This is a genomic window from Paraburkholderia sp. GAS199 (genome assembly GCF_050436585.1).
Taxonomy (GTDB): Bacteria; Pseudomonadota; Gammaproteobacteria; order Burkholderiales; family Burkholderiaceae; genus Paraburkholderia.
On the sequence record NZ_JBNDMM010000002.1, the window covers coordinates 1207320 to 1254442 of the forward strand.

The 47123-nt window shown below is 62.3% G+C and carries 46 protein-coding genes (1 of these 46 only partly in view); 21 read left to right on the plus strand and 25 right to left on the minus strand.

The genetic code is table 11. The annotated features are described in order from the left end of the window. Positions 1 to 1126, plus strand: the 3' portion of a protein-coding gene (locus P3T18_RS11470) for a multifunctional CCA addition/repair protein (RefSeq protein ID WP_429300007.1). 116 nt of this gene lie to the left of the window's left edge; only the last 1126 of its 1242 coding nucleotides appear in the window; its start codon lies off the left edge, out of view; the stop codon is at positions 1124 to 1126. A 30-nt stretch (positions 1127 to 1156) separates the two neighbouring features. On the opposite strand, the gene P3T18_RS11475 is transcribed toward P3T18_RS11470, so the two are convergent. Next, the gene (locus P3T18_RS11475) at positions 1157 to 1351 is read right to left on the minus strand and encodes a DUF2905 domain-containing protein (protein ID WP_429300008.1); all 195 of its coding nucleotides are present in this window, start codon (positions 1349 to 1351) and stop codon (positions 1157 to 1159) included. A 22-nt stretch (positions 1352 to 1373) separates the two neighbouring features. Further along, complete coding sequence (locus P3T18_RS11480; RefSeq protein WP_429300009.1) at positions 1374 to 2564, minus strand: class I SAM-dependent methyltransferase; 1191 nt, start codon at positions 2562 to 2564, stop codon at positions 1374 to 1376. A gap of 13 nt (positions 2565 to 2577) precedes the next feature. Here P3T18_RS11480 and P3T18_RS11485 point away from each other — a divergent pair, with 13 nt between their 5' ends. From P3T18_RS11485 to glmS, 5 genes are all read left to right on the plus strand, one after another. Beyond that, entirely contained in the window at positions 2578 to 3396 is an 819-nt protein-coding gene (locus tag P3T18_RS11485) for an SDR family oxidoreductase (RefSeq protein WP_429300010.1), read from the plus strand. Positions 3397 to 3442: 46 nt separating this feature from the next. Continuing rightward, a complete protein-coding gene (locus P3T18_RS11490; RefSeq protein ID WP_429300011.1) occupies positions 3443 to 3838 on the plus strand; it encodes a dihydroneopterin aldolase in 396 nt (131 codons plus the stop codon). Between the two features lie 3 nt (positions 3839 to 3841). Next, positions 3842 to 4822, plus strand: a complete 981-nt coding sequence (ttcA, locus tag P3T18_RS11495; RefSeq protein ID WP_429300012.1) for a tRNA 2-thiocytidine(32) synthetase TtcA — start codon at positions 3842 to 3844, stop codon at positions 4820 to 4822. 133 nt (positions 4823 to 4955) lie between these two features. Continuing rightward, entirely contained in the window at positions 4956 to 6317 is a 1362-nt protein-coding gene (gene glmU, locus P3T18_RS11500) for a bifunctional UDP-N-acetylglucosamine diphosphorylase/glucosamine-1-phosphate N-acetyltransferase GlmU (RefSeq protein ID WP_429300013.1), read from the plus strand. Positions 6318 to 6383: 66 nt separating this feature from the next. Further along, positions 6384 to 8201, plus strand: coding sequence for a glutamine--fructose-6-phosphate transaminase (isomerizing) (gene glmS, locus P3T18_RS11505; RefSeq protein WP_429300014.1), 1818 nt, complete (start codon positions 6384 to 6386; stop codon positions 8199 to 8201). 90 nt (positions 8202 to 8291) lie between these two features. On the opposite strand, the gene P3T18_RS11510 is transcribed toward glmS, so the two are convergent. Then, a complete protein-coding gene (locus P3T18_RS11510) occupies positions 8292 to 8834 on the minus strand; it encodes a hypothetical protein (protein WP_429300015.1) in 543 nt (180 codons plus the stop codon). A gap of 102 nt (positions 8835 to 8936) precedes the next feature. Further along, the gene (locus P3T18_RS11515) at positions 8937 to 9197 is read right to left on the minus strand and encodes a DUF6723 family protein (protein ID WP_429300016.1); all 261 of its coding nucleotides are present in this window, start codon (positions 9195 to 9197) and stop codon (positions 8937 to 8939) included. Positions 9198 to 9588: 391 nt separating this feature from the next. Between P3T18_RS11515 and P3T18_RS11520 the strand changes: the two genes are divergently transcribed. From P3T18_RS11520 to P3T18_RS11535, 4 genes are all read left to right on the plus strand, one after another. Next, a complete protein-coding gene (locus P3T18_RS11520) occupies positions 9589 to 10224 on the plus strand; it encodes a lytic transglycosylase domain-containing protein (RefSeq protein WP_429300017.1) in 636 nt (211 codons plus the stop codon). Positions 10225 to 10398: 174 nt separating this feature from the next. Continuing rightward, positions 10399 to 11097, plus strand: coding sequence for a DUF2242 domain-containing protein (locus tag P3T18_RS11525; RefSeq protein ID WP_429300018.1), 699 nt, complete (start codon positions 10399 to 10401; stop codon positions 11095 to 11097). 571 nt (positions 11098 to 11668) lie between these two features. Continuing rightward, on the plus strand, positions 11669 to 11896 hold the full coding sequence (locus P3T18_RS11530) for a hypothetical protein (RefSeq protein WP_429300019.1): 228 nt from the start codon (positions 11669 to 11671) through the stop codon (positions 11894 to 11896). Further along, positions 11893 to 12144 carry a hypothetical protein gene (locus P3T18_RS11535; protein ID WP_429300020.1) on the plus strand — a complete coding sequence of 84 codons (252 nt, stop codon included), beginning with the start codon at positions 11893 to 11895 and terminating at the stop codon, positions 12142 to 12144. Before P3T18_RS11530 ends, P3T18_RS11535 begins: the two co-directional genes overlap by 4 nt. 69 nt (positions 12145 to 12213) lie before the next feature. On the opposite strand, the gene P3T18_RS11540 is transcribed toward P3T18_RS11535, so the two are convergent. Then, a complete protein-coding gene (locus P3T18_RS11540; protein WP_429300021.1) occupies positions 12214 to 13149 on the minus strand; it encodes a DMT family transporter in 936 nt (311 codons plus the stop codon). A gap of 193 nt (positions 13150 to 13342) precedes the next feature. On the opposite strand from P3T18_RS11540, the gene P3T18_RS11545 reads away from it, so the two are divergent. Next, entirely contained in the window at positions 13343 to 14095 is a 753-nt protein-coding gene (locus tag P3T18_RS11545; RefSeq protein ID WP_429300022.1) for an IclR family transcriptional regulator domain-containing protein, read from the plus strand. 224 nt (positions 14096 to 14319) lie between these two features. Then, positions 14320 to 14529, plus strand: a complete 210-nt coding sequence (locus tag P3T18_RS11550) for a hypothetical protein (protein WP_429300023.1) — start codon at positions 14320 to 14322, stop codon at positions 14527 to 14529. A 119-nt stretch (positions 14530 to 14648) separates the two neighbouring features. Here P3T18_RS11550 and P3T18_RS11555 read toward each other — a convergent pair whose 3' ends face one another. Continuing rightward, a complete protein-coding gene (locus P3T18_RS11555; RefSeq protein WP_429300024.1) occupies positions 14649 to 14927 on the minus strand; it encodes a hypothetical protein in 279 nt (92 codons plus the stop codon). A 79-nt stretch (positions 14928 to 15006) separates the two neighbouring features. Then, positions 15007 to 15831, minus strand: coding sequence for a Mut7-C RNAse domain-containing protein (locus tag P3T18_RS11560; RefSeq protein ID WP_429300025.1), 825 nt, complete (start codon positions 15829 to 15831; stop codon positions 15007 to 15009). Positions 15832 to 15925: 94 nt separating this feature from the next. On the opposite strand from P3T18_RS11560, the gene P3T18_RS11565 reads away from it, so the two are divergent. Both P3T18_RS11565 and P3T18_RS11570 read left to right on the plus strand, forming a co-directional pair. Continuing rightward, entirely contained in the window at positions 15926 to 16795 is an 870-nt protein-coding gene (locus tag P3T18_RS11565; protein WP_429300026.1) for an NAD(P)-dependent oxidoreductase, read from the plus strand. 121 nt (positions 16796 to 16916) lie between these two features. After that, a complete protein-coding gene (locus P3T18_RS11570) occupies positions 16917 to 17552 on the plus strand; it encodes a LysE family translocator (RefSeq protein WP_429300027.1) in 636 nt (211 codons plus the stop codon). A gap of 299 nt (positions 17553 to 17851) precedes the next feature. Here the strand turns inward: P3T18_RS11570 and P3T18_RS11575 are convergent, their stop codons facing one another. From P3T18_RS11575 to P3T18_RS11600, 6 genes are all read right to left on the minus strand, one after another. Continuing rightward, positions 17852 to 18676 (minus strand): OmpW/AlkL family protein, encoded by an 825-nt coding sequence (locus tag P3T18_RS11575; protein WP_429300028.1) that lies wholly within the window; start codon positions 18674 to 18676, stop codon positions 17852 to 17854. A gap of 169 nt (positions 18677 to 18845) precedes the next feature. Beyond that, positions 18846 to 20090, minus strand: a complete 1245-nt coding sequence (locus P3T18_RS11580) for a DUF2957 domain-containing protein (protein WP_429300029.1) — start codon at positions 20088 to 20090, stop codon at positions 18846 to 18848. Between the two features lie 97 nt (positions 20091 to 20187). Next, positions 20188 to 21546, minus strand: a complete 1359-nt coding sequence (locus P3T18_RS11585) for a DUF2957 domain-containing protein (protein ID WP_429300030.1) — start codon at positions 21544 to 21546, stop codon at positions 20188 to 20190. A gap of 489 nt (positions 21547 to 22035) precedes the next feature. Continuing rightward, entirely contained in the window at positions 22036 to 22983 is a 948-nt protein-coding gene (gene argC, locus P3T18_RS11590; protein ID WP_429300031.1) for an N-acetyl-gamma-glutamyl-phosphate reductase, read from the minus strand. A gap of 224 nt (positions 22984 to 23207) precedes the next feature. Beyond that, positions 23208 to 23777 carry a flavodoxin family protein gene (locus tag P3T18_RS11595; protein ID WP_429300032.1) on the minus strand — a complete coding sequence of 190 codons (570 nt, stop codon included), beginning with the start codon at positions 23775 to 23777 and terminating at the stop codon, positions 23208 to 23210. Positions 23778 to 23905: 128 nt separating this feature from the next. After that, on the minus strand, positions 23906 to 24508 hold the full coding sequence (locus P3T18_RS11600) for a YbhB/YbcL family Raf kinase inhibitor-like protein (protein WP_429300033.1): 603 nt from the start codon (positions 24506 to 24508) through the stop codon (positions 23906 to 23908). 265 nt (positions 24509 to 24773) lie between these two features. On the opposite strand from P3T18_RS11600, the gene P3T18_RS11605 reads away from it, so the two are divergent. Beyond that, on the plus strand, positions 24774 to 25454 hold the full coding sequence (locus P3T18_RS11605) for a response regulator (RefSeq protein ID WP_429300034.1): 681 nt from the start codon (positions 24774 to 24776) through the stop codon (positions 25452 to 25454). A 113-nt stretch (positions 25455 to 25567) separates the two neighbouring features. Here the strand turns inward: P3T18_RS11605 and P3T18_RS11610 are convergent, their stop codons facing one another. Further along, positions 25568 to 26254, minus strand: a complete 687-nt coding sequence (locus tag P3T18_RS11610) for an orotate phosphoribosyltransferase (protein ID WP_233832456.1) — start codon at positions 26252 to 26254, stop codon at positions 25568 to 25570. Positions 26255 to 26638: 384 nt separating this feature from the next. Between P3T18_RS11610 and P3T18_RS11615 the strand changes: the two genes are divergently transcribed. Together P3T18_RS11615 and P3T18_RS11620 are read left to right on the plus strand one after the other, a co-directional pair. Then, positions 26639 to 27871 carry an MFS transporter gene (locus P3T18_RS11615; RefSeq protein ID WP_429300035.1) on the plus strand — a complete coding sequence of 411 codons (1233 nt, stop codon included), beginning with the start codon at positions 26639 to 26641 and terminating at the stop codon, positions 27869 to 27871. A 323-nt stretch (positions 27872 to 28194) separates the two neighbouring features. After that, positions 28195 to 30477, plus strand: coding sequence for an NADP-dependent malic enzyme (locus P3T18_RS11620; protein ID WP_429300036.1), 2283 nt, complete (start codon positions 28195 to 28197; stop codon positions 30475 to 30477). 586 nt (positions 30478 to 31063) lie between these two features. Here P3T18_RS11620 and P3T18_RS11625 read toward each other — a convergent pair. After that, complete coding sequence (locus tag P3T18_RS11625) at positions 31064 to 34663, minus strand: indolepyruvate ferredoxin oxidoreductase family protein (protein WP_429300037.1); 3600 nt, start codon at positions 34661 to 34663, stop codon at positions 31064 to 31066. Between the two features lie 358 nt (positions 34664 to 35021). On the opposite strand from P3T18_RS11625, the gene P3T18_RS11630 reads away from it, so the two are divergent. Next, a complete protein-coding gene (locus tag P3T18_RS11630) occupies positions 35022 to 35222 on the plus strand; it encodes a hypothetical protein (protein ID WP_429300038.1) in 201 nt (66 codons plus the stop codon). A gap of 124 nt (positions 35223 to 35346) precedes the next feature. Here P3T18_RS11630 and hppD read toward each other — a convergent pair whose 3' ends face one another. Further along, positions 35347 to 36444, minus strand: coding sequence for a 4-hydroxyphenylpyruvate dioxygenase (gene hppD, locus P3T18_RS11635; RefSeq protein WP_429300039.1), 1098 nt, complete (start codon positions 36442 to 36444; stop codon positions 35347 to 35349). 160 nt (positions 36445 to 36604) lie between these two features. On the opposite strand from hppD, the gene P3T18_RS11640 reads away from it, so the two are divergent. Continuing rightward, positions 36605 to 37102 carry an Lrp/AsnC family transcriptional regulator gene (locus tag P3T18_RS11640; RefSeq protein ID WP_429300040.1) on the plus strand — a complete coding sequence of 166 codons (498 nt, stop codon included), beginning with the start codon at positions 36605 to 36607 and terminating at the stop codon, positions 37100 to 37102. An 89-nt stretch (positions 37103 to 37191) separates the two neighbouring features. On the opposite strand, the gene P3T18_RS11645 is transcribed toward P3T18_RS11640, so the two are convergent. From P3T18_RS11645 to paaA, 8 genes are all read right to left on the minus strand, one after another. Further along, positions 37192 to 37860, minus strand: a complete 669-nt coding sequence (locus P3T18_RS11645; protein ID WP_429300041.1) for a GNAT family N-acetyltransferase — start codon at positions 37858 to 37860, stop codon at positions 37192 to 37194. Positions 37861 to 38092: 232 nt separating this feature from the next. After that, positions 38093 to 38701, minus strand: a complete 609-nt coding sequence (locus tag P3T18_RS11650) for a TetR/AcrR family transcriptional regulator (RefSeq protein WP_429300042.1) — start codon at positions 38699 to 38701, stop codon at positions 38093 to 38095. Positions 38702 to 38715: 14 nt separating this feature from the next. Then, positions 38716 to 39528, minus strand: coding sequence for a DUF1835 domain-containing protein (locus P3T18_RS11655; RefSeq protein WP_429300043.1), 813 nt, complete (start codon positions 39526 to 39528; stop codon positions 38716 to 38718). Between the two features lie 195 nt (positions 39529 to 39723). Next, a complete protein-coding gene (paaE, locus tag P3T18_RS11660; RefSeq protein ID WP_429300044.1) occupies positions 39724 to 40812 on the minus strand; it encodes a 1,2-phenylacetyl-CoA epoxidase subunit PaaE in 1089 nt (362 codons plus the stop codon). Position 40813: 1 nt separating this feature from the next. Beyond that, a complete protein-coding gene (paaD, locus tag P3T18_RS11665) occupies positions 40814 to 41356 on the minus strand; it encodes a 1,2-phenylacetyl-CoA epoxidase subunit PaaD (protein WP_429300045.1) in 543 nt (180 codons plus the stop codon). 43 nt (positions 41357 to 41399) lie between these two features. Further along, entirely contained in the window at positions 41400 to 42203 is an 804-nt protein-coding gene (gene paaC, locus P3T18_RS11670) for a 1,2-phenylacetyl-CoA epoxidase subunit PaaC (protein ID WP_429300046.1), read from the minus strand. A gap of 8 nt (positions 42204 to 42211) precedes the next feature. Then, positions 42212 to 42496 (minus strand): 1,2-phenylacetyl-CoA epoxidase subunit PaaB, encoded by a 285-nt coding sequence (paaB, locus tag P3T18_RS11675; RefSeq protein WP_168795449.1) that lies wholly within the window; start codon positions 42494 to 42496, stop codon positions 42212 to 42214. Between the two features lie 39 nt (positions 42497 to 42535). After that, entirely contained in the window at positions 42536 to 43534 is a 999-nt protein-coding gene (gene paaA / locus P3T18_RS11680; protein ID WP_429300047.1) for a 1,2-phenylacetyl-CoA epoxidase subunit PaaA, read from the minus strand. Between the two features lie 238 nt (positions 43535 to 43772). Here paaA and P3T18_RS11685 point away from each other — a divergent pair, with 238 nt between their 5' ends. Beyond that, complete coding sequence (locus P3T18_RS11685; RefSeq protein WP_429300048.1) at positions 43773 to 45395, plus strand: NAD(P)/FAD-dependent oxidoreductase; 1623 nt, start codon at positions 43773 to 43775, stop codon at positions 45393 to 45395. A gap of 94 nt (positions 45396 to 45489) precedes the next feature. Beyond that, positions 45490 to 46758: an SGNH/GDSL hydrolase family protein gene (locus tag P3T18_RS11690; RefSeq protein WP_429300049.1), complete on the plus strand. Its 1269-nt coding sequence runs from the start codon at positions 45490 to 45492 to the stop codon at positions 46756 to 46758. A gap of 46 nt (positions 46759 to 46804) precedes the next feature. On the opposite strand, the gene P3T18_RS11695 is transcribed toward P3T18_RS11690, so the two are convergent. After that, a partial coding sequence (locus P3T18_RS11695) for a hypothetical protein (RefSeq protein WP_429300050.1) occupies positions 46805 to 47123 on the minus strand: 319 nt, incomplete at its 5' end.

Genomic DNA, 47123 nt, shown 5'->3' on the forward strand with positions numbered 1-47123 from the left:
TCGTCCGGTGGGCAAAGATTTTCCCGTGTTTCTGCATCCTCAGACGCATGAGGAATACGCGTTGGCGCGCACCGAGCGCAAGACGGCGGCGGGGTATCACGGTTTCCAGTTTTTCTATGCGCCGGATGTCACGCTGGAGGAAGACCTCGCCCGCCGCGATCTGACGGTCAATGCGATGGCGCGCGAAGTGCGTCCGGATGGCGAGCTGACCGGTCCGGTGATCGACCCGTTCAACGGTCAGGGCGACTTGCAGGCGCGCCTGTTTCGTCACGTGAGCGATGCGTTTCTAGAAGACCCCGTGCGGATCTTGCGGATCGCACGGTTTGCCGCGCGCTTCGTCGATTTCACCGTCGCGCCCGAGACGCTCGCGCTGATGCGCAAGATGGTGGCCGACGGCGAAGTCGACGCGCTGGTGGCCGAGCGGGTGTGGCAGGAAGTGTCGCGCGGTCTGATGGAGAAAAAGCCGTCCCGAATGTTCGAGGTGCTGCGCGAGTGCGGCGCACTGGCGCGCATTCTGCCCGAGATCGACGCGCTGTTCGGGGTTCCGCAGCGGGCCGACTATCACCCTGAAGTCGACACCGGCATCCATGTGATGATGGTGGTCGATCATGCCGCGGCGCAAGGCTATACGCTGCCGGTGCGCTTCGCCGCGCTGACGCACGATCTCGGCAAAGCCACCACACCTGACGACGTCCTGCCGCGTCACATCGGCCACGAAGGACGCAGCGTCGATCTGCTCAAGCCGCTATGCGAGCGCTTGCGCGTGCCGAACGAATGCCGCGATCTGGCGATGCTGGTTGCGCGCGAGCACGGCAATATTCATCGCGTGACGGAAATGGGCGCCGCGGCGCTGGTGCGGCTGCTCGAACGAAGCGACGCGATTCGCAAACCCGCGCGCTTCGCCGAAGCGTTGCAGGCTTGCGAGGCCGATGCGCGCGGCCGGCTTGGGTTCGAATCGCGGGAGTACCCGCAGGCCGAGCGCTTGCGGGTGGCGCTGGTCGCCGCGCGTGGCGTGGACGCAGGCGCGGTGGCCAAACGGCTGGCCGATTCGCCCGCCGGTATCAAGGACGCGGTGCATCTGGAGCGCGTGCGCGCCGTCGAGGCCGCGTTGAGCGCGTCGATGTGACGTGTGCTGGTCGTCTGCCGGTCGAAGTGCCTACAGCACTCTGGCCAGCAGCGACAGCACCATGGACAGCACCAGCGTCGACATGAACGGAAACGGATATTCCTTGCCGAACAGGCGCAAGGTGACGTCGCCGGGCATGCGGCCGATGCCGATTTTCCGGAGCCATGGCCAGCAGGCCGACAGCACCGCCACGGCAACGAAGGTAGTCAGTAGCCAGCGAATCATCGCGAATCCTTGAGCCGGAACATCACAGCGTATGCGAGCGGTCGCCGCTGGCAAACGCCTGCAGCGTGTCGTCGAGCCCGCGCGAAAACGCGATGACCTTGAACAGTTCGCCCATCTCGGCCTCGGAAAGCAGCTTCTGCACTGCATTCGCCGCGGGCAGGAAGCGCTGGATGTCGGACGGGTCGAGGTCCGACAGCGCCTCGGTAATGCCGGCGTTCAACAGAAACCGCGCCTGCGACGTGAAGCCGAGCAAATCCGCGCCGGCTTCGACGCCCGCTTCCGCGATGCCGGTGAATTCGACGTGTGCGGTAATGTCCTGCAAGCCCGGGTAGACGAACGGATCGCCGTGCGCGCGGTGCCGGTAATGGCACATCAGCGTGCCCTGCGCGCGTTGCGCATGGTAGTACTCGTGACGCGGAAAACCGTAGTCGATAAAAAACGCCGCGCCGCGCGTGAGCATCGTGCAGACCGTACGCGTGAAGGCGCGCGCGGCGTCGTGCGTTTCGGTCACGTAGTCTTCGCCGGCCGTGTCGATTTCCGCGAGCAGTTCGAGATCCGCGGACGACGGAAGCGGGCGGTCGGCGAAAGCGAAATTGCCGTCGCGCCAGATCACGCCGCGCTCCTGCCACGTGCCGGCGCTCGACGCGAAGAGCCGGACGGGCATCGCGTCGAGTACTTCGTTGCCGATCACGACGCCTTCGAAGTGCTCCGGCAACGCGTCGAGCCAGCAAACTTTCGCGGCGAGCGCGGGCGCGGCGGCTTCGATGGTGTCGCGCTGCCGCTCGCGCAACTCGCCCGACAGATCCACGATCGAGTACCGGTCGAACTCGACGCCGAGTTCACCGAGCGCGTTGAGCAGGCCGGCCGCCAGTTTGCCGGTGCCGGCGCCGAATTCCATCAGCTCACGCGTGCCGCTCGCCAGCAGGGCTTCGGCGAGCGGACGCGCCAGCGTGGCAGCGAACAGCGGCGACATTTCCGGCGCCGTGACGAAGTCGCTGCCGTCGTCGCCGCGCAGCCCGAATTTGCGGGCGCCGCCGCTGTAATAACCGAGTCCCGGCGCGTACAACGCGCGCTCCATGTAGCGATCGAACGGCAACCAGCCGCCGGCCGCTTCGAGCTCCGCGCGGATCAGCGCGACGAGCGCTTCGGACTGCGCAAGCGCGCTCGGGCCGGGAGCAGGTAAACTATCGGGTTGGTGAGCTTTCGGATTCATTCCCGCATTGTAAATGAGCGCCTCTTCTGACACCGCCGCCGCCCGCGCGCCGCAAACGCCGCGCATCGTGCTGATTACCGGCGGCGCCCGCCGTATCGGCCGGGCGCTGGCGCTGGGCTTTGCCGCGCGCGGCTGGGACGTGGCGGTCCATTACGGCGAGTCCCGCGAGGAAGCCGACGCCGTGGTCGCGGAAATTGCCGCGCTCGGCCGGCGGGCTGTGGCGCTGCAGGCGGAACTGGGCAACGAAGCCCAGGTCGCGCGGCTGGTGCCGGACTGCATTGCCGCGCTGGGTCGGCCGACGTGCATTGTCAACAACGCGTCGCGCTTCGAAGAAGACACGGCGCAGAACGTCGGCTACGAGTTGCTGCTGAAACTCACCGCCATGAATCTCGGCGCGCCGCTGGTGCTGGCGCGTATGCTCTTCGAGGCGACGCCGGACGCGGCGCGCGCCGACGAGCGCCAGCGCGGCGTGGTGATCAACGTGCTGGACCAGAAGCTTTACAACATGAATCCGGATTACCTGTCGTACACGCTGTCGAAGGCAGCGTTGCAGACAGCCACGGTTGCGCTCGCGCAGGCGTTGGCGCCGAAAGTGCGGGTGGTCGGGCTGGCGCCCGGCCTGACGATGCAATCCGGCGACCAGACGCCTGAAGGATTCGAGCAGGCGCATCGAGCTACGCCTCTGGGCCGCGCGTCGCGGCCGGAGGATATTGTCGCCGCCGCGCTGTATCTCGCCGATGCAGCGGGCGTCACTGGAACGACGCTGGTGGTCGACGGCGGGCAGCACCTCGTGCCGCTGCCGCGCGACGTAATGTTTTTGACGGGCGCCTGAAGCGCCCACTTGCGTGCTTTGCACGCTTTTTTCGACTGGAACGAACATGTTTGCCGCTCTTTCGCATCCCCGGCTGACCGATTGCCGCCGGCTCTTTTTGCGCAATTACGAAGTGCACATCAACATCGGCGTGCACGATTTCGAAAAGCGCGGCGAACAGCGCGTCGTGATCAACGTCGAACTGTTCGTGCCGCTCGCGCTGTCCACGCCGACGGCGGACAAGCTCAGCGAAGTGGTCGACTACGACTTCATGCGCTCGACCATCGCGCGCCGCGTCGAACAAGGCCATATTCACCTGCAGGAAACGCTGTGCGACGACCTCGTCACGGCGCTGCTCGCACATCCTCAGGTGCGTGCCGTGTGTGTCTCGACCGAAAAGCCGGACGTCTACCCCGACTGCGACGCGGTGGGCGTCGAGGTCTTCCGCATCAAGGAGGATTGATCCATGAACGCTCCGGAAATCCTGAATGAAACCACCACGGCGAGCGACGTCAAGGTCAAGGCGCCGCTGACGCGTCGCGAGCAGAAAGAAGCGTACGAGAACAACAAGCTGTTCAAGCGTCTCGCGCGCCAGGTCGGCGAGGCGATCGGCGACTTCAACATGATCGAGGAAGGCGACAAGGTCATGGTGTGCCTGTCGGGCGGCAAAGACAGCTACGCCATGCTCGAAATCCTGATGCGCTTGCGCGAGCGCGCACCCATCAACTTCGACATCGTCGCGGTGAATCTGGACCAGAAGCAGCCCGGCTTCCCCGAACACGTGCTGCCCGAATACCTGAAGCAACTCGACATTCCGTTTCACATCGAGAACCAGGATACGTACAGCATCGTCAAGCGCCTGGTGCCCGAGGGCAAGACCACCTGTTCGCTGTGTTCGCGCCTGCGCCGCGGCATTCTGTATCGGGTGGCGGGCGAACTCGGCGCGACCAAGATCGCGCTCGGCCATCACCGTGACGACATCCTGCAAACGCTGCTGCTGAACATGTTCTACGGCGGCAAGCTGAAGGGCATGCCGCCCAAGCTGCAATCGGACGACGGCAAGAACATCGTGATCCGGCCGCTCGCGTACGTGAAGGAAACCGATCTGGAAAAGTACGCGGAACTGCGCGAATTCCCGATCATTCCGTGCAATCTGTGCGGCAGCCAGCCGAACCTGAAGCGCGCGGAAATGAAGGCGCTGATTCGCGACTGGGAGAAGCGTTTCCCGGGGCGCATCGAAAATATGTTCAATGCATTGTCGAACATCGTGCCGTCGCACCTGATGGATCACCAGCTGTTCCCGTTCGCCGGCTTGCGTGCGACCGGCGAGGCCGATCCGCAAGGCGATATCGCGTTCGACGAGGAACCGTGTTCGACCGACAGCACCGATAACCTCATGCCTGGCGCATCGAAACCGATCTCCATCGTCCAGTTCGACGATCTCTGACGATCGCGCGCAAGGCCCGGCCTGCCAAGGTTTTCGGGCCGTGAAACGAGTAAAAGGGCCGCGCGAGCGGCCCTTTTCGTTGTAGGTCGCATGCTAGAATTGGCGCCTCCAAACTAGCCCATTCGCCGACCCCATGAACATCGTGATTTTGGCGGCAGGCACCGGCAAGCGCATGCGTTCCGCGCTTCCCAAGGTGCTCCATCCTCTCGCCGGTCGGCCGCTCCTCACTCATGTCATCGACACTGCCCGCACGCTCGAGCCCACTCGCCTCGTCGTGGTGATCGGCCACGGCGCCGAGGCCGTTCGCAAAGCCGTGGCAGCGCCGGACGTGCAGTTCGCCGTGCAGGAGCAGCAACTCGGCACCGGCCACGCAGTGCAGCAGGCACTTCCGCTACTCGATCCCTCCGTGCCCACGCTCGTGCTTTACGGCGACGTGCCGCTCACGCGCGCCAGCACCCTACGCGCGCTGACCGAGCGCGCCGGAGAAGGCGGCTATGGCGTGCTGACCGTCACGCTCGCGGACCCCAGCGGCTATGGCCGGATCGTGCGCGATGCCGGCGGCAAGGTGGCGCGCATCGTCGAACAGAAAGACGCGTCGCCGGAGCAGTTGCGGATCGCGGAAATCAATACCGGCATCATCGTCGCGCCTACCGAACGCCTCGGCAACTGGCTCGCCGCGCTGAAGAACGACAACGCGCAAGGCGAGTTCTATCTGACCGACGCAGTGGAAATGGCGATCGAGGCCGGTCTCGAAGTGGTCACCTCGCAGCCTGACGACGAGTGGGAAACGCTCGGCGTGAACAGCAAGCAGCAACTCGCCGAACTCGAACGGATTCATCAGCACAACGTCGCCGAAGACCTGCTGGTCGCCGGCGTGACGCTGGCGGACCCGGCCCGCATCGACGTGCGCGGCACGCTGGAATGCGGCCGCGATGTATCGATCGACGTGAACTGCGTATTCGAAGGCCGCGTCGTGCTGGCGGATAACGTGAGCATCGGGCCGAACTGCGTGATCCGCAACGCGACCATCGGCGCCGGCACGCGCGTCGATGCGTTCACGCATATCGAAGGCGCCGAAGTCGGCGCGAATGCCGTGCTCGGTCCGTACGCGCGGCTGCGTCCCGGCGCGAAATTGCACGACGAATCGCATGTCGGCAACTTCGTCGAAGTGAAGAATGCCGTGCTCGGCCATGGATCGAAGGCGAACCATCTCACCTACATCGGCGACGCCGACATCGGTGCGCGCGTGAACATCGGCGCGGGTACGATCACCTGCAATTACGACGGTGCGAACAAATCCCGCACCGTCATCGAAGACGATGTTTTCGTCGGCTCGGATACGCAACTCGTCGCGCCCGTGCGCGTGAAGCGCGGCGTCACGATCGCGGCGGGCACCACGGTCTGGAAAGACGTCGAAGAAAACGTGCTGGTTCTGAACGACAAGACTCAAACAAGCAAGACGGGCTACGTACGCCCGACCAAAAAGAAAGGCTGATGGCCATGACGCGCGCACGAGGCGCGCTCCCTCGAACCCAGCTTCAGCATTGAGAAGGAATAAGCCATGTGCGGCATTGTCGGCGCGGTTGCGCAACGTAACATCGTTCCTGTTCTGGTCGAAGGTCTGCGTCGCCTCGAATATCGCGGCTACGATTCCTGCGGCGTCGCGGTGCTCGGCGACGACGGTCCGCGCCGGGCGCGCAGCGTCGCGCGCGTGGCGGATCTCGACGACCAGGTGCGCGAGAGTCATCTCGAAGGCATCACGGGCATTGCCCACACACGTTGGGCCACGCACGGCGCGCCGGTCACCGACAATGCGCATCCGATCTTCTCGAAAGACACGCTCGCGTTGGTACACAACGGCATCATCGAGAACTACGAGACGCTGCGCGAAATGCTGCGCGGCAAGGGCTACACGTTTGTCTCGCAAACCGACACAGAGGTTATCGCTCACCTGATTCACAGCCTGTATCGCGGCGACCTGTTCGCGGCGGTGCGCGAGGCTGTCGCGCAACTGCACGGTGCGTATGCCATCGCCGTGTTGCACAAGGACCAGCCGCATACGGTGGTCGGCGCGCGTCAGGGTTCGCCGCTGGTGGTTGGCCTCGGCAACGGTGAGAACTTCCTTGCTTCGGACGCGCTGGCACTGGCCGGCAGCACCGAGCGCTTCATCTTCCTCGAAGAAGGCGACGTGTGCGAACTGTCGCTCGAAGGCGTGCGCATTGCCGATCGAGCCGGCTATGAGGCGCAGCGCGAAGTGCGTCAGGTCGCGGCCTACGGTGGCGCGGTCGAACTCGGCCCGTATCGTCACTTCATGCAGAAGGAAATCTTCGAGCAGCCGCGCGCGATCACCGACACCATCCCGCAGGCCGACTCGTTCGACGGTTCGCTGTTCGGCGAAGGCGCCGACAAGGTATTCGCCGACATCGACAGCCTCCTGATCCTGGCGTGCGGCACGAGCTATTACTCGGGGCTGACCGCGAAGTACTGGCTGGAATCCGTCGCCAAGATTCCGACGCAGGTGGAAATTGCCAGCGAATATCGCTATCGCGAGTCGGTGCCGAATCCGAAGTCGCTGGTGGTGGTGATCTCGCAGTCGGGCGAAACGGCGGACACGCTGGCCGCGCTCAAGCACGCGCAGGAACTCGGCCACAAACACACGCTGGCGGTGTGCAACGTCGGAACGAGCGCCATGGTGCGCCTGACCGAGTTGTCGTTCCTCACGCACGCGGGCCGCGAAATCGGCGTGGCGTCCACCAAGGCGTTCACCACGCAACTCGTCGCGTTGTTCGTGCTGGCGGTCACCTTGGGCAAGCTGCGCGGTCGCGTGAGCGAGTCGCAGGAAGCCGAGTATCTGCGCCAGTTGCGTCACTTGCCGGCGGCGCTGAATAGCGTGCTGGCGCTGGAACCGCAGATCATTGCGTGGTCGGAAGAGTTTTCGCGGAAAGAGCATGCGTTGTTCCTCGGCCGCGGCTTGCATTACCCCATCGCACTCGAAGGCGCGCTCAAGCTCAAGGAAATCTCTTATATCCACGCAGAAGCGTATCCGGCCGGTGAGTTGAAGCACGGACCGCTAGCGCTCGTGACCGAAGCCATGCCGGTCGTGACCGTGGCGCCGAACGACGCGCTGCTGGAGAAGCTGAAGTCGAATATCCAGGAAGTGCGCGCGCGCGGCGGCCAACTGTACGTATTCGCCGACGCGGACACGAAGATCGTCAACGACGAAGGCATCCACGTGATCCGGATGCCGGAGCACTACGGTTTGCTGTCGCCGATCCTGCACGTGGTGCCGCTGCAGTTGCTGGCGTATCACACGGCCTGTGCGCGCGGCACGGACGTCGACAAGCCGCGCAATCTCGCCAAGTCGGTCACGGTGGAGTGAGCGAGGTCTAGTCGCTCCAATGAAGAAACGGTCACCTGCGGGTGGCCGTTTTTTTTGCTTATGCGTTGCTGTGTTGCGTCGGGCCGCGCTTCAATCTCTCACCAACTCGACCGCAACGGCCGAGACGAACTCCGCGCGCACGCTGTCGCCGACCTTCAGATCGTCTAGCGCGATCGCCGGTGCGGCTCGCAACGCCTGCCGGTGCTTCGCGCCGCGCAGCGTCACCATTCGGGTCTTGCGATCAATCCCGAGCACCGTCGCCACGACCACGATCCTGTGCGCAGACGACGCGTAGCCCGCCGACGCGGGAATGGCTGTGGTGGTTTCGATGCGCGAGCGGACCCCTTTCGTCGCGACCTTGTCGACGCGGAAAAGCAGTGCCTGCTGATACGCAACGTTGAGTTTGTCGCCGACGCGCAGTTTGCTGACGTCAGCGATGGCAGGCGCGACGTCGACGTCCGCCAGATTGCCGCGCGGACCGCGCAGCGTCACGCTGTTGGTCGACGGATGGATTGCGGCGATGCGGACCTGCGCGTGGACGATCTCCGCCTTACCGAGCGCCTCGGGGCCGGCGTCGGCATCTGCATCGACGGCGAGGCACACGTGGCATGCGAGGGCGGTGAGGATCGCCACGCAGCATTTGAGCGGCCCTGCCGCGGCACTTCGATGCGAACCGGTCATGCGCTGCTCCTCAGTCAAGTGACGCGACGACCGGTATCCCTGCAACGTGCCGGCTTACATCTCCGGTCGCGCGAGGTCGCTGGCGACGATGTGCTCACCGTACACCTGAGCAGCTGCCGTGGCTTCCAGCTTGGTCGGGTAAGGGCCGAGTTCCGGTGCGCCGTCGAACGGGAAGAGCACGCGGCCGTCGGTGGTTCGGACCACCTTCAGCACGCCGTAGAAGCGTCGGTAGCCGGCGAGTTTCGAGCTGGCCGAAACGTCGAAGTCTTCTTCGGACGTCGCGGGAATGCTCGGGATAAATGCAGTCTTGCTCATGACGGGAAACGTCTCTGGTTCGATGACACGGCGGCGCAAATGCGAAAGCGTCGTCGTGTCGTGATGTTGCCGGAAGCGCTTTTCCGATGATCGCCCATTGTCTCAAATTGAGGCGGCTTGTCTCCGTCACAATGCCCCGGCAACTAAAGTCACTTCTAATTTCGCAACTAACGGCACATGTTATGGAAGATAAATCATTGGCTCCCAAGCGGCGGTGGGGGCGATCCGCGTGAGCCGAACATGCACCAAAACCTATACCGACGGTGTGATCGCGTCGTGACACCCAATTCTGGCAAACGCGCGCTTAAATCAGACGAAATACTCCAATTCCTTGGACGATTTAGGGGCAGAGCTATAATGGACAGATTCCTTTCCTTTTCCGTCCACCGTTATGAGCCGATTACTGTGCCTGATCGTGCTTTCGTTCGGCCTGATGCAGACCGCGACGGCTGACGAAAACAACGACCGCATGTCGGCGTATCTCACGCAGAAGTTCGGTCTGGCAAAGGAAAAGGCGCAAAAGATTTCCGACGCCGTTCAATCCGCGGCATCCAAATATTCCCTCCCGCCGGCGCTTCTATTGGCCATCATCTCGATCGAATCCCGCTTCAAGGAAAAGGCCAAGGGCGCCAACGGTGCGACCGGTCTGATGCAGGTGGTGCCGGGCGCGCATCGCGGCTTGCTCAGGAATGTGAAAGACCTCACCGAGCCGACCGCCAACATCGAAGTCGGCTCCGCGATTCTCTACGGCTACATGCGCTCGGCAAACGGCGACATGAACGCCGCGCTGAAAAGCTACGGCGGCTCGCAGGCGTACGCGCAAAAAGTCAGCATGCGGGTGGAAGACTTCGCCGACGTAGCACCGCCGCCAGGCGTCGCTCAGCACGCCAACGCCCAAAGCGCCTGCGACGGCCATCAGGCCGATCGCTGCGACTCGTCGGATACCTGGGCCAACGCCTTCACGTTGCCGGCCACCACGGCGGGCGCAGCGGGCTCGACGGCCAGTCCTGCCGCACTTCCTCACTAGCCTTCGCTAAAGCGCTTTCTTTCGTGCCGCTGCATGGGCGGCGCGCGGTAATCGATCGTCATGTCCCGTAAGACTTGAGGCTGCGCGTTTTTTACGCACGCAGGCTAACCGCTCTACAATGCATTCCCAATCGGGCTCATGCAGCTTGTCAGGCAGTTCATCTTGCGATCGATCATGTTCACCACGTTTTCCAAAGTCACCGCGACGTCACTGTTCGGCTTGCTGACGCTCGCCGCGTGCAGCAGCACGCCGCAACCGAAGTTCCAGCAGGAATTGTTCGAAACCGGCGCGAGCCCTTACGCGCGCAATTTCAATTCGAGTACCACGGATACCTGCGAAGCCGCGCGTCGCGCGCTGCTGAGCCAGGGCTATCTGACGACGATGACCCGGACCGACACCGTCGACGGGACGAAGAATTTTCAGCCGACCGGCGACACCCACGTGGTGGTCGAATTTCACGTGGTCTGCACGCCGGGCGAGGAGGCGAGCGACACGAGCATCGTGTACGTGAACGCCGTGCAAAACGGATTCGCGCTGAAGAAAAGCGACACGTCGGCCAGCGTCGGTTTGAGCGTGTTGGGATCGCTGTCTCTGCCGATCCGTTCGAACAGCGATGCAATGGTGAAGATATCGAGCGAAACGATTCCTTCCGGCAAGTTCTACGACCGTTTCTTCGGATTGATCGATCACTATCTGCAGACGGTGGTTCGCACGCAGCCTGTGGCAAACAGCCGGGTGGAAACGCGTCTGTTGCCGATGCCCGTGGAGATCACGGTTCCCGCGCCCGTTCCGGCCATGCCCGATGCAATCGGCCAGGCCGCGGCGATTCAACCCGCGAGTTCGCCGACGGTTTCGCCGATCGTCTCGCCGTAGATCGGAACGCGGAGCGGTCGGCTGCCGCCTGAAAAAGCATGACTCGCTTTCGATCGCATCAGCGAGTCGTGCTTTTCTTATGTTGTTTACTCTTTGTATGTATACGTAGTAGTAGTTAACAAGGGTTAACCCATCCTGTGGATAACCCGGCAATTCCGAGTCGCATCAACGATATGCGAATTCAATAACCCTGCTGAACTCGTCTGTAGAAAAACTACAAAGCCGGGATAACTTTGCTGGGTCGAGGTGGCGAGCCGTTCTTATCAAGAATCCACGCACAGGTTTTGCAGCGGTCTTTCCCGGAGTTATTCAGAGGTCGATGTGGATAACTTTCCTTCACGCCGACTTTACCTGCCGATTCTTCCCCCTTCATGCATCGCTTCTTTGCGCTCGGCAGCGTACAGACCGGACTGGCGATGAACGCGCACATTGAAGCGAGACGGTACGAAGATTGCGTCTCTCTTTTTGCGAGCGCAACTGTTGCTATTTCGTCAAAACGAATTCGACAACGCCCGATAGAGGCATACAGTTAAAGTGTTTTCTGAGGTTTTTGGTGCAGTGCGGGGGATGTATGAAACGCAGATCAGCACGACAGTTAGTCCGTCTTCTCTCCGACATCCGGCATGCGGCGCATTGCAGTACCTTGCGCGCGGCGGCCACGAATCGGACGATCGCCCAGGCCGCTTCGGCCGACGACGCGGAACTCACCGATAGCGCAATCGAAAGCGACGCGAATGACGACGCGATCGACGCCGCACGCGATCCGCAACACGACAAGCCGGCCCGGAGCGGATCATGAGAGCCGCCAGCGAACAATCGCTACGCTTTCTCGTCGATAAATGGCTGGCGCCTGGTCCGCAGGATTCCGTCCATGTCACCGAATTCAGCCGTACGCGAGTCGGCGGCCGGCGCTATGTGCGTGTGCAGACGAGCGTCGAAGCCGGCGCGCGCAGCCTGTTTTTCTTCCGACACGACGACGGCTGCTGGTGCGTATTCCCGCCTACCGCCGACGCGCCCAAATGGAGCGGACATCCGCGCGCGGCTTGAGGGGAAAACGGGCGGCCGAATGAGCGATGCAGCCCACCTGCCGCTTTGTCAATCGAGGCCGGCCGGCAATCACGAAGACGAAGCGCTCGGCAGACTCTTCCGTCCGCGTCGCCACGCGGGCATGACCTGACACACGATCAATCCCGCCAGCATCAGCGCGCAGCCGAATAAGGCGCGCGTCGACAATGTTTCGCCGAGCACCAGCCAGCCGGCGAGCGCGGCGAACACACCTTCCATGCTGAAAATCACCGCCGCGTGCGACGGCGCCGCGTATTTCTGCGCCACCACCTGAATCGTATAAGCGACGCCGACCGACAGCGCTCCACCGTACAGGATGGTCGGTGCCGCGCGCGCGATCACCGTGAAACTGATCGGTTCGATGACAAGACCGATCAGCAGACACACGAGCCCGCAGGTCACGAACTGCACGAGCGCCAGCATCAACGTGTCGTGGCGCTGCGCGAGGCGGCCGACCAGCATCATCTGCAAGGAAATGAACAGCGCGCCGGCGAGTTGATACCAGTCGCCGTAAAGAACGGCGAAGTGGTCGTTGACGCTCAGGAAATACATGCCCACGGCAGCGAGCGTCGCGCCGAGCCAGGTGCCGACGCCCGTGCGATGACGGAACAGCACGCCGAGCAATGGCACGATCACGACGTAGAGCGAGCTGATAAAGCCGGCGTTCGCGATGCGCGTGTACTGCAGACCGATCTGCTGCAAGGAAATCGACGCCGACAACACGACGCCGAGCAACGCACCCGCACCGAGCAACTCGCGAGCGCCGCCCGGCTCGCGCTTCGACAATTCCGCGAGCGCCTCGCGTCGCACGCAGACGATCGTCACCAGCACAACGAGTGCGCCGAGCAGAAAGCGCAATCCGGTGAATAGAAACGGTCCGATCTCGGCGAGACTCAAACGTTGTGCGACGAAGGCGGAGCCCCAGATGATCGCGGCGATCAGCATGAGGACGTTGGCGCGCAGGTGCTGACGGGTGTCGGGATTCAAAGCAGTGACAGGCAAGAAGATGTGGACGGTGCGGGGTTTCGTGCAGCGCGTGACGCGTGATGCGACGTCGACGCGCCGTCATGATACGCGCAACGTTCCGCCGTTTATCGGCACGGGCGCTGGCGCGCGCGATAATCGCGCAACGGCCGGGCGCGACTGACGGTGATCGGCCGGCTTCAATCGGGCACACGCAATGGACGAAAAAGACTGGATCGCCGGCGCGGCAAAAGCGCTGGCGATCATCGAAGCATTCGACGAAGAGCACGCGCGCATGACGCCGACCATGGTGGCCGCCCGCGCCGGGCTGTCGCGCACGGCCGCGCGCCGCTATCTGCTGACGCTTGGCGAACTCGGCTACGTGGACACCGACGGCAAGCTGTTCTGGCTCGCGCCGCGGGTCCTGCGGCTTGGCCAGTCGTACCTGGATTCGGCGCGCTTGCCGCGCACCGTTCAGCCGTTCCTGCAACGCATCACCGCAACCGTGCAGGAGACCGCGCTGGTCGCGATTCTGGACGAGGACGACGTGGTGTACGTGGCGCGCAACGGGGTGAATCGCGCGATGGCCGTCGGCTTCGTGCTGGGATCGCGGGCGCCGGCGCCGCTGTCGTCGGCTGGGCTGGTTTTGCTGGCGTTTCAGGCGCCCGAACGGATCGAGCAGTGGCTGGCGTCGTATCCGATCAAAGTATTCACGCCGCACACGTATTCGACGGTCGGTCAGTTGCGGGAGGTGCTCGGCGACATTCGCCGGACCGGTTACGTGGTCACGGACCAGCAACTCGAACTGGGCATGCGCGGCGTCGCGGTGCCTTTGCGCGACCGGCATGGCAGTGTCGTCGCGGCAATCAGCGTCAGTATGCCGATCGGGCAGGAGTCCTCGAATGCCGCGCTACATCGCGTTCTGCCGGCGTTGCAGGAAACCGCGAGTCTGCTGAGAAACCTGGTTTAACGAACGACTAGGTAATCTCCCTAATATGGTCTGCTGATTGAGTGAAAGCGCCCCGAAAGCAAGCTGTCTCCCGGAAAATACATATCGACTTTTGGGCATGACAAACCGCCTACACTGCGTAATACTCTCCCGCGGGGAGCGGAACTCGGCTAAAAGCCGTGTCCGCTCTACCGTGCAGCTATTTCATTCACATCGACTAGTCGTCCAGGTTTGGGGAACAACACATGAAAAAAGTTATCGCCTCGCTCGCAGCCGCTTCGATCGCGCTGGTTTCGGTTCAAGCATTCGCACAAGCTTCTGACGCAGCAGCACCGGCAGCTGCAGCAGCCGCACCGAAGAAGCACGTCAAGAAGCTGAAGACGCACGGCAAGCGCGCTCCGGTTTCGGCAGCAGCTTCGGCAGCGGGCACGAACGACAAGGGCACGCAAAACTAAGCTGTAGCTAGTTTGGCGTTACCAGCAAAAAGGCCAGAGCAACTGCTCTGGCCTTTTTGTATTTCAGGCGGCATCTGCACGCCGCGCCGTGCAACTGGCTTGCGCCGATTCGAACGCGCTCAGTCCGCGAGCCCGCGCCGGATTACTTCGTTCAGCAAACCGCTCATGCCTTCCGGATGTGTGGCTGCGCGCTCTTTCAGCTCGGCAACCAGTTCGCCGTTCAGTTTGCAGGCAAATGCGACGAGGCCCTGCGCCTGATCGAGCTTGCGCTGCTCGCGGCGGTCGAGTTTCGGCTCGGCGGCAGCAGCTTTACCGAAGCGATCGGCCGTGGAGAGCTTCATCGCGTTGTTCAGCTTGAGTGCCTTGTTCTTTTCAAGGTCGGTTTTTTTCATCGCCATACGGAAGGCCTCTGCCAGATAAGTAATCCCGCATTGTACGCATCGCGGCGGGCGCCGCGCGAGGGCGCAGGCGTGGAACTCAGACGGCGTCGTCCGGTGCGACCTGACTCGCGGCGCGCGTGGCTTCGCTATCGGCCGCGTTCGACGCGGCGTGGAGCGGCCTGCCGCGCGCCGACACGCTGTCCATCAACGCACGCATTCGTTGCCAGTGCGTACCTTCCCAGAATACCCGCTGGCAAACGTCGCACGTGACGAACTGTTTGTGCCGCTCCAGCACGCCCTCGGGCGCGCGCTCGCCGACTTCCTCTTTCGCGATCCGGCGCAGCGGCGTATTGCACATCAGGCAGAGCCGGAACGGTTGTGCGCTGCGCGCGAGATCCAGCCGTTCGAACACTTCGCGCAACTGTTCGCGCGGTTTGAGCGCACGGACGTAACAGCCGTGCGTGATGGTGCGGCGTTTCAATAGCTCGCGGTCACGTGTCAGGACGATGCGGTGTTGCGCAGCGGCGAGCGCTTCGATATCGGCGTCCGGATAGTGGTTGTCGTAGAGCGTATCGAAGCCGGCGAGCCGCAGGAGCGGCGCGAGACCGCCGAGATGGGCGTCGGCGATAAAACGCGTCGTGCGCAATGGCTGCTCACGGACGCGCAGAAGCGGCTGGATGTCGAACGCTTCAAACCGGGGATAGACGGCAACGCGATCGCCGTCCGAAAGTGGGTGATTGAAACCGACCGATTCGTCATTCACCAGAATCAGTTCGACTTCGGTATGCGGCACACCGAGCGCTTCGATCATATGCTTCGCGGTGGCGCTGGGCGCGCAGGCATGACTGAACGCGCGCCGGCGCAGCGGCCGAGCGAGAAAGTCGTTCAGCTCCTCGTAGAAGCGGAATGTCGCGGTGACCATGAATGCAGTATCGCACTCTGTTTGGCTGCGTGTTGTCCTGCAGGTGTCGCATGGGTGTGCTTTACTTCCATTTCTTTAGAAGACGGAGCGACAGATGGACATCGGGTTTATAGGTCTCGGCGAGATGGGCGCCGCGATGGTTGCAAACATTCTGAAAGCTGGGCATTCGGTGCGTGTGTGGAACCGCTCGCCGGAACGCGCGCAGCCGCTCGCCGATGCAGGTGCGCGGATCGTCGCGACGCCGGCCGAAGCGTTTGCGGGCGACGCCGTGTTCTCCATGCTCGCCGACGATGCCGCACTGCGCGAAGTCATCACCGCGTCCTTGCTGGAGCACGCTCCGCGCGGGTTGATCCACGTCAACATGGCGACTATCTCCGTCGCGCTGGCGGAAGAACTGGCGACCGCGCACGCGTCGCGAGGCGTCGACTACGTGGCTGCACCGGTGCTCGGACGACCCGACGTGGCGGCGGCCGGCAAGCTGACGATCGTCGCCGGCGGTCCGGCCGAGGCGATCGACCGCGTGCAACCGCTGTTCGACGCGATCGGTCAGAAAACGTGGCGCATCGGTTCGTTGCCGCAGCAGGCCAACGTCATGAAGCTGGCCGCCAATTTCATGCTGGCGGCCGCGGTCGAGACGCTCGGCGAAGCCTCGACGCTCGTCACCGGGCACGGTATCGCCATGCAGGATTTCCTCGACGTGATCACGAGCGGCCTGTTTCCCGGACCGGTCTATCAGGGTTACGGCAAGATGATCGCGGAGCAGCGCTACGAGCCGGCGCTGTTCAAGGCGCGTCTGGGCCTGAAGGACGTGCGCCTCGCGCTGGCTGCCGCCGACGCTGTGACGACCCCGTTGCCGATCGCCAGCGTCGTGCGCGACAGCCTGATCGAAGCCATTGCTCACGGCGACGGTGAGAAGGACTTCGCCGTGCTGGGTCAGGTCGCGGCGCGGCGGGCAGGGCGCTGAGCGCCCGAAGTCTGCGCAATAGAGTAAGGCGGCGCGCGACGTTTTCGTGCGCCGTAGCGAGCCGGGAACAAGATCGGGGGGGCATAATAGCCGCCCGATCCTCTTTCTCGCGTCGATTTCAATGAATCTGCATACCTGGTGGCTGTTCGTCGCCACTGTCTTCGTCGTTTCCGCTATTCCTGGTCCGAACATGTTGCTGGTGATGACGCACGGCGCCCAGCACGGCCTGCGTCGTTCGAGCGCGACGATGGCGGGTTGCCTGTCGGCGCTGGTGTTGATGCTGGCGGTGTCGGCGGCGGGACTGGGCGTTTTTCTGGAAGCCTGGCCGACCATGTTCAACGCGCTGCGCATGATCGGCGCTGCTTACCTGGTCTATCTCGGTGTCAAAGCCTGGCGCGCCCCGGCCGACGAAGCCGCCGCAGGCGCCGCCGATGAACTGGCCGCCAAGCCGGCGCGCTCGCGCTTTGCCCTGTTCCGCAACGGATTCCTCGTGGCCGGCAGCAATCCCAAGGCGATTCTATTTGCCGCGGCGCTGCTGCCCCAGTTCATCGACGCCACCCAGCCCAAGCTGGCGCAGTTCGGCGTGCTGGTCGCGACGTTCGCGGTGATCGAAGTGAGCTGGTATCTGGTGTACGCGGGATTCGGCACGCGCATCGGCGCAAAACTGAAGAGCCGCAGCGTCGCCAAAATGTTCAATCGGCTGACGGGCGGTGTGTTCGTCGGCTTCGGCGCGATGATGGCGCTGGTGCGGCACTAAATAGTCCGGGAATGCCACTTGGTGCCTGCTGTTGTTTTAACGCAACGCCGAGGGTCAACCCTAATTTGAATGTTGCGACGCACCAAAGCATTTGCTATAGTTCTTCTTGTCTCCTCCATGTCTCCTCTGATATGGATTCAGCCCGCCCAATTAGGCGGGCTTTTTTTTGCCCCGAATTTGGCGGGCAAGGCGTCGAGAGCGTGTCGAGCCAATCCGTCTTGCGTGATCAAAAAGAAAGCCGGCGAATCCCTTTGCGGGATCGCCGGCTTTTTTGCGTGCTTTCGCTTATCGCGTCGTGATCAGAACTTGTACGAGACGGCGAGGAACGAAATGATCGGGTCGGCCTTCAGCTCGGCTTTGGAGACACCGAGTTCCGTGCCGTCCGCCGCCTTGATGATCACCGACGACGTCGTCTTCAGCGGAATGTACGTCACCGACGCCACCAGGCCCCAGTGATCCGTGATGTTGTAGGCGAGACCCGCGTTGAACACCGGCGCCCACGACGACGACGCTTTCGCCGACACCTGCGTTTGTCCCGGCTTGCCGGCACCGGCAGCCAGCACCGCGCCGAGGTTGTTCTGCGTCGAGGTCACGAAATTCTGACCCAGCTGAATATCCGAGAACCAGTTGTACGACACGCCGACACCGACGAACGGCCGGAATTTTGCGGTCGGTGCGTTGAAGTAGTACTGGAACAGCAGCGCCGGGCTCCACTGTCGAACGCTTTTCACGATCGGGTTCGACTGCGGATCGCCGAGATCCTGTTGACCCAGCGCGCCCGCCGGGCCGGGCGGCTTGATGGTGCCGTGGCCGTAAATCTTGAAGACCGGCGGTACGCCCGCCACCGTGGTCACGGCGATGTGGTCGGTCAGATAGTGGCTGAACACGAGGCCGACCGTGTTGGCGCTATTGGTGGACAGTCCCGTGCCGGCCGACGTGAACGAGTTCGGCAGACGCAGCGGTGTGTTGATCGGCGTCGGCGCGACGTTGGTGGTGAGCGGCGTGCTCGAGTCTTGCGGCATCACGTGGAACCAGCCGAGCACGGCCACGTTGTCGCCCGCATGCTGGGCGTGCGCACTGGCGGACAAACATGCGGCCAGTATCGCGAAATAGATTTTTTTCATTTTGCTCCTCCTGAGGCGCTCGTCGTGCCGATGGCGCGCGGCAAGCGGCGACTGGCTGACGGGCCAGCCGCTGCACTGAATGACGGGTGAACGCCGGCCACACCGCGCCGGACGGGCGCGGCAGCCGGCATGCACACGCCGCGTGATCAGGCGGCGTGTGCGTCGCGCATTACTGGACGAAGGCGCCGATCGTGAAGTACGGCGACGCCGCGTTGGTCAGATCGAGGTAGCCGAACACGCCGCCCGTGAAGATCATCTTTCCGGTCGGTGTGGTGCCCGTCGATGCGCCCACGTGGGTGGTGGTCACGACGCCCGGCACGGTCTGCGTGAAGTCCAGATTCAGCGCGGTCGCGAGCGATGCCTGCGAAGCGTTGAACGGATCCAGCAGCGTGGCCTGCGTGCCCGAGAAGGCCGTGGTGCGATAGTCGAACTGGCTATCGACGCCGATGTACTCGCCGTCCTGTGAGTTCGTCGTAATGGCCTTTTGCGGCGCGAGAATCGAGATGCCCGATTCGTCGTCGGCGTAGGGACCGGTTTCGCCGTTCACCTGCGTCGTCACCGACGAGTTCGCTGCGCCGGCGCGCACCAGAATCGGCACGACCACGCCGCGCAACTTGCCGACGATCATGTAGCCGCGCGCTTTCGGCGTGGTGGCGAGCGTGGGCTTGGCCTGGCCGAGGAACTTGTCGGTCTCGAAAGCGCCGCTGCCGTCCAACGACTGCACGAAGTTCGTGCCGAGCTGCTGACACTTGCCCGCGTTGACACCGGAGTTGTCGCACTCGGTCCACGTGCCGTCCGCGTTGATCGTGATCTTGGTGTCGACCGCGACCGGCGCGAAGTTCTGCGACGGCACCTGGTGATAACCGACCTGGTTATACGTACCGGCCACGTTGGCGAGGTCTTTTTCGATCGACGAAAAACCGATGAACGGGTAGTAGGGGAACGTCGTGTCCGGCACCGCGCCGACGCCGAGAATGCCGCCGAAGGAGATTTCCGCGCCCGGAATCGTGCCGCCTGCCACGCCTTCGCCGACAAAAATACGCGCCGGCCGGTTCGGGTCGAGACTCGCGCCGTTCAAACGGAAGGCGCACTGATTGAGCTTGTTGGTCGGCAGCAGCGTTTCCTGCGTGAGCGTGCCGGTCGCGCTCTGGCCGGCGCGCGTCGGTGCGACCGTGCCGTTGGTCGCCGGAATCGGCGACTCGATGTACGAGATCTGCCAGGTCATCTTGGTCGTGTCCATCTGCAGCTTGACGAGTTCGCCGTCGCCGCCGCCGCCTGTGAACACCGTGCCGTAGTCGAGCGACGTGGGACACAGTCGCGCCTCAGTCACCGTTCCATTGCCGCCCCCGCCGCCACCGCATGCCCCCAGCAACGGTGCTGCAAGAGCGAGCACCGCAAGGATTCTCCATTTCATACCGCCTCCAGAATTTTCTCGTTGTATGTGGCCGGCTCCCAGTCCGGCCACCTATTGCTCTAGTTGTGTGCTGCCAACTACCGGTCCTGCGATGCTTTTATTTGCTGATCTGCGCGCCGATGCCGAAGTACGGGGCGTCCGACGTGGAGCCCGCGATTGCCGAGGTCGGTGCGACGCCGTTGTTGACCTTGCCCTGAATCTCGATCGCGTAGAGGCCGCCGGATGCGATGGCGAGGCCCTGACTGCCGCTCTTCGTTTGCACGCCGACGAGGCCGGGGCTGGCGAGACCATAGGCGATCCCAAAGCCGTCTTCCGGTGCCGAAGTGGACGGATTGATGAAGCTGCCGATGCCACCCTGAATCAGCGTTGCGGTGGAGTTGAAGTTGGAGTCCGCGCCGACGTAACCGCCGTCGAAGCCACCCGTAGCCAGCGGCGTGGCCGCGGCGAGCATCGCAATACCGGATTCGTCGTCGATCTGCAGTGCGCCGACGTTGGCGAGGCCCGTGCGAACCACGAGCGGTACCGTCGCGCCGTTGATCTGGCCGAGAATCATGTGGGCGGTGCCGAAATTCCCGGTACGCAGGATTCCCGAACTCGTGCCTGGGACGATCTGCGGCGGGTTAGTGCTGTCGAGATAGCCGTTGCTGTTCACGGTCAGCGCATTGCCGGTGCTCAGGCAGCCGCTCGAGCTCGGCGAGGTGCAATTGCCGCTCGCGTCGAAGGTTTCGACGGAGTTGGTTGCGACCGTTGCATAGCTGGCGGTTGGCGAGAGGTGATAAAGCAGGCCGTTGTACGTGCCGACCAGTTTGGTGCGATCGGTCGTCGTGCTGGCGAAGCCGAGGAACGGGTAAAAGTCGAAGTGACGGTTTGGCACGGCGCCCAAGCCCAAGACGCCGCCGAATTGCACCGTCGCGCCCGGAATGCCGCCGCCTGCTACGCCCTGTCCGACGAGGATCGTCGCGGGATTCGGGTTGTTGGTGAAATCGGCCGTGGTGTAGGGCTGGCCGTCGCCGGCAGCCGTGCCGGTGCCCGCGCCGAGAATGAAGGCGCAGCGGATCTGTTCGGCAGTCGGCAATGCGCCGGTGGGCGGATGAATGACCGCGCCGGTGATCGTGGTGCCTGCGCGCGTCGGCGAGACACTGCCGGTGCGCAGCGGAATCGGCGACTCGAGCCACTTCAAGGTGTACTTCATGGCTGTCGCGTCGATATTCAATTGCACGATTTCGCCGCTGCCCGCGCCACCCAGATAGGTCGATTTGACGATGTCCGCCGTGGCCGGGCACAACGCCGTGCTGCCCGCGTTCGAAGCCGGCGGCCCTTGCACGCCGCAACTCGAACCCGAGCATTGAGGCGAGTTGATCGTGCCGGGGTTATCGGCTTTGCCGCCGCCACATGCAATGAGCAATGGGGCCGCGGCAATGGCCATCGCCAGACCTCGAGTAATGGCGTGCGACATGCGTCTGTCTCCCTTCATGTAATTGTGCGAACTAATTTCGCTGCGCGGTTAATGCCTGTCAATTGAATGAGCCGTCTAAAAAGCGCGATTCAAACAACATAATTTTTGAAGGACACATACCGGGCGGCGCTTAGCGGCCCTTTTAAACAAAAAAGGTTTTTTCGAGCTTCGAGGCAGCATCGTTGCTTCGCCGCACTGCCTTGTGGGACAGGCGTTGCGGCAAAATGGCTCTATCATCTGCGAACGACCGTTCGACAAAAAATCCGGAGTTTCCCCAGGCGGAAAACTCTGCTGTGCGAGCGATTTCGAGGAATGAATTACCGAAACAGATCAGCAGTCCGATTTTTCTTTTTTAAGTAATGCGGGCTACTACTGATTTAACGAAAAAGAGGGAATTTAAATACGTGATTTTTAAAACAGAAAAGCCGGTCTTTGCAGACCGGCTTTCCGGAGATCAACGAGGAATTGCCGCTTGTACGGCGACCCCGGTTAGCGTTTCAAGCCGCTTTCTTCGGGCGCGCCGACAGCGAGGTTCATGCACTGGATTGCCGCGCCCGATGCGCCCTTGCCGAGGTTGTCGAGGCGCGCCACGGTGACGAAGCGCTCTTCGTTGCCGAACACGAACAGATCGACGCGATTGGTGTCGTTGTTCGCCTGTACGTCGAAGAAGCCCTCGTCGAGATTGGCTTCCGCGTTGAAGGGCGCGACGTTGACGAACGCTTCGCCCGCATAGTATTCGGCGAACAGTGCCTGCACGTCCTGCGGCGTGGCCTTCTTGGCCAGTTGGCTCGGCGAGAAGAACGTGGTGACGGCGAGGCCCTTGTAGAAATCGCCGACGATCGGCGTGAAGATCGGCGCCGACTTCAAGCCCGTGTGTGCCGCCATTTCCGGCAGATGCTTGTGCGTGAGACCCAGCGCGTACGAGCGCGGGCTCTTGAGTTTGTCGTTACCGCCGGCTTCGTATTCGGCGATCATTTTCTTGCCGCCGCCGCTGTAGCCGGTAATCGAATAGGCGTGAGCCGCGAAGTCTGCCGCTACCACGCCCGCTTCCACGAGCGGACGCATGGCGAGCACGAACGCCGACGCATGGCAGCCCGGCACGGCGATACGCTTCGCGGTGCGCAGGCGCTCACGTTGCGAATGCGCCAGTTCGGGCAAACCGTAGGCCCAGTCTGCCGAGGTGCGAAACGCCGTGCTGGCGTCGATCAGCACCGTGCGGTCGTTTTCGACGAGCGAGGCCGATTCGCGCGAGGCAACGTCCGGCAGGCACAGGAACGTGACGTCGGACGCGTTGATGAGACGACGGCGCTCTTCGAGGTCCTTGCGCTTCGATTCTTCGATACGCAGGATTTCCACGTCGGCGCGTTGCGACAGGTATTCAAAAATCTTCAGGCCGGTCGTGCCTTCCTGTCCGTCGACAAAAACTTTCGTGCTCATCTCGATCTCACTGGCTTGCGGGGAAACGGGGCGCAACGCGGCGCCGGAACGTCATTTTAAGACGTGATGGCGCCGGACGTGCGAAACGAGGGTAAAAAAACGACGATGCGCGCCGAAAGTGACATTGGCGTGACCTGATGCACGTCAGTTGCGCGCCGATGCCGGCGACTTCGCAGCAGGCGGCGTTGCCGCGCTTAGCTGCCGGCAAACGCTCATGACCTCGCTCAGCCGCCGGCGAGCCAGCGCGCGGTCACGCCCGCCACGCGCACGCCGAACAGGCGCGCCGTTTCGAGGTCGCCTGCGGGCGGTGCTTCCTCGGGCGTGGCGTCGGCGGGCGACTGTGTGAGCAATCCTGTCGAGCCACCGACGAAGTTCAGATCGTTGCGCGTCGCCGCCTTGGTGTTCGACGGCATCATGCCGGTGCCGGCCCAGACCATGCCGTGCTGCATTGCCAGCGTGACGAAATACTGGATGGTCGAGAATTTGTCGCCGTTCATGGTCGCCGAGTTGGTGAAGCCGGCGGCGATCTTGTCCTTCCACGTCTGGCCGAACCACGCCTTCGAACTCGCGTCGGCGAATTTCTTGAAGTCGGCGGACGGGCCGCCCATGTAGGTCGGCGCACCGAACACGATGGCATCGGCCGCGGCAAGTTCGCCCCACGCGTCGTCGTCGATCTCGCCGACCGGCAGCAGCCGCGCTTCGGCGCCTGCTTCGGTCAGTCCGTCCAGCACGGCTTCGGCCACACGTTTGGTATGGCCGTAGCCGCTGTGATACACGATGACGATCTTCGACATGACGTTCTCCGACAAGTTGAAAGGATGAGCGTGAGAAGGGTGGCAGTTGAAACCGGCTGGCACTGCAACGACGACGTGCGCCGACGACAGCGGCAGCGTGAGGCAGAGGCGGCGCGGCGGGCGCGGTGTCAGCGCCCGTAGCTGACAACCATACGCGCACTGCCGAGCGTTGCCGTGCCGATCTCGTGATCGAACATCAGCGCCGGCCGTCCTTGTGCGAGGCGCAGGTCGGCTGTGTTGAGCGCATAAACGGTGACGACATATCGATGCGGTTTGCCGGCCGGCGGACACGGACCGCCGTAGCCGTCGGTGTCGAAGTCGTTGCGCGCTTCGACCGCGCCGAGTTTCTTCAGGAAACCAGACGAACTGGCATTTTCCGGCAGGCTGACGACGTTAGCCGGAATGCCGGCGACGGCCCAGTGCCACCAGCCGCGGCCGGGTGCATCCTGATCGAAGATGGTGACTGCGAAACTGCGCGTGCCGGCCGGTGCATCGTGCCAACTCAGTTGCGGCGAACGATTGCCGCCTTTGCAGTCGTCCTGATTGAAAACCTGCGCGTTATCCACGTTGCCACCCGCCCGGAAACTGGCGCTGCTCAGTGCGAACGCACCTTCGGCGAGTGCATGCGGGCCATACGCCGCGCAAAGCGCGAGACTCAGCATCGCGCTGGTGAAGGACGGCATACGGCGGACGGGCGAAGCAAGCGAAACGACCAGGCAACGCGAACGCATGTGCCGATTCTCCTGTCAGGGCGCGAGGCGGACGTCCTCGCGATGATTATTGTCCCTATTTTGTACCCCAAGGTCGAATCGAGTCTAACATTAGCTCTACGATGCTTCATTCTTGATGCGCGCGGGACTTGGACGACTGGAAATCGGATATAGTCAGAGCAATTGTCCGCGCGAATTTTGTGCCGCGCACCCATCTGTTTGAGTACCAAGAATAGAACGCATGTCTGAAGTATTGGAGAGAGTTTTATCCGTAGAGGGGAGGGCAATGCAAGATCCCACCAAGGTCAGGGTCGTGGTAGCAGACGACCACCCCGTGATTCTGTTTGGCGCCGAACAGGCTTTGCTCAAGTTCCCCGGCATGCAGGTCGTAGCACGTGCACGCCAATCAACCGAGTTGATCAAAATATTGCAAACGGTAGAGTTCGACGTGCTGGTCACCGATCTCGCCATGCCCGGCGGCCAGTTCGGCGACGGCCTGCCGCTGATCGGCTATCTGCGTCGCAATTTTCCTACTCTGCCCATCGTCGTACTGACGATGCTGGAGAATGCCGCACTTCTCAAGCGCCTGAGCGAACTCGGCGTGAACTCGGTCGTCAACAAGTCGGACGATCTGAGCCATATCGGTCTGGCGGTTCAGCATGTCAGCCGCAACCTGGAATACATGAGTCCGTCGGTCAAGGCGTCGCTTGAAACGCTGCGCATGAATGCCGGCGGCAAGAGCGACGAAGTCATGCTGTCGCGGCGCGAGCTGGAAGTCGTACGGCTGTTCGTCTCGGGCAAGACGATCAAGGAAATCTCGGAACAGCTCAACCGCAGCATCAAGACGATCAGCACGCAGAAGAACACCGCCATGCGCAAGCTGGGCATCGATCGTGATTCGGAGCTGTTCCAGTATGCGCAGAGCAACGGCTTGCTGAACCTGTCGTCGAGCAGCAATACGCCGTAACGCCGGTCGTCGCGTGGGCGGCCATTCACATTCGGCTCGCCAAAAACAGAAAGGCCGCCTGTCTCGTCGACAGGCGGCCTTCTTTCATTCACGCCGCATGAAACGGCGGGAGATTACTGCGGCGAAGCCGTAGCGCCGCCGTGCGCCGCCGACCATTCCGCCGGTGCGTGCAGGAATTTTTCGACTTCGTCGAGCGTCTTGGTGTCGAAATACTTGTTGTCTTTCGCGACGCGCAGCACGTCCCACCACGTGGCCAGCGCGTGCAGATCGACGTCGATGTCTTTCAGCACCGACACGCTTTCCTTGAAGATGTTGTAGTGGAACAGCACGAAGCAGTGGTTCACCGTGGCGCCGGCCGTGCGCAGCGCATTGATGAAGTTGATCTTGCTGCGGCTGTCCGTGGTCAGGTCTTCGACGAGCAGAACGCGTTGGCCTTCGGTGAGCAGACCTTCGATCTGCGCGTTACGGCCGAAACCCTTCGGCTTCTTGCGCACGTATTGCATCGGCACCATCAGACGGTCGGAGAGCCACGCGGCGAACGGGATGCCGGCGGTTTCGCCACCGGCGACCGCGTCGATCTGCTCATAGCCGACGTCGCGCAGGATGGTGGCTTCCGCCATTTCCATCAGACCGCGGCGCACGCGCGGATACGAGATCAGCTTGCGGCAGTCGATATAAACCGGGCTCGCCCAGCCGGACGTGAAAATGTACGGTTTCTCCGCGTTGAAGTGCACTGCTTGCACTTCCAGCAGCATCTTGGCGGTGGTGTCGGAGATCGTCTGGCGATCGAAGCCTGTCATGGGCGGATCCTTGGGTGTGAGCGGGAGAAGCGGGCGCGGGGCCCGGTGGCGCAACAAGCGAGGTATGCCGCGCCGTGAAGGGCGGCGCCTTGATAGGCAAATACGTAGCCGGTCAGTGGAGTACAGGCCGGTTTTTGCTGCGCGCGTAGCCCGACATTTTACCCGAAACAGGACCTTCCGAGGAGCCGGTCATGCCCAGCGCATGCGAATGACGGCTATCACGTGCACGCGCGAGCGCTTTTCACGCAGCGCTTCGGCATTGTGCGACGCCGGGCGACTCGCGGATTTTTGCCTGCTTGTGAGCCGCCAGGCACGCCTTTACACTCACGCGAATTTCCCGGACGCGCGACCGCCGCGCCCCGTCTGACCTACGGAACGCTTTCGATGAATGCCGCCTCTTCCCCGACCGGAACCCGCGAACCCGCCCGCCGTGGCTATGCCGGGCGCGCGCTGGTCGCCTCGGTGCTCGGCTATGCCATGGACGGCTTCGACCTGCTGATTCTCGGCTTCATGCTGCCGGTCATTGCGCTCGATCTGCATCTGAGCTCGGCGCAGGCCGGCTCGCTCGTCACGTGGACGCTGATCGGCGCAGTGGCGGGCGGTCTGATCTTCGGCGTGTTGAGCGACTACTTCGGCCGCGTGCGCATGCTCACGTGGACCATCCTGATCTTCGCGGTCTTCACCGGTTTGTGCGCACTGGCGCAGGGTTACGCCGACCTGCTGACGTATCGCACCATCGCGGGCATCGGGCTCGGCGGCGAGTTCGGCATCGGCATGACGCTGGTGGCCGAAGCCTGGCCCGCGTCGCAGCGAGCGCGGGTCTCCTCGTATGTCGGGCTGGGCTGGCAGCTCGGCGTGCTGGCGGCGGCGCTGCTGACGCCCTTGCTGTTGCCGCTGATCGGCTGGCGCGGCATGTTCGCGCTCGGTCTGCTGCCGGCGGTGGTGTCGTTCTTCGTGCGGCGCCGTGTCGAAGAACCCGCGCTGTTCACCGAGCGCGCCGCGCGCGGCATGCGCAAGCTTCCGCTGAAACTCTTGGTTGCCGATGCGCGCACCACGCGCGCAAGCATCGGCGTCGCGATTCTGTGTTCGGTCCAGAACTTCGGCTACTACGGCTTGATGATCTGGCTGCCGAGCTATCTGTCGAAGACGTTCGGCTATTCGCTCACCAAATCCGGTGTGTGGACCGCGGCGACGGTGCTGGGCATGGCCGCCGGCATCTGGCTGTTCGGCGTCGCGGCCGATCGCTTTGGACGCAAGCCGACATTCCTGCTGTATCAGGCGGGCGCCGTGGTCATGGTCTTCGTCTACGCACACCTGAGCACGCCGACGGCGCTTCTGATCGGCGGCGCGGCGATGGGTGTGTTCGTCAACGGCATGATCGGGGGTTATGGCGCGCTGATTTCCGAGCTTTTCCCAACCGACGCGCGCGCCACGGCGCAGAACGTTCTCTTCAACATCGGCCGCGCAGTGGGCGGTTTTGGTCCGGTGACGGTGGGTGCGCTCGCGGCGCATTATTCGTTCGCGGTCGCTCTCGCGCTGCTCGCTTCGATCTATCTGCTCGACATCTTCGCGACGCTGTTCCTGATCCCGGAACGACGCGGCGCCAAACTCGAATGACATGCGTATGACGTCCAGGTGACCTCCGCGTGTCACGTGGTACTCGCTGACCGACAGGCCGTGCAATGCGGCGCTGCAGCAATGCCGGCGGCTGTTTCGCCGATGGTGAGACGGCGTTAACCGCTCAGTGCACAGCGGCATTCGGGGGTACACTAACCGACCCGCGAAGCACTCCGTACCGTCTTGCCCTCCGCTTAGGTTCGACGCCGCGCTCAACCGGCGCTCGCGAAAACCGCCGCAGTCGATTACCCATTCGATAGACGAGAAGCGGCGCCAACGGTGCGATGTGTCCGGCCCAATTACTTACGTCTCGCAGGTTAAAAATGGACGAACAACTCAAGCAAAGCGCTCTCGCATACCACCAGAATCCGAAACCCGGCAAGATTTCGGTTACGCCAACCAAGCCGTTGTCGAATCAGCTCGACCTGTCGCTCGCGTACTCGCCGGGCGTCGCCGCAGCGTGTATGGCCATTTACGACGAACCGCTCGACGCGCAGAAGTACACCTCGCGCGGCAACCTGGTCGGCGTGATCACGAACGGCACGGCCGTGCTCGGTCTTGGCAACATCGGCCCGCTCGCCGCGAAGCCGGTGATGGAAGGCAAGGGCTGCCTGTTCAAGAAGTTCGCCGGCATCGACGTGTTCGACATCGAACTCTCCGAGTCGGACCCGGACAAGCTGGTCGAGGCTATCGCGATGCTCGAGCCGACTCTCGGCGGCATCAACCTCGAAGACATCAAGGCGCCGGAATGCTTCTACATCGAGAAGAAGCTCCGCGAGCGCATGAAGATTCCCGTTTTCCACGACGATCAGCACGGCACGGCGATCATCGCGTCGGCGGCCATCCTGAACGGCCTGAAAGTGGTCGGCAAGAAACTCGACGAAGTGAAGCTGGTGTGTTCCGGCGCGGGCGCGGCGGCGATCGCGTGTCTGGATCTGCTGGTGAATCTGGGCCTGTCGAAAAAGAACATTCTCGTCACGGATTCGAAGGGCGTGATCTACGAAGGCCGCGGCAATCTGGATCCGTCGAAAGAGCGCTACGCCGCCACCACCGAAGCACGTACCCTGGCCGACGCGATTCGCGGCGCCGACGTGTTCCTCGGCTGCTCGAGCGCCGGCGTGCTGAAGCCGGAAATGGTCGTCGAAATGGGCACGCAGCCGCTGATCCTGGCGCTGGCGAATCCGGAGCCGGAAATCCGTCCTGAAGACGCGAAGAAAGTGCGCCCGGACTGCATCATCGCGACGGGCCGTTCGGACTACCCGAACCAGGTCAACAACGTGCTGTGCTTCCCGTTCATTTTCCGCGGCGCGCTGGATGTCGGCGCGACCACGATCACGGAAGAAATGAAGCTCGCGTGCGTGCGCGCGATCGCCGAACTCGCCGAAGAAACCGATCAGGGCGACGAAGTCGCGAAAGCGTATGAAGGTCATTCGCTCGAATTCGGTCCGGAATATCTGATTCCGAAGCCGTTCGATCCGCGCCTCATCATCAAGATCGCACCGGCCGTCGCTCAGGCCGCCATGGACTCGGGCGTCGCGACCCGTCCGATCAAGGACATGGACGCGTACCGCGAAGAACTCGGCACGACCGTGTACCGCACCGGCATGGTCATGCGTCCGGTGTTCGCCGCCGCGAAGTCGGAGCCGGCGCGCATCGTGTTCGCGGAAGGTGAAGACGAACGCGTGCTGCGCGCTGCGCAATTCGTGCTGCTGGAAAAGATCGCCAAGCCGATTCTGGTCGGTCGTCCGTCCGTCATCGAAATGCGTCTGAAGAAGATGGGCTCGAAGCTCAAGTGCGGCGAAGACGTGGAGATCGTCGATCCGGAAGACGATCCGCGTTATCAGCAATGCTGGCAGGCGTACCACGAACTCGGCGCGCGCGAAGGCGTGACGCCAGACGTGGCGAAGGCCGCGATGCGCAAGTTCAATACGCTGATCGGCGCGATCCTCGTGCGTCTGGGCGAAGCCGACGGCATGATCTGCGGCATGATCGGCCAGTACCACACGCACCTGAAGTTCATCGAGCAGGTGCTGGGCAAGGCGGACAACGTGCAGAACTTTGCCGCCATGAATCTGCTGATGCTGCCGGGCCGCAATCTGTTCATCTGCGACACGTACGTGAACGAAACGCCAACCGCCGAGCAACTTGCCGACATGACGATGCTCGCGTCGCGCGAAATCGAGAAGTTCGGCATCACGCCGAAGGTTGCGCTGTTGTCGAACTCGAACTTCGGCAGCGCGCCGTCTTCGTCGTCGCAACGTATGGCCGCGGCTCGCAAGCTGATCGCCGAGCGTGCGCCGTCGCTCGAGATCGACGGTGAAATGCATGGCGACGCGGCGTTGTCGGAAGCCGTCCGCAAGGCTGCGTTCCCGGGCACGACGCTTTCCGGCGAAGCGAATCTGCTGATCATGCCGAACGTCGAGGCAGCGAACATCACGTACAACCTGCTGAAGATGATCGGCGGCGAAGGCGTGACGGTGGGCCCGTTCCTGCTGGGCGCCGAAAAGCCGGTGCACATCCTGACGCCGGCCGCAACCGTGCGCCGCATCATCAACATGACCGCGGTGGCGTCGGCCAACGCGCGCAAGCGGGAAAACGCGCAGTAACGTTTATGCGCTGACACTCGATTGAGCATCGCCTCGCGCGATGCTCAACGAAGGTCTCGAACAACGCCGCGGAAGCGATTCCGTGGCGTTTTTTTTGCCGGACGCGGATGCCAGCGCAGCGCGGTCTCATGAATCAATGCGACTGGTCGTTGAGGTTTCAGAGTGCTCCTATTCGAGTCGCGATGACACTTTTGTAAAGTTACTTCTGAGGCGCGGCGTTACTCGAATGCAGCGGGACAGTCGGCTGGGTCAACCCGATGCATCGACCAGACGCGGCGCCTCAACCGATGTAGAGAAGACGAAGTACCAAGGGTGCAAGCAGTCATTGTTGTTTCAGGTAAAGCAGTTGTTGTGTGTTGTTGCAGTCGATGTTGTTGTGAGTAGAGAAGTTGAAGTGTGCAGGTGCAGTACGCTGGTGAAGAGAAGTAGGCAGTTGTAGTTGTAGTTGTAGTTGTAGTTGTAGTCGTAGGAAAAAGCAGTACCGTCTGTTCCGTTGAAGCAGACAAAAAAAGGCGACTGTCCGCAAGGACAGCCGCCTTTTCCTTTTTTAGCGCCGAAGTATTGCGCTCAGTTCAACTTCGCCGCATCACGCCGCGTGCTGCGTTTTTCCTGCGTCGGTCGAACGCCACCGTGCGAGCAACTCGTTCCACTTGATGCGCACGCCCTTCAGGTTGTTTTCCTTCACGTGACCGTAACCGCGAATTGCGTCCGGTAGATTCGCCAGTTCGACGGCCAGTTCGCGCTTCTGCACGGACAGTCCCGCGATCACCTCGCGCACCAATGCTTCGTACTCGCCAATCAGCGCGCGTTCGGTGCGACGTTCCTCCGTTTTACCGAACACATCGAGCTCCGTGCCGCGCAAGAATTTGAAGCGCGCTAGCACATGCATTGCGCTGAACACCCACGGTCCGTATTTTTTCTTGACCAGGTGACCTTGGGCGTCGGTCTTGGAGAACGTCGGCGGCGCGAGGTGAATGTGCAGTTTCCAGTCGCCTTCGAAATTCGCCTTCAGCTTTTCGATGAACGCAGGATCGCTATACAGACGCGCAACTTCATACTCGTCCTTGTAAGCCATCAGCTTGTGCAGATTCTTCGCCACCGCTTCAGTCAGAGGCAACTGGCTGTCGGGGACGTCGAGTGCGGATTCCGCCGTGCGCACCTGCGATACCAGCGCGCGATAGCGCTCGGCGTAGGTGGCGTTCTGATAAGCGGCGAGATATTGAGCCCGCTTGTCGATCAGCGTGTCGAGCGCCTTCGGCGTGTGCAGCGCGATGATCTTGCTGCTCGTCGTTTCGTCGGCTGCGCCGCGTCCCTGCGATTGAGCGAGCTTGCGTACGCCGGCGAGGTCGTGTGCGGCACGGCGTCCCCATTCGAACGCCGCGCGATTCTTCTCGATTTGCACGTTGTTCAGCTCGATCGCGCGCATCAGCGATTGATACGTCAGCGGCACCCAGCCGCGTTGCCATGCGTAGCCGAGCACGAACGGATTCGTGTAAATCGCGTCGCCGAGCAGCGCGACCGCGAAGTGATTCGCGTCGACCATATCGACGCCATCTTCACCCGCGCCGGCACGCACGTCCGCTTCCGTGCTGCTGCCCGGAAAGCGCCAGTTCGGGTTCTTGATGAGTTCGGCGGTCGGTGTATGCGCGCTATTGAGCACGACTCGCGTGCGGCCCGCCTGCATCCGCGAGACGCATTCGTCGCTGGCGGTCACGATTGCATCGCAGCCGATCACGAGGCTCGCTTCGCCCATGGCAATGCGCGTTGCGTGGATGTCGGCCGGCTGGTTGGCGATCTGCACGTGGCTCATCACGGCGCCGCCCTTCTGCGCGAGACCCGTTACGTCCAGCACGGTGACGCCCTTGTTTTCCAGATGCGCGGCCATGCCGAGCAATGCGCCGATCGTGACGACGCCGGTGCCGCCCACGCCGGTCACGAGCACGCCATACGGGCGGCCGATCGGCGGCAGTTCCGGTTCCGGCACCGGCGGCATCGCGTCACCGGCAACGCCCGAGGCAGCCTTCGGCTTGCGCAGCTGACCGCCTTCGACGGAAACGAAACTCGGGCAAAAGCCGTTCACGCACGAGAAATCTTTGTTGCAGGTCGATTGGTTGATTTGCCGCTTCGTGCCGTACTCGGTATCGAGCGGCTCGACCGACAAACAGTTCGACTTGACCGAGCAATCGCCGCAACCTTCGCACACAGCTTCGTTGATCACGACACGGCGCGCCGGATCGGGATACGTGCCGCGTTTGCGGCGGCGGCGTTTTTCGGTGGCGCAGGTCTGGTCGTAGATCAGGATCGTGGTGCCGCTCACTTCGCGCAGCTGACGCTGCACTTCGTCGAGTTTGTCGCGGTGATGGATGTCGATGCCCGGCGCGAGACCCACGTTCGCCGAGTATTTCTCTGGCTGATCGGTGACGATCACGATCTTCGTCGCGCCTTCGGCGGCGAGCTGGTGCGTGATCTGCGGCACGGTCAGCACGCCGTCGACCGGCTGGCCGCCGGTCATTGCCACCGCGTCGTTGTAGAGAATCTTGTAGGTGATGTTTGCCTTCGACGCGATCGCCGCGCGAATGGCCAACAGTCCCGAATGGAAGTAGGTGCCGTCGCCGAGATTGGCGAACACGTGCTTGTCATTCGTGAACGGCGCCTGACCGATCCACGCGACGCCTTCGCCGCCCATCTGGCTGAACGTGCTTGTGCTGCGATCCATCCACACGGTCATGTAGTGGCAGCCGATACCGGCCATTGCGCGCGAGCCTTCCGGCACGTTCGTCGACGTATTGTGCGGGCAGCCGGAGCAGAACCACGGCTTGCGCTCCGCTTCGACACGAGGACGCGCCAGCGCTTTTTCTTTCGCCTCGATCACGGTGATGCGAGCGGCAATGCGCGCGCGCACGTCCGACGGCAGATCGAACTTGTCCAGACGCGTGGCGATCGCCTTGGCGATGATCGCCGGCGACAACTCGTAATGCGCCGGCAGCAGCCAGTTACCCATCGGCACCGACCATTCGCCGCCCGCGCCGTCTTTCTCGTCGAACTTGCCGAATACGCGCGGCCGCTGAGCGTCGGGCCAGTTGTACAACTCTTCCTTGATCGCGTACTCGAGAATCTGGCGTTTTTCTTCGACCACCAGAATTTCTTCGAGCCCTTTCGCGAAGCTGTGCGCGCCCCGCGCTTCGAGCGGCCACACGCAGCCGACCTTGTACAGACGGATGCCGATGCGCGAACAGGTTTCGTCGTCGAGACCGAGATCGGTGAGCGCCTGACGCACGTCGAGATACGCCTTGCCGCCCGTCATGATGCCGAAGCGCGCATGCGGCGAATCGATTTCGACGCGATCCAGTTTGTTCGCGCGCACGTAGGCGAGCGCGGCGTACCACTTGTAGTCGAGCAGACGCGCTTCCTGGACGAGCGGCGGGTCCGGCCAGCGGATGTTCAGCCCGCCCTCGGGCATCGCGAAGTCTTCCGGAAGAATAATTTTGGTGCGGTGCGGATCGATGTCGACGGAAGCCGACGATTCGACCACGTCGGTCACGCACTTCATCGCCACCCACAGACCCGAATAGCGGCTCATGGCCCAGCCGTGCAGGCCGAAGTCGAGATATTCCTGCACGTTGGACGGAAACAGCACCGGCAGCCCGCATGCCTTGAAGATGTGCTCGGACTGGTGAGCCAGCGTGGACGATTTGGCCGCGTGGTCGTCGCCGGCAAGCACCAGAACGCCGCCATTGCGCGCCGAACCAGCCGAATTGCCGTGCTTGAAGACGTCACCGGAACGGTCGACGCCGGGGCCTTTGCCGTACCACATCGAAAACACGCCGTCGTATTTCGCGCTGGGGTACAGGTTGACCTGCTGGGAGCCCCACACGGCCGTGGCCGCGAGGTCTTCGTTGACGCCGGGCTGGAACACGACCTGATGCGCGGCGAGATGCTGTTTCGCCTTCCACAACGACTGGTCGAGTCCGCCGAGTGGCGATCCGCGGTAGCCCGAGATGAACCCGGCGGTATTGAGCCCGGCGGCCCGGTCGCGTTCCTGCTGCAGCATGGGCAGACGCACCAGCGCCTGAATTCCGCTCATGTACGCGCGGCCGCGTTCGAGCGTGTATTTGTCGTCTAGCGTGACGGACGAGAGCGCGGCTTCCAGCGAAGCTCGCTGACCTGCGTCTAGCGGGGCATTCATTATGTGTACTCCTCCACCCAGTTTGGGATCACCAAAACTTTTTGGGCCGCGGCATCTTGTGAATGCTTGGGGCCGGGGTCGCCATATTGACGTGTTTTAAGTGATGGTAGCACTGGTAAAAACCCGCCGCAGAGCCTGATGAATTGGTGCGTTGCAGCGTAATTTGCTCAATGTATGAGCAACAAACTTGCGGCTTTGAAAACTTCACACGCTCTTATGTAACAGCCTGTAAAAGCTGCCAATTTGCGGAACCGTGGCTGAATCGTCTGTCTAATAGGCCACCTGCGAGCAATGTCCGCGCAACGCTTCACATTCGGTGGAGCTTCACGACAGCAGGGCAGTTAGAAAAGGAGTACGCATGAACACTAGAAATATCCAGACCTTCCTGATGGTCTCGGCGGCATTTTTCGCCATGAGCGCACCGGTTCGCTCCAACGCAGGCAGTGCAGGGGCGCTGTCCAACGCGGTTATCCGTTCGGCGCAAGTCGCGCCGGCCCGCATTTCGGTGGCGCGCGTCGCGCAGTCCACCAAGGACAGTGAAGACGACCAGAATTCGTGATGCGTCGCTAGAACGGCGTATTGATTGAAAACCGCCGCCGGATTGTCGCCGGTGGCTCGAAACGAAAAAGGGCGAAGATCATCGAGATCTTCGCCCTTTTTCATTCATGCCCGTTTGCCGCAGGTCAGACTTTGTCCTGCACCACGCCGCGGCGAATCTGATCGAGTTCGATCGATTCGAACAGGGCCTTGAAGTTGCCTTCGCCGAAGCCTTGATTTCCCTTGCGCTGGATGATTTCGAAGAAAATCGGCCCGATCTGGTTTTCGGTGAAGATTTGCAGCAGCAGGTCGTCCGGTGCGCCGTCGATCAGAATCTTGCGCTTGCGCAATTCGTCGAGCGGTTCGCCGTGATTCGGCACGCGGCGGTCGACCAGTTCATAGTAGGTGTCGATCGTATCGAGCAGCGAGATTTTCGACTCGCGCAGGCCGTCCACGGTGCGATAAATGTCATTGCTGCCCAGCGCGATGTGCTGGATACCTTCGCCGCGATACGCGTCGAGGTATTCCTGAATCTGCCCCGCGGTTTCCGAACCTTCTTCGTTGATCGGAATGCGGATTTTGCCGCACGGTGATGTCATCGCCTTCGACTTCACGCCGGTCACTTTGCCTTCGATATCGAAGTAGCGCACCTCGCGGAAGTTGAACAGACGCTCGTAGAATTCGGCCCATTCCTGCATGCGCCCGCGGTGGACGTTATGCGTCAGGTGATCGATGTACGTGAGGCCGTGACCAACCGGATACGGGTCCGCGCCGGGAATGGGTTCGAAGTCGACGTCGTAAATATCGATATTGCCGATGCTGTTCGGTTCGGCGCCGTTTTTGCCGCGCCAGCGGTCCACGAAATAGATCAGCGAGTCGCCAATGCCCTTGATCGCCGGAATGTTCAATTCCATCGGGCCGGTTTTGTTGTCGAAACCCCATGCGCCTTTTTCGAGCGCCTGCTGATAAGCCTTGGCAGCGTCCTGCACGCGAAAAGCGATCGCGCAGATCGACGGGCCATGCAGACGCGTGAAGCGTTGAGCGAACGAATCCTGTTCCCCGTTCACGATGAAGTTGATCTCACCTTGGCGATACAGCGTCACGTCTTTATGCCGATGACGCGCGACGGCGGTGAATCCCATCTGTTCGAACAGCTTGCCGAGCGCCTTCGGGTCCGGCGCGGTGTATTCGATGAATTCGAAGCCGTCGGTGCCGACCGGATTTTCCCAAGTTGAAACTTGCATTGTCTGTCTCCTGTTTGCGCCGGCGCGGGGACGTGCGACTAAGCGCGACTGAATGATTGCAAGTGTAAAAGCGTCGCAGCGGCGAAAACTTGCGAACTTAATCATGCGGCGATACGCTTGCGCTATTTTCTAGCGCAATAACTTTGCCGGACGGCAGAAAATGGCCCAAATCGATTTAGACTCAATCGACCGACGCATTCTTGCGATCCTGCAGGAGAACGGACGTTTGTCGAATCAGGAAATCGCGGAGAAGGTGAATCTGTCACCGAGTCCGTGTTTGCGGCGTATCCGCAGGCTTGAGGAGAGCGGAGTTATTCGCGGCTACGTTGCGTTGCTCGACGCGCAACTGCTTGGGCTCGATCTGCTCGCCTACGTCAACGTGCGGCTGGAAAAGCGCGGCGGTTCGGCGCTCAGTCCGCGCGGCGACGCGACGCACGCGGATCTGTTTCGCGCAGCAGTGCAGACATGGCCGGAGGTCGTCGCGTGTCATGCCATGACGGGCGACATGGACTATCTGCTACGAGTACAGGTGAAGGACATGGCGCATTTTTCGCGCTTCGTGCAGGATCAGTTGCTGCACCATCCGTCGGTGATCGACGTGAAAACGAGCTTTTCACTCGAGAAGTTCAAGGAAACGACGGCGCTGCCGATTTTTTAGGCGCTTGGTAACGTGCGCAAGTTGGCGCTTGCCATGAAAAAAGGGCGACCGATGGTCGCCCTTTTTGTGTTGACTGACGTGCTGTCGTGTCAGGCTGCCGCTGCGGTCGGCATAAACGATTCGAACAGCTTTGACGCCTGACGGGCCTGACGCTTCATGGCGTAGTCGAACACGGCGGCTTGTTCCTGCAGCATTTCGGCGATGATGCTCGATTGATCAGCCGGTTGCAGCGTGAGGTAAGCGTCTGCCTCGCCGTACGCATATTCGATCTTCATGCCGGCTTTCTTGGCAATGTGCATCATGGTCGAATTGCGCGACAGGCAGTGCATGTACAGCGTAGTGACATGCGTATTGCGGCTGCGGATGGCGGCGCGCTCGAAGAGCTTCGAGCCGATACCCTGGCCGCGTACGCTTTCAAGTACCGACACGCCGAACTCGGCGGTGCGCTTGTCGCCTTCGGCCGGCAAATAGGCCAGATGGCCGACGCCCGTAAGCTGCAACTGGTTGTCGAACACGCCGAAGACGGTGTCGCGCGTGAAGTCGATGGCGCGAACGTAGTTTTCAATGACGTGATTCGGCACGATCTGGCCGAAGCGCAGCAGACGATCGTCTTCGTCTAACGCGAGGAAGTGGGTAAGCAGCCGCTCGCGGTCGATAGCGGTAAGTTCGCGGACCAGAGCAGGCGCACGACCGGCTGACTGCAATAGGCGATCTTGCGCAATGATCGGCTCGGCGGCGCGCGGTGTAATCAGGTTCATGGTCAGCTTCTCCTATCAATCGAGCGGCGTGGTGCACCGCAAAAACGATTTTACCGGAAGTCCTGACGTCTCACTAGGGAAAACCCCTATCTAAATTTGAAGAAGGTGCCTAAAAAGTTGGCGCCCCATTTTTATCTAACTGATAAATATCGAAATTTAAAATGAACGAGCGTTCGCGACAGGATGTCGCGGGTCGGCAACTATTTCGTATGAATAATGTTGCCATGCATCATCACGACGCCGGAGCGTTCAATCCGTGGTCCACCATGCCGACCACCTGCTCGGCGAATTCCCGGTAGCCCATCCGTCCATCCGGCTTCAGCCAGGTGAAGGTCCAGTTGATCATGCCGAACACCATCATCGTGAGGGCTGTCTGGTTTTCGCGGGTCGCCCGCTCGGGGTAAGCGCGCGCCAGTTGCCGTGCAAACGCCGCGACGACGTCTCGTTGCCGGTTCAGAATCACCTCGCGCTGCGTGTCGACCAGATACTTCACGTCATTCAGCAGCGCGACGTGCCGGCTGTGCGAGGTCTCGTATTCGGAGAGAAATGCGCGAATCAACTCGGCGAACGTTTCGCGCTCGGTCAGGCCGCGCCGCTGGCTCGCACCTTCGACTTCCGCGATGATCAGCATCAGCCTTTTGGTGTACCGGTCCAGCAGATCGAAGAGGATGGCTTCCTTGCTCGCGTAGTAGTGGTACAGGCGTGCTTTCGACGTGCCGCTCGCGGCGGCCAGATCCGCCATCGACGTACTGGGATAGCTGGTCTGCGCGAATTTCGCCGCGGCCAGTTCGAGGATCTGGTCGCGTTGGGTTTCGTGGTCGGGGGCTCGGGTGCGTGCCATGTTTCTTTGTTCTATTAGTTCGGACAGGGAGCGAGCGCCGCGCAGAGTTCCAGCGAGCGCCAGGCGTTGGCGTCGCCGCGCAGCTTGATGCGTCGCGTGGCGGCCAGTTCGCGAAAGCGCCACAGCACGACGGTGTCGCTAACCAGAAAGCCGAGTTCCGCAGCCATCAGTTCCGCGCCGACGCGAGCGGCGGGTTGCCATGTCTCGGTTGCCTGTTCGAGGATCAGCGCGTCGAGTTCGGCAAAGCTGCCGCTGGTGAAGGTGTTGTCCCGCCAGCGGCGCGTTTCGCCGTTCGCGTGTTTGACTTCCTGCCATTCCAACGCAAGACGGCTGATGCGCAGCACCGAAATAGGCGCGGCGTCCGGTAGGCGGGCTTTCAGCACATCGGGTGAAAACATGCCGACCGAAGTAGAGCGATCTTTACGGCTATGCGCCCATGCGCCGGGATCGGTCAGATCGCGAACGGACAGACGCACTTCGTTCAGCCGCTGCGGACTGTTGCGCAAGTGATAGCAGATGCGGCGCAGCGTGAGCTGGTCGGCGGCGCTTTCGCCATGCCAGATCACCAGATTGGCGTCGTCGCGCGCAACTTTTTCCTGCGCGCTCGCCTGTTCGCGAAACTCGCGTAGAAAGTCGCGCTTCGTATCTGCGATAACCCGCTCCCAGAAGTCGGCCCGCACGTCGGGGCCGTCGTCCACGCCGCGCAGCGGACCAACCGCCAGGTCGTCGCGCAGGGCCAGCACGCGCTCGTCACGTCCCGCTTCGCTAAGCGCGGTGCGCAGGGACTCGGCGGCGACGTCGCCATTGGTGAGGTGGATCGTGCTCATTGGCTTGGGCTTTTCGGGTAACGGGGCGCGGCAATCACGCGAACGAACGAATGACAAAAGGGGCCGCTCGTCGATCGGCACGGTCGTGCGATCGTGAGCGGCCCCTAGTGTAAGCGGATCGAGTGCGTGCTGAAAGCGCCACTACGGCCACTGTTGCCGTTGTGCCCGCGCGGCGCTCGATGGCGCTCACAGGCGTTAGCGTTCGTCGAAGCTCACCACAACGCGGTCGCTGATCGGATGGCACTGGCAAGTCAGCACGAAGCCGTCGCGGATCTCGTGTTCTTCCAGCGTGTAGTTCTTTTCCATCTTCACTTCGCCTTCCAGCACCTTCGCGCGGCAGGTACAGCAGACACCGCCTTTGCACGCATAGGGCAGCGCGAGGCCGGCACGCAGACCGACATCCAGCACGCTGACGCCTTGATACGGCAGACGCAACTTGCGCTTTTTCCCGTCGAGCACGATTTCGAGGTCGGCGGCGGGTGTGTCGTCCGTGATTTCGACCGGCGGCACACCGGCTTGCGGCAGTGGCGAGCCGAAGCGCTCCACGTGCACTTTGGCCGCCGGCACGCCTGCGGCTTTCAGCGCGGCTTCGGCGGCGTCCATCATCGGCGCCGGACCGCAGATGAACGCTTCGTCGATCGCGTCGGCGGGCATCAGGTTGTCGATGAATGCCGCGCATTTGTCCTGATTCAGAACGCCGTTGAACAACTCGACGTCCTGCAGATCGTCCGACAGCACGTGATAGAGCACGAATCGGTTCATGAAGCGGTTCTTCAGATCTTCGAGCTCTTCGGCGAACATGATCTGGTCGACGCTGCGGTTGCCGTACACGAGCGTGAACGTGCTGCGCGGCTCGACTTCGAGCGTGGTCTTGATGATCGCGAGGACCGGCGTGATGCCCGAGCCGCCCGAGAACGCAATGTACTGCTGACCCTGCTCGGCGTTCAGATGCGTAAAGAAGCGGCCGTCCGGCGTCATGACGTCGATCGTGTGGCCCGGCTGCAGCGTGTCGAACGCGAAGTTCGAGAAGCGGCCGCCGCGCACGCGCTTGATGCCGATGCGCAGTTCGCCGTCACGGTCGTAGTCGGTCACGCCGACGCAGATCGAGTACGAACGGCGTGTCTCTTCGCCGTCGATGTGCGTTTTCAGTGTGACGAACTGACCCTGCGTAAAACGATAGTGGTCGCGCAGCTCGACCGGGACTTCGAAAGCGACCGAGACCGCGTCGGCGGTTTCGGGCCGTACTTCGCGGATACGCAGCGGATGGAATTGCGGGGTAGCCATATCAGTATGGTTTGAAGTAGTCGAAGGGTTCGCGGCAGTCGATGCAGCGGTACAAGGCTTTGCAGGCTGTCGAGCCGAACTGCGCGAGTCGCTCGGTGTGGGCCGAACCGCAACGCGGGCAGGACGGCGCCGGCAGTGCGCGCGGTACGAAGCGCATGACTTTTTCCTGTGACGCCGGCGCCGCGCTGCCGCAATTGCCGGTGGGCGGCGCGATGCCGTATGCGCGCAGCTTCTCGCGCGCTTCGTCGGTCATCCAGTCGGTGGTCCACGCCGGCGCGAGGACGGTGGCGATGCGATACGGCTTCAATTCGGCGACATCCAGCGCATGACCGACGTCTTCCGCAATCTGCGACATCGCGGGGCAGCCGGAATACGTGGGCGTAATCACGACTTCGAGCGTGCCGTCCTCGGCGCGGCGCACGTCGCGCAGAATGCCGAGTTCGCGAATCGACACTACCGGAATCTCCGGGTCGGGTACCGATTCGAGCACGGCCCACGCGCGATTAAGCGTAGCGTCGGCGGTGGAGGTGGCGGTCGAGGTCATCGTCGGATTCCGTCGAATGAATGCTGTCAGGCGAGTACCAGGGTTACCAGCTGGCGCCGGGATGCTGGCGCGCGAGGCTCTGCATTTCCGCCAGCACGAAGCCCATATGCTCCGAATGCTCGCCGTGCTTGCCCGTGCTGATGTGCTTGACCGGTTCGGGCAAGCTCAACGTGGCTTCGTCCAGCGCGGCGCGCACGTCGTCGAGCCATGCGGTTTCAAGACCGGACGTCACCGGCCCGATGCCAGCGGCCGCGATGCTTTCTTCAACAGAATCGGCGCTGAAAAATTCCCGCGTATAGGGCATCAGATAGTCGAGCGCAGCCTGCGCGCGGCGATGTGACTCGTCGGTGCCGTCACCCAGACGGATCAGCCATTCGCGCGCGTGATGCACGTGATAGCTGGTTTCCTTGATCGACTTCGACGCGATTGCCGCGAGTTGCTCGTCGGTAGACGCGGTGAGTGCCGTCCACAGATGCGCCATCAGCGTCGAATAAAGGAAATTGCGCACGATCGTGACCGCGTAATCCTTGTCGGCGTGCGCGGTGCCAGCCAGCGGGCCGACGTGCGGCAATTCGGCCAGCGTGTAGTTGGCGAACTCGCGCTCGGTGCGGAAATACGCGTAGTCGTCTTCCGTGCGGCTTTTGCCGTCGAGCTGCTGTTCGAGCGAGGCGGCGTGCGTGTACAGCAGACGCGCCTGGCCGATCAGATCGAGGCTCATGTTCGACAGCGCGATGTCCTCTTCGAGGATCGGGCCGTGACCGCACCACTCGGCATTGCGCTGACCGAGAATCAGCGCGGTGTCGGCGAGGCGCAGCACGTATTGCAAATGTTGGGGCGTGATAGTCATGGCCGCGCTTACATGTGGTTGACTTCGTCGGGGAGCGTGTAGAACGTCGGGTGGCGGTAGATCTTGTCGCCAGCCGGTTCGAACAGTTCCGCCTTGTCTTCCGGTGAAGAAGCCGTGATCGCCGACGACGGCACGACCCAGATGCTCACGCCTTCCTGGCGGCGCGTGTAGACGTCGCGCGCCATGCGCAGCGCCATCGGCGCGTCGGCGGCGTGCAGGCTACCGCAGTGCTTGTGGTCGAGTCCCTGCTTGCTGCGCACGAAGACTTCCCAAATCGGCCATTCCTTGTTCATTGCAGATCTCCTGATTCTTTACAGAGCGTGTCGCCGGATTCAGGCGGCTTGCTGTTGTGCGCGCTGGCGCTGTTTTTCGGCATGGGCGAGGGCGGCTTCGCGCACCCAGGCGCCGTCTTCGTGAGCTTTGACGCGGGTGGCGAGGCGTTCGCGGTTGCACGGGCCGTCGCCATTCACGACGCGCCAGAATTCTTCCCAGTCGATGTCACCGTAGTCGTGATGACCGCGCGCTTCATTCCACTTGAGGTCCGGGTCCGGCAGCGTGACGCCGAGCACCTTCGCCTGGTCGACCGTGGCGTCGACGAATTTCTGACGCAGGTCGTCGTTCGAAATGCGCTTGATGCCCCATTTCGACGACTGATTGCTGTGGATCGAATCTTTGTCGCTCGGGCCGAACATCATCAGCACCGGCCACCACCAACGGTTGACGGCCTGCTGGACGAGTTCACGCTGCGCTTCGGTGCCGGCCATCATCGACATCAGCGCGTCGAAACCCTGGCGTTGATGGAACGACTCTTCCTTGCAGATGCGGATCATCGCGCGGGCATACGGGCCGTACGTGCAGCGGCACAGCGGAATCTGGTTCATGATCGCCGCGCCATCCACCAGCCAGCCGATCACGCCGACATCCGCCCAGGTGGGCGTCGGGTAGTTGAAGATGCTCGAATATTTGGCTTTGCCCGCGTGCAGCGCGGCGATCAGCTGGTCGCGCGAGACGCCGAGCGTTTCGGCCGCGCTATATAGATAGAGACCGTGACCGGCTTCGTCCTGCACCTTGGCAAGCAGAATGGCTTTGCGCTTCAGGCTCGGCGCGCGCGAAATCCAGTTGCCTTCCGGCAGCATGCCGACGATTTCCGAGTGCGCGTGCTGTGAAATCTGACGCACCAAGGTTTTGCGGTAGGCCTCGGGCATCCAGTCCTGCGCCTCGACCTTGCCGTCGGCGGCCATGACCGCGTCGAAATGAGCCTGCTCGGGCGAACCCGCAGCCGCATCGAGCGGTGCGACATTGCCGGGGATATCCAGGGATTGCGTGTACATGGGGACGCTCTCAGCGGAAGTTGTCTGTGTCTGCGCAGTATAAACCAACCGACCGGTCGGTTTATAAATTTTTTGAGACGGACAATGTTGGCCGATAGGCCGGTTCTTTCGGAGTCTGTGCGGGGCGCTCCAGATCGGGAAAGCGCGTTTCGCCACGGCAGCCGCCCCGTGCGGACGCTTAACCTATAAAATTGCGAATTGGCTGCGATTTGCCGCCTTCCAGCATCCCCCGGTACTCATGTTACGTCTAAGCGAAATCAAACTCCCGCTCGATCACCCCGAAAGCGCTCTGGAGGCGGCCGTGCGTGCGCGCCTCGCGCAACTCGGCGTCGATGCCGACGGGCTCATCCGATACACCGTGTTTCGCCGTGCGCACGACGCGCGCAAGCGTGCCGACATCAAGCTGACCTATATCGTCGATGTCGACGTGAAAGACGAGGCGGCGGCGCGCAAGCGGCTGGCTGACGTGCCGCATTGCAGCGTGACGCCGGACATGACGTACAAGTTTGTCGCGAAGGCGCCGGCGCAACTGACTGCGCCGCGGCCGGTCGTCATCGGAATGGGGCCGTGTGGACTCTTTGCCGGGCTGATCCTCGCGCAAATGGGTTTCCGGCCGATCATTCTCGAGCGCGGCAAGGCCGTGCGCGAGCGGACGAAAGACACGTTCGGCTTGTGGCGCAAGTCGGTGCTCAACCCTGAATCGAACGTGCAGTTCGGCGAGGGCGGCGCGGGGACCTTCTCGGACGGTAAGCTGTACAGCCAGATCAAGGACCCCAAGCACTACGGGCGTAAGGTGCTCGACGAATTCGTCCGGGCGGGCGCACCGGAAGACATCCTGTACTTGAGCCGGCCCCATATCGGCACATTCCGCCTGGTGAGCATGGTCGAGAAGATGCGCGCGACCATTCACGAACTCGGCGGCGAAGTGCGTTTCGAAACGCGTGTCGACGATATCGACATTGAAAACGGCAAGGTGCGCGGGCTAACGCTTTCGACCGGCGAAACCTTGCGCTGCGATCACGTCGTGCTGGCCGTCGGCCACAGTGCGCGCGATACCTTCCAGATGTTGCACGATCGCGGTGTCTATATTGAAGCCAAGCCGTTTTCCCTCGGGTTCCGGATCGAGCATCCGCAGGGTCTGATCGATCGCAGCCGCTTCGGCAAGTTCGCCGGACACAAGCAACTGGGCGCGGCCGACTACAAGGTCGTGCATCACTGCAGCAACGGACGCGCGGTCTACAGCTTCTGCATGTGCCCGGGCGGCACGGTGGTGGCGGCGACCTCCGAACCGGGACGCGTCGTGACGAACGGTATGAGCCAGTACTCGCGCGCCGAGCGCAACGCCAACGCGGGAATCGTGGTGGGCATTACGCCGGACGACTTTCCGGGCGGTCCGCTCGCCGGGATCGCGTTCCAGCGCAAATGGGAAGAGCGTGCGTACGAACTGGGCGGTGGCAACTACATGGCGCCCGGCCAGCTGGTGGGCGACTTTATTGCCGGCCGGCCGTCAACGTCGTTGGGGTCGGTCGTGCCTTCGTACAAGCCAGGCGTCCATCCCACCGACCTCAGCACGGCGCTGCCGGATTACGTGATCGAGGCAATCCGCGAAGCTTTGCCCGAAATGGACAAGAAAATTGCCGGCTTCGCCATGCATGACGCCGTACTGACAGGTGTCGAGACGCGCACTTCGTCGCCGATCCGCGTGCGTCGCAAAGACGACTATCAAAGCATGAACGTCGAGGGCCTTTATCCGGCAGGCGAAGGCGCGGGTTACGCCGGCGGCATTTACTCGGCAGCGATCGACGGCATCGAAGTGGCCGAAGCGCTGGCTCTGAACATGATGGGCGCACCGGCCGCCTGAAAAACGGAAGGCGGCGCGCGATGCTGCCGCTGCCGTCCGCGATGGGCGAGGCGATCGGGCACAATGCACGTTTCGCCTCGAACCGATCCCCCGAATGACCATTCGCACCTTGGCCGCCGCCTTTGGCGCGGCATTGCTTTGCCAGTTCGCCGTCTCCCCGAACGTTTTCGCTGCCGGATCATCGGCCCATTGGGTCACCGCCTGGGCGACCGCGCTTCAACCGATCCCGCAACGCGCGGACTTGCCGCCTCTGTACCGCGCGCCGGACGTCGCCGGGCGAACCGTGCGTCAGATCGTTTATCCGACTCTGTCGGGTCAGAGCGCGCGCATCCATCTCAGTAACGAATATGGCAAGACGCCGCTCGTCGTCGACGACCTGCGCATTGCCCGTTCGGCCGGCGGCGCGGCGGCGTTGGGCAATGGCGCTGTCCACGTGACTTTCGGCGGCAAGGGCGCCGTGAGCATTCCCGCCGGTGGCGAGCTGGACAGCGATCCCGTCGCGGTTGACGTTGTTGCCGGCGCGCCTTACGCCATCAGCGCAATGATGGGGCCCGAGCAGCGGATCGTGGCCTGGCACCGCGTTTCAAACCAGGTGAACTACGTTTCCACGCCGGGCAATCACACCGGCGACGCGTCCGCCGAAGCGTTTCGCGGACGCTTCACCCAATTCGTGTGGGTGACAGGGCTGTCGGTCGACGCACCCTCGGCGGCGACGGTTGCGGCAATCGGCGACTCGATCACCGACGGCATGCGCTCCAGCCTGAACCAGAACAAACGTTGGCCCGATGCGCTGACCCGGCGCATTGCGGCTTCCGGTGAAAAGACGACGGCCGTCGTCAACCTGGGAATCAGTGGCAACCGGCTACTGAGCGATTCGCCGTGCTACGGCGACGCACTCGCCCGACGCTTCGAGCGCGATGTACTCGACGCCCCAGGTGTGAAGGCCGCGATTCTCCTGATCGGCATCAACGACATCAACTTCGCGGCGATGCCTGCTCACGGCGGCCTCGACTGCGATTTCCCGCATACGACCATTTCTGCTGCGGATTTGATTGCCGGCTACCAGCGCGTGATTGCTGCCGCTCACCATCGCGGCGTGAAGGTGTTCGGCGCGACATTGACGCCGGCTTCGCTGCCTGCGCAGCGCGAAGGCATCCGTGTGGCGGTGAATCAATGGATCCGGACGAGCCATGCGTTCGACGGCGTGGTCGATTTCGACGCCGCGCTGCGCGATCAGGCCCAATCCGATCGCTTGCAGCGCGCCTTCGACAGCGGCGACCACATCCACCCGAGCGACGCCGGCTACGCTGCGATGGCCGCCGCCGTGCCGGTGGACGCGCTGGTGAATTCGATGCGGAAGTGATCCGGTAAAAAATATCTTCGACAAACCCTTGTTACCTGCCCGGCCTTCACCTATTATTCGCCTCCTCGTTTGCGAACGAGGGCCGCGGTGAAACCAGCGGCCGTGGCGTCAACAAGGTTTTAAGCGAAAGCGAAAAAATGTTGTTGACGAAACGAAAAAGAGCCTTCATAATCTCGTTTCTCTGCTGCTGATGCAGCGACGCAGAACGAAGCGGTGCCGGGTGGTGAAGTTGAAGTCCTCCGGTGCGGTTTGGGTAGTGACTGCGTAATCGATCTTTAAAAATTAACAGCCGATAAGTGTGGGCGCTTGATGCGGGATGCGGAGCCGGATCTTTCGGGATCTGGCGTATAGCAGAAGTATCAAGT

Coding starts and splice junctions, on each gene's coding strand:
- P3T18_RS11585 (WP_429300030.1), bottom strand. CDS start 21,546: ATGTCGCACGCCATTACTCGAGGTCTGGCGATGGCCATTGCCGCGGCC.
- glmS (WP_429300014.1), top strand. CDS start 6,384: ATGTGCGGCATTGTCGGCGCGGTTGCGCAACGTAACATCGTTCCTGTT.
- P3T18_RS11625 (WP_429300037.1), bottom strand. CDS start 34,663: ATGAATGCCCCGCTAGACGCAGGTCAGCGAGCTTCGCTGGAAGCCGCG.
- paaE (WP_429300044.1), bottom strand. CDS start 40,812: ATGGCTACCCCGCAATTCCATCCGCTGCGTATCCGCGAAGTACGGCCC.
- P3T18_RS11685 (WP_429300048.1), top strand. CDS start 43,773: ATGTTACGTCTAAGCGAAATCAAACTCCCGCTCGATCACCCCGAAAGC.
- P3T18_RS11570 (WP_429300027.1), top strand. CDS start 16,917: ATGAATCTGCATACCTGGTGGCTGTTCGTCGCCACTGTCTTCGTCGTT.
- P3T18_RS11650 (WP_429300042.1), bottom strand. CDS start 38,701: ATGGCACGCACCCGAGCCCCCGACCACGAAACCCAACGCGACCAGATC.
- paaC (WP_429300046.1), bottom strand. CDS start 42,203: ATGACTATCACGCCCCAACATTTGCAATACGTGCTGCGCCTCGCCGAC.
- P3T18_RS11520 (WP_429300017.1), top strand. CDS start 9,589: ATGAGCCGATTACTGTGCCTGATCGTGCTTTCGTTCGGCCTGATGCAG.
- paaA (WP_429300047.1), bottom strand. CDS start 43,534: ATGTACACGCAATCCCTGGATATCCCCGGCAATGTCGCACCGCTCGAT.
- P3T18_RS11560 (WP_429300025.1), bottom strand. CDS start 15,831: ATGGTCACCGCGACATTCCGCTTCTACGAGGAGCTGAACGACTTTCTC.
- paaB (WP_168795449.1), bottom strand. CDS start 42,496: ATGAACAAGGAATGGCCGATTTGGGAAGTCTTCGTGCGCAGCAAGCAG.
- P3T18_RS11630 (WP_429300038.1), top strand. CDS start 35,022: ATGAACACTAGAAATATCCAGACCTTCCTGATGGTCTCGGCGGCATTT.
- P3T18_RS11620 (WP_429300036.1), top strand. CDS start 28,195: ATGGACGAACAACTCAAGCAAAGCGCTCTCGCATACCACCAGAATCCG.
- P3T18_RS11555 (WP_429300024.1), bottom strand. CDS start 14,927: ATGGCGATGAAAAAAACCGACCTTGAAAAGAACAAGGCACTCAAGCTG.
- hppD (WP_429300039.1), bottom strand. CDS start 36,444: ATGCAAGTTTCAACTTGGGAAAATCCGGTCGGCACCGACGGCTTCGAA.
- P3T18_RS11480 (WP_429300009.1), bottom strand. CDS start 2,564: ATGAATCCGAAAGCTCACCAACCCGATAGTTTACCTGCTCCCGGCCCG.
- P3T18_RS11530 (WP_429300019.1), top strand. CDS start 11,669: ATGAAACGCAGATCAGCACGACAGTTAGTCCGTCTTCTCTCCGACATC.
- P3T18_RS11575 (WP_429300028.1), bottom strand. CDS start 18,676: ATGAAAAAAATCTATTTCGCGATACTGGCCGCATGTTTGTCCGCCAGT.
- P3T18_RS11550 (WP_429300023.1), top strand. CDS start 14,320: ATGAAAAAAGTTATCGCCTCGCTCGCAGCCGCTTCGATCGCGCTGGTT.
- P3T18_RS11610 (WP_233832456.1), bottom strand. CDS start 26,254: ATGACAGGCTTCGATCGCCAGACGATCTCCGACACCACCGCCAAGATG.
- paaD (WP_429300045.1), bottom strand. CDS start 41,356: ATGACCTCGACCGCCACCTCCACCGCCGACGCTACGCTTAATCGCGCG.
- P3T18_RS11490 (WP_429300011.1), top strand. CDS start 3,443: ATGTTTGCCGCTCTTTCGCATCCCCGGCTGACCGATTGCCGCCGGCTC.
- P3T18_RS11565 (WP_429300026.1), top strand. CDS start 15,926: ATGGACATCGGGTTTATAGGTCTCGGCGAGATGGGCGCCGCGATGGTT.
- P3T18_RS11525 (WP_429300018.1), top strand. CDS start 10,399: ATGTTCACCACGTTTTCCAAAGTCACCGCGACGTCACTGTTCGGCTTG.
- P3T18_RS11515 (WP_429300016.1), bottom strand. CDS start 9,197: ATGAGCAAGACTGCATTTATCCCGAGCATTCCCGCGACGTCCGAAGAA.
- P3T18_RS11580 (WP_429300029.1), bottom strand. CDS start 20,090: ATGAAATGGAGAATCCTTGCGGTGCTCGCTCTTGCAGCACCGTTGCTG.
- P3T18_RS11485 (WP_429300010.1), top strand. CDS start 2,578: ATGAGCGCCTCTTCTGACACCGCCGCCGCCCGCGCGCCGCAAACGCCG.
- argC (WP_429300031.1), bottom strand. CDS start 22,983: ATGAGCACGAAAGTTTTTGTCGACGGACAGGAAGGCACGACCGGCCTG.
- P3T18_RS11545 (WP_429300022.1), top strand. CDS start 13,343: ATGGACGAAAAAGACTGGATCGCCGGCGCGGCAAAAGCGCTGGCGATC.
- P3T18_RS11640 (WP_429300040.1), top strand. CDS start 36,605: ATGGCCCAAATCGATTTAGACTCAATCGACCGACGCATTCTTGCGATC.
- P3T18_RS11535 (WP_429300020.1), top strand. CDS start 11,893: ATGAGAGCCGCCAGCGAACAATCGCTACGCTTTCTCGTCGATAAATGG.
- P3T18_RS11655 (WP_429300043.1), bottom strand. CDS start 39,528: ATGAGCACGATCCACCTCACCAATGGCGACGTCGCCGCCGAGTCCCTG.
- P3T18_RS11645 (WP_429300041.1), bottom strand. CDS start 37,860: ATGAACCTGATTACACCGCGCGCCGCCGAGCCGATCATTGCGCAAGAT.
- P3T18_RS11600 (WP_429300033.1), bottom strand. CDS start 24,508: ATGCGTTCGCGTTGCCTGGTCGTTTCGCTTGCTTCGCCCGTCCGCCGT.
- P3T18_RS11475 (WP_429300008.1), bottom strand. CDS start 1,351: ATGATTCGCTGGCTACTGACTACCTTCGTTGCCGTGGCGGTGCTGTCG.
- P3T18_RS11605 (WP_429300034.1), top strand. CDS start 24,774: ATGCAAGATCCCACCAAGGTCAGGGTCGTGGTAGCAGACGACCACCCC.
- P3T18_RS11615 (WP_429300035.1), top strand. CDS start 26,639: ATGAATGCCGCCTCTTCCCCGACCGGAACCCGCGAACCCGCCCGCCGT.
- P3T18_RS11595 (WP_429300032.1), bottom strand. CDS start 23,777: ATGTCGAAGATCGTCATCGTGTATCACAGCGGCTACGGCCATACCAAA.
- glmU (WP_429300013.1), top strand. CDS start 4,956: ATGAACATCGTGATTTTGGCGGCAGGCACCGGCAAGCGCATGCGTTCC.
- P3T18_RS11690 (WP_429300049.1), top strand. CDS start 45,490: ATGACCATTCGCACCTTGGCCGCCGCCTTTGGCGCGGCATTGCTTTGC.
- ttcA (WP_429300012.1), top strand. CDS start 3,842: ATGAACGCTCCGGAAATCCTGAATGAAACCACCACGGCGAGCGACGTC.